Raw genomic sequence first — 56706 nt, 5'->3', positions numbered from 1 at the left:
GGAAATTGATCTGACTGCAGCGACCATAAGCAACCTGCGAATTATTGATGCGGTTGAAGGTGGCGGCATGCCCGGTGCAGAAAGCTCCATGCTGAAGGTGAAAGGCACAGAAATTCGCCAAGCCATTAACGATCTGGCACGCAGAGCCATTGGGCCCTACGCCATCCCGTTTGTGGAAGAAGAGCTGGACTATGACTATGAAGGCGAGTTCCTGTCAGACGAGAACGCAGCGCCCCTGTCCGCTCAGTATTTCAATAACCGTAAGCTCTCGATTTTCGGCGGATCCAACGAGATCCAGAAAAACATTGTATCGAAAATGATTCTCGGGCTTTAAGGAGGCGACCATGGATTTTCAACTCAATGAAGAGCAGCAGATGCTGCAGGATACCGTCGCCCGCCTGGTGCGTGGCGAATACAGTTTTGAAAAGCGCATGGCGTTCAGCGAAACCGAGGCCGGGTTCAGCGTGGATTTCTGGAAGCAATTCGGTGAACTGGGGCTGACAGCCGTGCCTTTCTCCGAAGAGCTGGGCGGCTTCGGCGGTGGCGGTGTCGAAGTACAGTCAGTCATGACCGAACTGGGCCGCGGCCTGTGCCTGGAACCGTACCTGCAGTCTGTTATTTTTGCTGGGGGCCTGGTCAACCAGGCAGGCAACGACAGCCAGCGAGAAACCTGGTTGAGCGGCATTGCCAGCGGCGAACTGCAAGCGGCAGTTGCACTTCAGGAGCCCCAGAGTTACTACAACCTCAACGATGTGGAAACCCGTGCTGAGAAAAACGACACCGGCTATGTGCTCAATGGCCACAAGGCCGTCGTTATCGGCGGACACTGTGCAGACCTTATTCTGGTGTCCGCACGCACCTCCGGTGACGCCCGTGATGCCAGCGGCATCAGTTTATTTGCCCTGAAGCCGGATACCGCCGGAATCGAGCGTCGGAGTTACCCCACCATGGATGGCTTCAAGGGCTGCGATCTTACTCTGAACAGCGTTCAGGTAAGCGCCGATGCACTGCTGGGTGAAGAGGGCCAAGCCGCAGAGGTCATTGAATATCAAACCGGCCGTGCGATTGCCGCTCTGTGTGCAGAGGCTGTCGGCGTTATGGAAGCGGCCAACGAGCTGACTCTGGACTACCTCAAGCAGCGCAAGCAGTTTGGCGTGCCCATTGGCAAGTTTCAGGTGCTGCAGCACCGCATGGTAGACATGATGTCTGAACTGGAACAGGCCCGCTCGATGGCCATCCTGGCCGCCAGTGTGGCAGACGAAGAGCAGAGTGATGATCGCCGCCGCGTGCTGGCCGCCGCAAAAAACATCATCGGCCGCAGTGGGCAGTTTATTTCAGAACAGGGCATACAGTCTCATGGTGGCATCGGCATGACCTGGGAATACAACTTCGCCCACTATGCCAAGCGCCTGATCATGATCAACCATCAGCTGGGTGATGATGATTTTCATCTGGAGCGCTACGCCTCGTTTTTACAGGCTGGCTAAACCCCTATTGATTGGTGAGCCTGAGGCCTCTTTCGGATTAGTCAGAGGTCTTTTTCGGGGGTGGCTTTGCCACCCCCTGTTTTCGAACCACTACTCCCGCCCCTCCAACGCTGCTCGCATTTTAAGCGTAACCAGTACCGTGTTCAGATGCGGCACAGCAATGCCATGCTGTTGCGCAATGGCCACCACATTGCCCAGCACGGCCTCCCGCTCGATCGGGCGATCGTTCAGGTAATCCATCGCCATGCTGTTCTTGTAGGCAGGCATTTTCCGGGTGCCGGCGATGTTCTTTTCCAGCAGTGCTTCATCTATTGGATAGCCTTCTGCCGCAGCGACATCCATCACCTCACGCATCATGGCTCGGATCAGCTCTTCGCCGCCTGTCGTATCCAGAATGGTGCGGGTATCGGCACCGTTGGCAATGACCGACAGCGGATTAAACGGCGTATTCCAGAGGCACTTGCGCCAGCGCTCTCCCACCACCTGCTCGGTCAAGCCAACATTAATACCGCCCGCCTGAAACAGCTGTGACAAGACCTGACAGTTGTCATCAACCCCCTTTGGATACTGCCCCATTACCAACTTGCCATAGGCTTTATGCTCAACCACGCCGGTCTCTGCCCGGCTCACGGCAATAAAAGCCAGGCAGCTTATAAGTGGGTTACCGGGATAGGCGTCTGCCAGCTCTCTTTCAATGTCCAGGCCGTTTTCGATCAACACCAGGCAGGTTTTCTCGCCAATCCACGGAGCAACCAGCTGAATTCGGTCCACGCCGGGTAATATCTTCACACAAACAATCAAAAAGTCCGGCGCTTCATCGGGCAAGTCACCCTCCCGGTATACCTGGTCGGGCCGGTAGGACAGATCTCCGAGCGGGCTGTTAATACGCACACCCTGAGCTTTGACAGCTTCGTAGTCTGAACGCAATACGGTGCTCACCCGACAACCGGCTTTTTTGAGAATAGCACCGTAAAAGCCGCCAATCGCTCCGGCTCCCAAAATTAGAATACTGGGTTTGTTATTCATGATCAGAATCGATCCTCCAAATGATCAAACAACGGTTCAGTCCGTTTCTTTCCACTCACCCTCCTGAAGCGTCCGCCACATCAGCTTACCCGTGGGCGACTTTGGAAGGGCGGTCACGAACTCGACAATCGTAGGCACTTTATAAGCCGCCATCTGCTCCTTACACCAACGGGTAATATCCTCAACACTGGTGTGGTGTTCGGCGTCGGGTGTCAGCACGATACAGGCCTTTACAGTTTCACCACGCTTAGCATCCGGCGCTGATATAATGCATACCTCATGAATAGCAGGGTGCTGGTACATCAGCCCCTCAACTTCTGAGGGCCACACTTTGAACCCGGACGCGTTGATCATTCGTTTGATGCGATCAACCATGAAGAAATAACCGTCTTCGTCGTAATATCCCAGGTCGCCAGTGCGGAAGAATTGCTTACCGTCAATATCGATAAACGCCACATCGGTTTCAGCCGGTCTGTTCCAGTATCCAATAGTGACCTGGGGGCCAAACGAGACTATCTCACCCACATCGTCTGGCCCTTTCTGTTCCAGGGTGTCCGGATCAATAATTCGGCTATCTACATCAAAGGCAGGGATACCCAGGCATTGGGCTTTGGGATTGGCAACGGGGTTCATGTGAGTCGCTGCCATGGTTTCTGACAGACCGTAACCCTCTATATACTGCAGACCCGTCAGTTTCTTCAGTTTTTCTGCAACGGCAACCGGCATGGCTGCCCCACCACCACTAATCGTAACAAGGGTGCTGAGGTCGTATTTTTCAACTTCAGGATTGGAAAGAAAATCCACGGCCATGGTCACAATGTTGGTCCAGGCGGTGACTTTATAACGCTCAATGAGCTTGGCCCCTACGGTGCGGTTCCAGCGCGTCATAATGACACACGCAGACCCCGTAAAAATTGGCCCATTCATAGAGCCGGTCATACCGGTCACATGGAAAAAGGGCAAAGTGGCCAAATGCACACTGTCAGGCGTGCTCTGGCTCCATGTCACTCGATGTATTGCCGTTGCCATCACCGAACGATGCGTATGCATGCAGCCTTTCGGCGTTCCTGTAGTGCCGGAGCTGAAGGGGATTACCGCCAGATCTTCCGGGCCAGCAGTGTGCGCCGACGGAACGTGGCCAGCAGCCATGGCACTTTCCCAACTCACCAGGCCCGGAACGTTATCTGACCATACAGGAGCCGCAACTTCCCCGGGTAAGTCCAGGTCGGTGTCCGGATTGATATATGTGTTGTATGACGCAACCACCACCTGTTCGAGATCGGTTTTCTCCAGTACCGGCGCAATGTACTTCGCCAACTCCTGGCCCGCCAAACACATGGCCGAGCCAGTATCCGCAATATAGTGCTCAAGTTCGGCAGCCCGGTTCATCGGGTTCACAGGTACGACCACCGCATCGGCACGCAAAATGGCGTAGTAAGAGATCACATACTGAGGCGAGTTCTGCATATAAAGCAGTACCCGATCGCCCTTTTTAACACCCTGGGCCTGCAGATAACCTGCCATGGTTTCTACCTCATCCAACAGGCGGCGGTAGGTTACGGGTGCATCATAAAAAATGATGGCCGTGTGATCAGGGTAGCGCAAAGCCGAGATGGCCAGGTTGGTAAAGATACTGGTTTTCGGTAACGTCAGGGTCTTGGGTAATTCTTTGGGCCAGACTCCATAGTGGCGTGTAAACATGGCTATTGTTCTCCCGAGAGTTAAAATTAGCCTACCCGCACCGCGGACAGGTCAGGACACTTTTTAAAGAGAAACCCCTTCTGGTTTTTCACTGCCAGAGCGGATCTGAAACGTGCCTTCGCCGATCGCCAGCAGATTGCCCTTGTCGTCATGAACCTCACCGGTACTGTTGAAAATGCGTGTGCCACCAGCGCGCTTGCGACCAGTAATCCGAATAGTCCCGCCCGAACACTGGCCTGTGAACGTTGTGGTTAACGTCAGAGTAACGGCTTTACGCACACGCCCCGGGTAGGGGCAGTAGGTGCCAGCCTGAGCCAGGGCAATATCAAGCAGCGACGAAAGCACCCCACCATGGATAACGCCCCCCATGTTTAAATGCTCGGGCTGCAAATCCAACTCCATGACCGCCTCATTCTCCTCCCACGAGGTCTGGCGGTAACCGAGCACACGGTGAAAGCCGGGCAAATCTGTGCCGTCGACATAAAGGGGTTCTTGTTTACTCATCGCACTCTCACTCCTCGCAAGGTTTGCCATTACACACTCTGGCGACACTCAATACACCGTCATCAAAAGCGACAGCACCGTTCAGCGCCGGGCTAATCTATCCAGGGCTGCCCGGCAATCGTCGGAACGAAGCCGTTCCGAAAACACCTCGCGCTCTCGCTCCAACGCCTGTTTTGCCTGTTCGCGCCACGGCGCCCGGATCAGCCGCTTGCTCGCCCGCAGGGCTTCGCGGGGTTTGTCCGCCAGATTTCCGGCAAGGCTCAACGCTTCGGCCACTGCCCGCCCATCTTCAACAACCCTGCTGGCCAGCCCACACTCCTGAGCTTCTTTACCAGTAATCAACTCTCCCAACAGCAGCAAATCCGTCGCCCTTCGAGCGCCCAGATGCAAAGGCATGGTTACGGTTGAGGCTGCCTCGGGCACTAACCCGAGATCCACAAAAGCCGTCTTGAATTTCGCGTTCCCGGCGGCAACCACAACATCAACATGCAACAACAACGTGGTGCCGATACCAATGGCCAAGCCCTCAACAGCGGCGATGACCGGGGTATCACAGTCCATCAGCGTCTCAATGAATGCCAGCCCGGAGGAAGGTTCCGGATTATCGTCTGTGGCGCGAGCCCTGAAATCTTCCAGATCATTCCCAGCGGTGAACACATCTCCCGCTCCGGAGATAACTATGGCGCTTACCGTCTCGTCGAAATTGGCACGGGTTATGGCAGCACTCAGTTGCTCATACATATTCCGGGTAAGAGCGTTTTTCTTACCCGGCCGGTTGATCACAAGATGAAGAACACGTTGAGACTGTTGAATGTCGATCATTGGGCTATCCTTATCAGGACAATTCTGTCGGTTTCGTATAAAACATACTATTGCAAAAGCACACTCCTATGATAGATTCACAAACATAAAATTCACACAGCAGTTTGACGTTCTGCACAGTGAAACCAAAAGGCTATCATTAACAACAACGAACGAGGCACAGCCATGAATCTCTTTGCCAAAGCAAACAAGACCCTGGCCGTTTACGCAGCGGCTCTTACCCTGGGGCTTTGCGCCACCCTCAGTGCTGCGCCAGTCGCGGCGGAGGAAACCTTCAAATGGAAAGTACAGGTGCACTGGCCAGCCGCAAGCAGCTCCTATCAAGACAGCCTGGTGCGCCTTCAGCGGGTATTAGACGAACGCACTGATGGACGCCTAAAACTGGAACTGTATGAGGCGGGCGCGCTCTTCAGCGGCAAAGAAACGTTCAACGCCGTAAGTCGCGGTATTTTGGAAATGGGTGCAATTGCAGCCTCTTATGCGCAAGACAAAGTCTCCCTCGCGGGCATTGCTTCAGGCCTGCCATTCGCATTCCGCAACGTTTGGGAGGTTGCGTATTTCCACAAGAACATGGGTTTTGAGCAGATGCTTCGTGACGAAGCTGCTGAGCATGGCGTGTACTGGTCAACGGAAAAAGTATTTCCGACTGAAATGGTCGTTAAAGAACCTATCAAAACCTGGGATGACTTCACCAGCTTGAAGATCCGCTCTTCAGGCGTTCTGCAAAAGTTTCTGACCGAGGCAGGTGCATCGGCCTCGTATGTGCCCGGTAGCGAAATGTATTCAGCACTGGATTCTGGTGTCGTTGACGGTGCCCACTGGGGGGCTGTTCAGGGTGCTGCCAGCATGTCTTTATATGAAGTTGCCAAATATCACGTTAAGCCGGCGCTGAATATAGCCGGTACCGACGTGTTCATCGTTAACCAGAAAGCGCTCAACAAACTGCCAGAGGATATGCAGAAAATTGTCAAGGACACGCTCAACGAGCAGTTCTGGATTCGTACTAACGAATACCTTTTCAAAGAACGTAGCACCCTTGCCAACGTTATCGCCGAATACGGTGTTGAAGTAAACAAACTGCCAGACGACGTTCAGGACAAGCTGACACAGGCAGCACAGAAAATGTGGGAAGAAGAAGCCAAGCGTAGCGACAACGCCAAAAAAGCGCTGGGAATGGTGAAAGAACTCCTGGCCGAACTCGGTTATCTCTGAACGATAAAGAGCTGTTAAACAATAGAGGCCGGAGGATTTGACTTTCGGCCTCTTTCTCCCCGAAAACCCAACATCCTCCTGGAGAATGCCATGACTGTTCTGACCGCATTCATAAGAGGGATTACTCGTCTTAATGAATTTGTCGGGCGCTGGGTAGCGCTGCTCATTTTCGCCATGTTTGCATTCCTGATACTGGAAGTGGGCTTTCGCTATGTGTTCAACTCACCCACCGTCTGGACCAACGAGCTTACCCAGATGCTTTTCGGCGTTTATGCTGTCATGTCCGGGGGCTATATTATGGCTCATAGGGGCCATGTAAATGTGGACCTTCTGCACTCACAATTATCGCCTCGCAAGCGGGCGTTTATGGACATCTTTACCTCATTGATTTTTTTCATTTTCACCCTTGCCCTGCTGTGGTTCGGCATTGATATGGCCAGTGAATCCATATCCGGCTGGGAGACTTCTTTCTCCGCCTGGAATCCGCCAATCTGGCCGGTAAAGCTTGCCATTCCTGTCGGGACAGCATTACTGGCGCTGCAAGGGCTGGCCAAGCTACTTGAAGACATTGCCATTGCATTCAACCTGGATTATTACCGCCCGGATCAGAGCGTATCTGAAGGAGAGCAGTCGTGAGCATTGAAATTCTGACCCTGCTGTTTTTCGGCTCGCTGCTGTTTTTTCTGATTCTGGGTCTGCCGCTGGCCTTTGTTCTCGGTGGCGTGTCCGTCATCTTCCTCTATTTCACCTGGGGATTTGATTCCTTCTATATGGTGGCCACGCAGATCTGGGGCACCATGGAGAGCTTTACTCTGGTTGCCATACCCTTGTTTGTTTTCATGGCTATGGTGCTTGAGCGAACGGGTGTCGCAAAGGACCTTTACAGGATGATGCACCTGTGGTTCGGAGGCCTTCGCGGCGGCTTAGCCATCGGGACCCTGGTGATCTGCGCGGTGTTTGCTGCCATGGTTGGCATCAGTGGCGCCGCGGTGGTTGCCATGGGAACCATAGCCCTGCCCTCCATGCTGGAACGGGGCTATGACCGAAAAATGGCATTGGGCGTGATCAATACAGGTGGCGGTTGGGGCATTCTGATACCGCCCAGCATCCTGATGATTCTCTACGCACTGATTACCGGTGTGTCGGTAGGCCAGATGTTTGCTGCCGGTATCATGCCTGGCATATTACTGATGGTACTCACCGTTATTTACATCCTCGTACGCTCTACCCTGCAGCCGCACCTGGCGCCAGCGTTATCCCCGGAGGAGCGCGGCACCTGGCCCGAAAAGTTCCAGGCGTTAAAATCGGTGATACTTCCCATTGGCGTCGTATTTATGGTGCTTGGCTCCATAATAGGCGGCATTACTACACCAACAGAAGCAGCCGCCATGGGCGTGCTCGGTTCACTGATTTCTGCGGCTGTCTATCGCCAGTTCAAATGGAGCATTCTGCAAGAAGCCGCCATCCGTACCTTCAAGCTCACGGGCATGATCATGTGGATTCTATTTGCCGCTCACGCCTTTAGCGCGGCATACCAAAGCATGGGTGCGCAGGATCTTATAGAAGGCTTGATGCAGCACATTCCCGGCGGCTCTTGGGGCATCATCATCGCGATGATGATCATTGTGTTCGTTTTGGCTATGGTGCTGGACCCAGTTGGTATTATGCTGATCACGCTGCCGGTCTTTATACCGATCGTGAAATCACTTGGCTTCGACCCGATCTGGTTCGGCATCCTGTTCGTGATCAACATGGAAATTGGCTACAAGACCCCACCCTTTGGATTTAACCTGTTCTACCTGAAAGGTGTGGTGCCACCAGGCATTACCATGAAAGACATATACACCTCAGTAGTGCCGTTTGTCATGATTGAGATACTGGCCATCGGAATTATTATGGTCTTCCCGGAAATCGCCACCTGGCTGCCGGGCGTGTTCTTTTAATCCACTGCACCTTCTTATAGCCAAGTTGTCAGGGACGACAGCGCCCCTCCTTACCTATATCCTCCCGGCACCGGGACTGGCAAGATTCAGAAACACCTGAGTCGAAACAGCCTTGAAGAACACTACTCCGAGGATTAACGCATAAACCTATGACCCGCAAAAACAGCCCACAACAAACCCGAAATGCCATAATGATGTTCGTGGGCATGATGCTGGTCGCTCTCAACCTGCGCCCGGCACTCACCAGTGTCGGGCCGATTTTGACCAGCATCGGTGAGGGCTTGTCGCTGTCATCCGTTGGTCAGGGCGTGCTCACTACCCTGCCCGTTCTGCTCCTGGGTCTGGCGGCGCCGATTGCTCCCCGTGCTGCACGCAAACTCGGGATGGAACGAGCGGTATTGGTAACTCTGATCATTCTGGGCGCAGCAATGGCTGTGCGGCCCTATCTTGGTGTGAGCGGTTTATTTGTGGGCACGGCTATAGCGGGCGGCTGCATTGGTATCATGAGCGTACTTCTGCCCGGCATCGTTAAGCGCGACTTCCCGGAATCCGCAAGCCTTATGACGGGTATTTACACCGCCGTGCTGTGCACCGGTGCCGCAGTGGCGGCGGGCACCACAGAACCACTACGCATGGCGTTTTCCGGTGCCTGGGAGCCCGCACTGGCGTTTTGGGTCATTCCCGCTGTTATTGCCATCCTGGCCTGGTGGCTTCAACTGGATGGTAAGCAGGTGCCGAAATTGCCTGGCACGCCGGCGAAATCGCTGTTCAAAGACCGCCTGGCGTGGCAAATCGCTTTTTATATGGGCTTGCAGTCATCCCTGGCCTATACAGTATTTGGCTGGCTACCTACTATTTTGCAAGACCGGGGGCTTGATCCGGTAAACGCCGGGCTGGCGCTCTCGGTATCCATTCTCACGCAAGTGCCCATGGCCATTGCAGCTCCCTGGATAGCCAGCCATATGCGCGATCAGCGTTTCATGGTGGTGTTGGTTATGCTGGCGACACTCGCTGGCCTTTGTGGCTGTATTTACGCGCCTATTGAAGGGGTCTGGCTGTGGGTACTGGTGCTGGGGCTGGGTCAAGGCGGCTCTTTCAGCTTGGCTCTCACTCTGCTTGCAGTAAGAGCTCGCGATGCAGAAACCGCTGCGCGCTTGTCAGGAATGGCCCAGAGCCTCGGCTACACCATGGCGGCACTGGGCCCGTTGTTTGTTGGTGTGCTGCATGAAGCGTTCGACAGCTGGAATATTGCTGGTGCCTTCCTCGGCACGATTGCCATTAGCGCCATCATTGCGGGGCTCGGGGCTGGCCGCAGGCTTTATGTACTTGATCATTAACGGCGCTCAAACGCTATGAAGTGCCATCGCCTCGGACACCCAGCCGGTCGAGATACACATGTAACTCGGCCTCGCTCATATCAACATACTCCAGCACCCTGCCGTAGAGCATAACCGTGGGTACGTTACGGCCGTTCAGTTCTTTCCGGGTCTCATGTATCACATACAGAATAAGCCGTTCTGTGCGCGTCAGACCGTCGCGCACATCCGGAATAACCTCTAAAACAGCCTGCCATTCTTCCGGGCTCATATCGGCTCTACTCAAGCGTTACTCGTCCTTCAAATTATGGCCACCTATCTGCAATGTCGGCCGCTCTGCATCCACGGTGGCTAGCGGCGAGCATTCTGTCATGGTTTTCAGGCACCTTTTTGTCAGTGTCTGATACTCCTGGGTGCCGCGCAGTTTCCAGCTCACCTCTTTATCACTCAGTTGGCGCAACACTTTGGCCGGAGAGCCCACAATCAACGAAGCCGGTTCACAGGTAAAGCCGCTTTTCACAAACGCTGAGGCACCGACAATAGACCTGGTCGCGATAACAGCTTCGTCCATAACCACGGCGTTCATTCCGACCATGGCATCTTCTTCTATCACACAACCGTGTAGCACAGCGCCATGGCCTATGTGGCCGTTCCGCCGGATGACCGCATCACGCCCGGGAAACGCATGCATCACACAGGTGTCCTGCAGGTTGGCTCCCTGCTCCATTATTATTCGGCCAAAATCCCCGCGCAAGGATGCACAGGGCCCAACGTAGCAATCCGGGCCAACGTGTACATCGCCAATAAGCACGGCAGTAGGGTGAACATATGCCGATGGATGCACCACAGGCGTCACACCATCAATTCGGTAACAGGGCATAAAGCACTCCTTGTAACTTGTTTGTTTTTTTGTATTTGAAGACTATTTTTTGTATCAGGACTGATAATACACAACTCGTGAAGCTAGCGAGCATAAATACAGCGACACCCGACCTCTTCTAAGACTAAAGGCTAATAAAAATAATCTCCATACAAATCAAAAATTTATACGCACTTTCTTTGGGCGCACAGTAACGTGATACAAAAACCAGGCCAGAGATTATTGACCGGTATCAATTCAAACCTATACTCTTTGCTCAAATCAAAGAGGCGAAACACCGCCCTGCGGAGGCCGCCTTGATAACCATCAGGCCTTACCGAAAAACCACCAAAACAACGACATGCCGGAACTGCTATGCCACAGATACTGCTCTCAGAAGGGCCGGATCAAGGCGTTCGCCTGTTAACGCTTAATCGTCCCGAAGCCCTTAATGCTCTTAATACCGCACTGCTTGAAGCACTCAGCACCGAGCTGGATGCCGCAGAGGCGGATGCCGACACCCGCGCCGTGGTTATTACCGGCAGTGAGCGTGCCTTTGCAGCCGGCGCTGATATCAACGAGATGGCCGCACGTGATCTTGTCGGCATGCTCGAAGACCCTCGTATTCAGCATTGGGCACGCATCGCCCGGTTTACCAAGCCTTTAATCACAGCGGTTAACGGATTCTGCCTGGGCGGTGGCTGCGAGCTGGCCATGCACGGCGACATTATGGTTGCCGGCACCAATGCCAGGTTCGGCCAGCCCGAAATCAACCTCGGAATTATGCCGGGTGCCGGTGGCACTCAGCGCCTGGTGCGCGCCGTTGGCCAACAGCTGGCCATGCAAATGGTGCTCACAGGCGAGGCTATCAATGCGCAAAAGGCTTTGGAGGCTGGTCTTGTCAGCGAAATTTGCCAACCGGAACTTACCGTTGAGCGGGCCACTGCCATCGCTCGCACCATAGCCTCCAAAGGCCCGATAGCCGTGCAGCTGGCCCGCGAAGCGGTGCAGCGGGCGGAAGATATGGATCTTGCCGCGGGCATGCGGTTCGAACGCCACGCGTTCACCATTTTAGCCGCAACAGACGATCGTCGTGAGGGCCTGGAGGCCTTTCGCAACAAACGTAAGCCAGAGTTTTCCGGGCGTTAAGCCCCGGTTCCACTGCCATCACAAGGATTTTTCCATGACAGAGCAGAGCGTGCTTCTCGAAATCGATCAGGGCATTGCCAAAGTCACCCTGAACCGTCCCAAAAGCCTCAACAGTTTTAATGTTGAGATGCATGAGCAAATGCGCGATGCGCTAAAAGCCATTCGTAAAGATGACTCGGTAAGAGTGATGCTGCTCACAGGTAACGGGCGCGGCTTTTGTGCTGGCCAGGATTTAGCCGACCGCACCGTAAAGCCGGGTGCCGAGGCCCCGGATTTGGGCTTATCCATAGAGAAATACTACAACCCGATGCTGCAGGCCATTCGAGACCTGCCTATGCCAGTCATTTGTGCGGTTAATGGCGTAGCCGCTGGTGCCGGTGCAAACATTGCACTCGCTTGCGATATCACGCTGGCAGCACGCTCCGCTAACTTTGTTCAGGCCTTTTGTAAAATTGGTCTTATTCCCGACTCGGGCGGTACCTGGACCCTACCGCGTGCAGTCGGAATGGCCCGTGCAAAAGGTCTGGCTTTATTGGGTGACAAACTGAGCGCCGAGAAGGCAGAACAGTGGGGCATGATCTGGCAATGCGTAGAAGACGATGCGCTGCAGGAGGAAGCCATGAAACTGGCCCGACACTTCTCAACTCAACCCACCAAAGGCTTGGGAATGATCAAGCGCGCCCTGCACGCAAGTACCAACAACAGCTTTGAAGAACAAGCACTGGTAGAGCGTGACATACAGCGCCTGGCTGGCCGCACCGACGACTACCGCGAAGGCGTGGCCGCTTTTATGGAAAAGCGCACACCTGAATTCAAGGGGAAATAAGCATGCAGCCACTTGCCACTGACATCTCCGTTGCCGTTATAGGCGCAGGCGCCATGGGCTCGGGCATAGCACAGGTAGCCGCACAGGCTGGCCACCGGGTATTCTTGCTCGATCAGCGCGAAGGTGCTGCAGAAGCTGGTCGCCAGAACGTTGCCAGGCAGCTTCAACGCCGGGTTGATAAAGGAAAGCTGGAGCAATCTGTACTGGATGAGCTTCTGGATCGTATCCAGCCGGTTAGCGAGCTGAATGAACTGGCAGAAGCCGGTCTGGTGATTGAGGCCATTGTTGAAGATCTCGACATCAAACGCACTTTGCTGGCCAACCTTGAGGACGTTTGCGACGAAAAAGCCATTCTGGCCACCAACACCTCATCCATCTCCGTGACAGCTCTGGGCGCAAACATGAAGCACCCGGAGCGCCTGGTGGGCATGCACTTCTTTAACCCGGCGCCACTGATGGCACTGGTAGAAGTCATCAAAGGCCTGGCAACCAGCGACGAGGTTGCCCAAAGTGTTTATGCCACGGCTGTCCAGTGGGGCAAGAAGCCGGTTACGGCCACCTCTACACCTGGCTTTATTGTTAACAGAGTCGCACGGCCTTTTTATGCAGAAAGTCTGCGACTGCTGCAAGAACAAGCTACCGACAGCGCAACACTCGACGCCATCCTGCGCGAAGCCGGCAGCTTTCGCATGGGGCCATTTGAGCTGACTGATCTCATCGGCCACGACGTAAACTACGCCGTAACCTTCTCGGTTTTTAACGCCTACTATCAGGACTCCCGCTTTCTGCCTTCTCTGGTTCAAAAAGAGCTGGTGGAAGCTGGCAGGCTGGGCCGCAAGAGCGGTCAGGGCTTTTATAGCTATGCCGAAGGCGCACAAAAACCCGAACCTGCCACCGCAGAAGCCGCAAGCAGTGATGCAGACGCCCTCATTGTGGAAGGCAACCCAGGCCCGCTTGCGGCACTGGTTACCCGCCTGCGTGAAAGCGGCCTTAACGTCATCGAACGCGATGGCCCGGGGCGCCTGTGTTTTGGCGATGCTGTACTGGCTCTCACCGATGGTCGCATGGCCACCGAGCGCGCGTCGTCTGAAGCCTGCAACAACCTGATTCTTCTGGATTTGGCCTTCGATTACGCCAAGGCGAGCCGCCTGGCTATTGCCGCTGCAAACCAGGCATCCGCGCAAGCCGTGAACGACGCGTGCGCTTTGCTGCAAAAAGCGGGCATTGCCGTAAGCCAGATTTCTGACCGCCCGGGCCTGGTGGTAATGCGCACTGTTGCCACACTGGCCAACGAAGCCGCAGACGCTGTCTTGCACGGCGTGGCATCTATCAGCGATATCGATCTGGCGATGAAAGCCGGCCTGAACTACCCGGAAGGTCCGCTGCGCTGGAGCGATAACCTTGGGTTAAGCCTACTGCACACAGTACTGACACACATCCAGCATAGCTACGGCGAAGATCGCTACCGGCCGGCGCTACTGCTGCGGAAAAACCGGTTTGCCGAACAGGGGTTCTATTCATGAGCAACGAACACCACGCACCCGATGCGCAAAAACTGGCACAAGACTGCGCTGAGTCCATGTACTCGCGGGATATGGCCAGCCAAAACCTGGGCATGAAAATTACCCAGGTTTCTCCTGGCAAAGCCACGCTGACGATGCCAGTCACCAAGATCATGATTCAGGGCCACGGTGCCTGCCACGGCGGTTATCTTTTCACCTTGGCCGATTCTGCGTTTGCCTTCGCCTGCAACACCTACAACAAGGCAACGGTAGCCTCCGGCTGCACTATTGATTACATGATTGCCGCCCGTGAAGGCGATGTACTGACCGCCACGGCTGTGGAGCAATCCCGTGGCAATCGCACCGGCGTGTACGACATTACCCTGACCAACCAGGATGGCCACGTGGTCGCCCTGTTTCGCGGCAAGTCCTATCAGGTTCGCGGCGAAGTCATCCAGTCGGAGAACGATCAATGAGTAACGAAAAACACCTGCAAGATGCTTACATAGTAGACGCGGTACGCACACCGGTTGGCCGCTACGGCGGTGCCCTGGCACCGGTGCGCGCCGATGATTTGGGAGCTGTTCCCATGAAAGCGTTGAAAGACCGTCACGGCGATCTGGACTGGGCGGCCATAGACGATGTGTTATACGGATGCGCCAACCAGGCCGGCGAAGACAACCGCGATGTTGCCCGTATGTCTCTGCTACTGGCGGGCCTTCCTATCGACGTGCCAGGCAGCACGATCAACCGCCTGTGCGGCTCCGGCATGGACGCTATTGGCAGCGCCGCCCGCGCACTGCGCACGGGTGAAGCCGGCCTTATGCTGGCCGGCGGCGTGGAATCCATGTCGCGCGCGCCCTTTGTTATGGGCAAAGCCGATTCTGCATTCAGCCGAAAAGCCGAGATGTTCGACACCACCATTGGCTGGCGTTTTGTGAATCCGTTGCTGAAAAAACAGTATGGCATTCATTCCATGCCAGAAACGGCTGAGAACGTTGCTGCCGATTTCAACATATCCCGGGAAGATCAGGACGCCTTTGCCCTGCGCAGCCAACAGCGCACCGCGGCAGCTCAGAAGGCGGGCCATTTTGATAATGAAATCGTGCCGGTAAGTGTTCCCCGCCGTAAACAGGAACCCCTCGTGGTTGATACCGACGAGCACCCACGGGAAACCAGCCTGGAAAAACTGGCAGGCCTTGGCACACCTTTCCGTGATGGCGGCAGCGTGACCGCTGGCAACGCTTCCGGCGTAAACGACGGTGCCTGCGCCCTGCTACTCGCCAGTGGCGATGCCTTGAAACAGCACAATCTCAAGCCCCGCGCCCGGGTCGTTGCCATGGCTACGGCTGGCGTTGAGCCGCGCATTATGGGCATGGGCCCTGCGCCGGCCACCCGCAAAGTGCTGAAGACAGCCGGGTTGGAATTGGCCGATATGGACGTGATCGAGTTGAACGAAGCCTTCGCCGCCCAGGCGTTAGCCGTGCTGCGCGATTTGGGCCTGCCAGATGATGCCGAACACGTAAACCCTAATGGCGGCGCCATTGCCCTCGGCCATCCTCTGGGTATGAGTGGCGCACGCCTTGTTACCACGGCTTTAAATGAACTCGAGCGCCGTCATCAGCAGGGCCAAAACGCCCGTTATGCCTTGTGCACCATGTGTATCGGTGTCGGCCAGGGCATTGCATTGATTATCGAACGCGTAGACAGCGCCGAATAAATAAGCTGACCCGACAAACACTCGGGCCAACAAGAACAAGATAGGAAACAACTATGAATTTACCCATGCAAAAACTCGGAAAGCTCGACCGGATGGAAACCGCCAGCGTGGACGAGCTTCGCCACGAGCAGCTTCAACGCCTGCGCTGGAGTGTGTGGCACGCCTTACCAACGTGCCGCATTATCGTAATGCTTTTGACGCTATTGGCTTGAAGCCAATGGACATCAACAGCCTGGAGGACATCGCCAAAATTCCATTTACCGGCAAGGATGATCTTCGCGAGAATTACCCGTTTAACATGTTCGCCGTGCCCATGAAGAAAGTCGTTCGTGTGCACGCCTCCAGCGGCACAACAGGCAAGCCTACGGTCGTGGGCTACACCCAAAGCGACATTGAAACCTGGGCCGATATAGTGGCCCGTTCCATTCGTGCCAGTGGCGGTAGCGCCGGTGACAAGATTCATGTTGCCTACGGCTACGGCCTTTTTACCGGTGGCCTTGGCGCTCATTATGGCGCCGAGCGCCTGGGATGTACGGTTATCCCCATGTCTGGCGGGCAAACCGAGAAACAAGTTCAGCTAATCCAGGATTTCGAGCCGGATATCATCATGGTGACGCCGTCTTACATGCTGAACATCGCCGACGAGATGGATCGCCAGGGCATTGACCCCAAGACGCTTCCGTTGCGACTTGGGATCTTCGGAGCGGAGCCCTGGACCAACGAAATGCGCACAGAGCTGGAAAGCCGACTGGGCATTCAGGCGCTCGACATCTACGGACTGTCTGAAGTGATGGGGCCAGGCGTGGGTATGGAGTGCCTCGAAACCAAAGATGGCCCAACCATCTGGGAAGATCACTTCTATCCCGAAATCATCAATCCGGAAACCGGCGAAGTGCTGCCCGATGGCGAATACGGCGAACTGGTATTCACCTCGCTTACCAAGGTGGCGATGCCGGTACTGCGCTACCGTACCCGCGATCTTACTCGCCTGCTACCCGGTACCGCGCGCCCCATGCGTCGCATCGACAGAATTACCGGCCGCAGCGACGATATGCTGATTGTCCGTGGGGTGAATGTATTCCCCACCCAGATTGAAGAGCAGGTGCTCAAGTGCCGCGCTCTGGCCCCTCACTACGAAATTGAGGTGTACAAGAAAGGTAATCTGGACTGTGTGGATGTTCGCGTTGAACTGAAAGCCGAAGCTGAAGGCAAAGACATCAAAGAGAACGCTGCCAAGGAGCTAAGCCACCACATCAAATCCTACATAGGCATCAGCACCACGGTATACGTGCAGGATGCTGGCACCCTCAGCCGCTCTGAAGGCAAAGCCAAGCGGGTATTTGATCGGCGCAAGGAATAACCCCCGTGGCCGGAGTGTTTAGCCACCTCACTCCGGCCATTTATTTTTTCTTCCTGTTTTGTTCACTTGAAAGCAATCATTAATTGAGAACCACTAAGTGTTGTTTTTCAAATAGTTATATTTTAGACGAAAGTCTAACAAGGCAAACATGATACAAAACACCTTTCCTTGATATTTATTCAGTATCATATAGTATGAAAGTACAGCCTGTGACTCGTCGCAGGCCCTGCTGAACGCCCTCAGCAGACCTGATAAGCACTGTTCGGAGAGAGAATTATGTACGCACAGATGGTTGATACCGGCACCAAGCGCCTTAAAACCCTGGAAGAGATGTCTCCCGAAGAAAGGGACTTCCAGGAAAAGGTAGACGCCGAAACCAAAATTGAAGCCAAAAACTGGATGCCTGAAGGCTACCGGAAAACCCTGGTTCGTCAGATTTCGCAGCACGCCCACTCAGAGATCGTCGGCATGCTGCCGGAAGGTAACTGGGTAACTCGCGCGCCCACGCTGAAGCGCAAACTGCAACTGATGGCAAAAATTCAGGATGAGGCAGGCCACGGTCTGTACCTGTACAGCTCCATGGAAACATTGGGCGCCGACCGTGACGCAGAAATTCAGAAGCTGCACGACGGTAAGGCCAAGTATTCCAGTATTTTTAACTACCCTACCCTGAACTGGGCTGACATGGGTGCCGTCGGCTGGCTGGTGGATGGTGCCGCCATCGTGAACCAGGTAGTACTGCAGCGCACCTCTTACGGTCCGTATTCCCGCGCCATGGTGCGCATCTGTAAAGAAGAGAGCTTCCACCAGCGTCAGGGTTACCAGATTCTGCTGGATATGATGCGTGAAGGTACTCAGGAACAGAAAGACATGGTGCAGGACGCCATCAACCGCCTGTGGTGGCCGGCTCTGATGATGTTTGGTCCCCACGATGATGAGTCGCCTAACTCGCAGCAGTCCATGGTGTGGAAGATCAAGCGCAAGAGTAACGACGAATTACGCCAGATGTTTATCGACCAGACCGTGCCACAGCTTGAGTTCCTCGGTTGCACCGCGCCGGATCCGGATCTGAAGTGGAACGAAGAGACCGGCCATTACGATTTTGGCCCGATCAACTGGAAAGAGTTCTACGACGTGCTTAAGGGTAACGGCCCCTGCAACCGTGAGCGTATTGACACTCGTCGCAAAGCCATTGACGACGGAACCTGGGTACGGGATGCCGCCGTTGCCTACGCCGCCAAAAAACAACAGCGCGCAGCCGCATAACAGGAGAAACAACAATGTCTGAATGGCGCCTTTACGAAGTATTTGTTCGCAGTAAGCACGGCCTTAACCACAAGCATGTCGGCAGCGTTCACGCTGCCGACAACGAAATGGCCATGGAAAACGCCCGCGAGCTATACACCCGTCGTAACGAGGGGGTAAGTATCTGGGTTGTACCTTCGGAAACCATTACTGCGTCTGCGTCGGATGAAAAAGAAATCCTGTTCGATCCGTCGGAAGACAAAGTGTACCGGCACGCTTCATTCTACAAGCTGCCCGACGAAGTCGGACACATGTGAGGAGCCGCCCTATGACACAGCAAGAAGCCCTGCAGCAATATCTGTTTCGCCTCGCCGACTCCGACATGATTCTGGGTCAGCGCCTGAGTGAACTGGTTGGCAAGGCGCCGGCTCTGGAAGAAGAGCTGGCCTCCACCAACGTGGCGCTCGACCTGATCGGCCAGGCTCGTAACTGGTATGAGTACATTGCCGAGCTGATCGACGACGGCCGCGATGCCGACAACCTCGTATTCCTTCGGGATGCTCACGACTATCGCAATCTGCTGATGGTGGAGCAACCCAACGAAGACTACGCCATCACCATGGCCCGCCAGTTTTTCTTCGACGTGTGGCATTACTTCACACTGAAGAGCCTGGTTGATGCCAGCGATGAGCGGGTTGCCACAGTCGCCGCAAAAGCCATCAAGGAAGCCACCTACCATCTGCGCCGTTCCTCCGAGTGGATCCGCCGCATGGGCGATGGCACCGAAGAAAGCCACCGCCGGATTCAGGATGCATTCGACATTCTATGGCGCTTCACCGGTGAACTGGTTACGCCGGACGAAGTTGACCATGCCATGTTCAAGGCGGGTATTGGCCCGGACCCTGAGCAACTGAAACAGGACTGGTTTGGCATGGTGCGGGAAGTTTCGGCTCAGGCCACGCTGAAACCGGGTGAGGAAGACGCGTGGATGTACATGGGCGGCAAGCACGGCGAGCACACCGAACATCTGGGGCATATCCTGGCCGTGATGCAGTTTCTGCCTCGCGCCTACCCGGATGCAACCACCTGGTAAGTCTGTCCTTTAGGGAGGGTATCTCCGGTGAATGAACGTGAACCATCCTCTGTCGATATATTGATTGCCAGCGACCGGGTTCCGGCAAACGCCAACCTGGCCTTGCTGACAGAAGACGCAATCTGGGCACTGCTGGACGACGTCAAGGATCCGGAGGTGCCCGCAATCAGCGTGGTCGAACTGGGCATTGTGCGACGGGTGGACTGGGACGGTAAACATCTGACCGTAGATGTAACGCCAACCTACTCCGGCTGCCCGGCCACCGAGCTTATTGAAGAGCTGATTGCCGAGGCCCTGCGTGCTGCAGGCATCCGCGACCCGCAGATCAGGCAGGTGCTGACGCCCGCCTGGACCACCGACTGGATCACCGATGAAGGCCGGGAAAAGCTTCGGGCGTTTGGCATTGCCCCGCCCCGTGGCGGGGCCAGCAAGATGAGCCTGCTGGGCGTCGACGAGGTGATCGCCTGCCCCCTGTGCGGCAGCGAGCACACTGAGCGCATTAGCGAATTTGGCTCAACGGCCTGCAAAGCGCTTTACCGTTGTCGCGACTGCCTTGAGCCCTTCGACTATTTCAAATGCATATAGAGCCGATACGATCATGAATAAATTCTACTCGCTGGCCCTCAAAGAGGTCAGACCGGAAACAAGAAACGCCGTATCCCTGTGCTTTGATCTGCCAGAAGATGTGGCAGAAAAATTCAAGTACAAGCAAGGGCAACACATTGTAGTGCGCACGCACATGAACGGTGAGGAAGTGCGTCGCACCTACTCCATTTGCTCCAGCGTTAACGATGAAGAGCTGCGCATCGCGGTCAAGCGTGTTGATAACGGCGTATTCTCGAACTTTGCCAACGAACAGCTAAAGCCGGGTTCCACCCTCGAAGTCATGCCCCCCCAAGGCACCTTCGGCATCGATCTGGACCCGGAGCGCGAAGGTAATTACCTGGCGGTAGCAGCGGGCAGCGGTATCACCCCCATTCTGTCCATTGTGAAGACTACCCTGGAAACCGAGCCCAAGAGCCAGTTCACCTTGTTCTATGGCAACAAGGGAACGGCCAGCACCATGTTCCGGGATCAGCTTCAGGACCTGAAAAACGAATACATGACCCGTTTCAACCTGGTGTACATCTTCACTCGGGAAGAACAGGACATAGACCTCTATAACGGTCGCATCGATGCGGACAAATGCGACCAGTTGTTCGATCACTGGATCGACGCCAAGAATCTCAACGGCGCTTTCCTGTGTGGCCCGCAGCTATTGACCGAGACCGTGCGGGATTCGCTGGTGCGCCATGGTCTGGACAAGTCCCATGTTCATTTTGAGCTGTTCACCCCCGCGGGCGGTGTGCCACAGCAACGCAAAGACCGGGCAGAAGCCAAGGTCGACCCGCAAGCTGTGAGTGTGGTCACCGTGAAGGCCGACGGCCGTGCCATGACCTTCGACCTGGTGCGGGATACAAAAAGTATTCTGGAGGCAGGCAACGAGGAGGGTGCGGACTTACCGTTCTCGTGCAAAGCCGGCGTGTGTTCCACCTGCCGTGCCAAAGTGGTGGAAGGCGAAGTGGAGATGGACCAGAACTTTGCCCTGGAAGACTACGAAGTGGAAGCCGGCTACGTGTTGTCGTGCCAGTGCTATCCGGTCAGTGACAAGGTTACCCTCGATTACGACGAATAGTTTTTTTGGAGTTTTAGTACATGTCAGTTCTTAAAAGCTTTATTGCCGGCGAGTGGGTTGGCGAACAGCAAGCTAAAGCCCTGCCCAGCGCCATCAACGGCGAGATCGTTGCGCACACTCACGACGACACGCTGGACTTTAAAAAGGCTGTGGAATACGGCCGCACCGTTGGCGGTAAAACGCTGATGGCTATGGACTTTCAGGAACGCGCTTTGGCACTTAAAGCCATGGCGATGTACCTGCAAGAGCACAAAAAAGAACTCTACGCGATGTCGATGCATACAGGTTCCAGCAAAGCGGACAACGGCATAGATATCGACGGCGGTTTCGGCACGCTGTTTTCGTACGCCAGCATGGGTCGCCGCGAGCTGCCATCCGGTAACGTGGTACACGAGGGCCCGGTCACACCCCTGGGTAAAAACAACCATTTCGCCGGTACCCACATTATGGTGCCCCGTGGCGGCGTGGCGGTGCATATCGACGCCTACAACTTCCCTGTGTGGGGAATGTTGGAGAAGTTTGCCCCCACATTCCTGGCGGGCATGCCCTCCATCGTAAAGCCGGCCACCTCCACCTGTTACGTGACCGAGTTGGCCGTGCGCCTGATGCAAGAATCTGGCGCCTTGCCAGAGGGCAGCTTGCAGCTGATCATCGGCAGCACCGGCGATCTGTTCGAGCACCTGGAAGAGCAAGATGTGGTGACCTTTACCGGCTCGGCCAAAACCGCCCGTATGCTGCGTAACCACCCGAACATCATCAACCGCTCCATTCCATTCAATGCCGAAGCAGACTCTCTGAACAGTGCGGTTCTGGCGCCGGACGTGACACCCGAGCACGAAGAGTTCGATTTGTTTGTGCGGGAAGTGGGCCGGGAAATGATGGCCAAAGCAGGCCAGAAATGTACCGCCATTCGCCGTGTTATGGTGCCTCATAACCAGGTAGACGCAGTTTGCGAAAAGCTCAAAGAGCGGCTGTCGAAAATCACCACCGGCGACCCTTCGGTAGAAGGCGTGCGCATGGGTGCTTTGGCTTCTCTCGATCAGCTGGAAGACGTAAAAGCCAATATCCAGGAACTGCAAAAAACCAGTGAACTGGTCTTCGGCGGCGACGGCACCTTCAAGCCTACCGGCGAGGGCACAGAGAAAGGCGCCTTTATCGAGCCGCACCTGCTGCTGTGTCGCAACCCGGAAAACGGCTGTGGCGCACACGACATTGAGGCCTTTGGCCCGGTTGCCACAATCATTCCTTACAACACCCTGGACGAAGCGGTAGAGCTGGTCGCAAAGGGCCGTGGCTCTCTGGTGACCACGGTTACCACTCGAGATCCGGCAACCATCGCGACGCTTGCGCCAAAACTGGCTGCCTACCATGGCCGTTTGCATCTGCTGGATGCAGAAGCCGCCAAGGAATCTACAGGCCATGGCTCTCCCCTGCCTATGCTGAAGCACGGCGGCCCGGGCCGCGCTGGTGGCGGTGAAGAACTCGGCGGTATTCGTGCCGTGTATCACTACCTGCAGCGCACCGCCATTCAAGGTTCGCCAACCATGCTGGCAGCGGTCACTGGCGAGTATATTCGCGGTGCCAAAGTGATCGAGAACGACATTCATCCGTTCCGTTATCACTTTGAAGACCTGCAAATCAACCAATCGCTGCTGACCCATCGTCGCACGGTGACAGAAGCGGATATCGTGAACTTTGGCTGCTTGTCGGGCGACCATTTCTACATGCACTTTGATGAGATTGCCGCCCAGAACAGCCAGTTCGGCAAGCGCATAGCCCACGGCTATTTCGTGTTATCTGCCGCAGCCGGCATGTTTGTTGATCCCGGCGAAGGCCCGGTGCTGGCTAACTATGGCCTGGACGCACTGCGCTTCATCGAGCCAGTCGCACCAGGCGATACCATTCGCGCCCGCCTGACTTGCAAACGCAAGATCGACCAGGGCCGCACGTCACCTGATGGCCACCCGCAAGGTGTGGTTGTTTGGGATGTTCAGGTTACCAATCAGGAAGAAGAGCTGGTTGCCAGCTACGACATTCTGACGCTGGTTGCTAAAAAGCCGGAATAAGAATTCCGGCCACAAAAAAACCGCCAACGCTTAATAAAGCGGCTGGCGGTTTTTATTATGGCACCTGTTCAGACCCATGGCTATTTAAACGCGGCGGGCTGAACAACGCCATAGGTCACATGCCCAGATACGCCTCCCGCACCTTCTCGTTGCTCAACAACTCTCGGCCAGTACCTTCCACCACCACGCGGCCGGTTTCCAGCACATAGCCGCGATCGGCAAGCGCGAGCGCCTGGGAGGCATTCTGCTCCACCAGGAAAATGGTCATGCCTTCGTTTTTAAGCTCTTTGACGATGTTGAAGATTTCCTCAATGATCAGCGGCGCCAGCCCCATACTGGGTTCGTCCAGCAGCAATAGCCTGGGCTTTGCCATTAACGCCCGCCCCATAGCCAGCATCTGTTGCTGCCCGCCAGACAACTCTCCCGCCAGGTTACGGCGTTTCTGACGCAGTATGGGAAACTTCTCATACATGCTCTCAAGATCGTCTTCTACCTCCGGGTTGCGGCCACGGGTGTAGGCGCCCAGCAGCAGGTTATCTTCAACGCTTAGATCCTTGAATACCTGACGGCCCTCGGGAACCTGAACGATGCCGTTCGCAACACGCTGATCCGCACCCACTTTCAGCAAGTCCTTTCCTTCAAAGCTGATCGATCCGCTATCGGTGGGCTGCAGGCCGGAAATCGTCATTAGTAGCGTGGATTTACCTGCACCGTTCGCTCCCACTAACGAAACAATTTCACCACTGTTAATGCGAATATCCACGCCGTGCAGGGCTTCAATCTGACCGTAGGAAGTTTTAAGGCCGTTGATGGCCAGCATCTCTTCGGCCGCATTCTGTGCGCTTCTACGCGGTGCATGGTGCAACCCCAGGCCACCGAGGCGCTCTGGCGTGAAGCTTATGATTTTATGGCGTAGCTCGCGGAATTCATCCCGCACCCGCTCACCAAATAGCGGGTCATTCGCCTGGTCGCGGGACTCAATAATCAGGCGCCAGTCGTCTTCGCTCAGGTTTTTTCTGGCCCTGGGTATGACCACACCCTCTTCTTTTTTGATGTGCTTACGCAAGGCTTCGGTGAATCGAGCCAACGCGTGACTCAACTCTTCCCGACCTTCAGGCCAGCGCTCCATACACCGCATCAACAGATGGCGCAGCTCGTTGATTTTCTCATCGCCAATCACATAGCCATGGGCAAGCTTATCCAGCAGCGGTTTGGTCTCCGGAGATTTCTCTGCCAACAGCCGGTACAACACGATTTCATCAGGAGAACTGTGCACGCGACGTGCAAAGTGCTGGATATAATCAAAAATATTGCTGTACAGGGTTTCGTCGGGCTTTTGCTCATTAATGTTCATGTCGTGCTGGAGCTGGTCCAGCAAATCCAGAATACGCCACAGGGCCTGGTGTTCCTGAACAATGGTGCTGATGGCCTGCAGGCTGTAGCTGTCTTCCAGCGGGGCGGTCGTTTGTTCTGTCATGATATTGATTCCTTCTCCGCTTAGCCGCCCAGGTAGGCCGCAATGACATCCGGATTTTCGCGAATCTGTGCGGGTGTACCTTCCGCCAGCACGCGCCCGTAGTTAAGCACCAGCAGACGATCGGAAATACCCATCACCAGCTTCATGTCGTGCTCTACCAGCATCACAGTAATCCCCTGCTCGGCAATTTTGCGAATCAGTTGTTCCAACGCGGTTGTTTCTACTGCGTTCAGGCCGGCTGCCGGCTCATCCAGCAGAATTACCTTTGGCTCTGCGGCTAACGCTCGGGCGATTTCCAAACGCTTCAGGGCACCATATGACATGGCCGAAGCCTCGGTATCAAGGTACTGACCACAGCCTACAAATTTCATCAACTCAGCGGCTTTTTTCCGCGCAGCCTTTTCGCCCCGGGTGAGCGCCTGCAAACGAAACAGCGTGGTGAACAGGTTACTTTTCAGGGTCAAATGCCGGCCCAGCATCACGTTTTCAATGGCTGTCATGTTCATGCAGATTTGCATCTGCTGGAACGTGCGGCACATGCCCCGCTCCGCCAGTTGGTTCGGTAACAGCTTGGCGGTGCTCTCGCCGTTCAGTTTCACGCTGCCACTGGTGGGCGTGTATAGACCGGTAATCAAGTTAAACAACGTGGTTTTACCAGCGCCGTTAGGCCCAATCACCGAGTAAACCTGGCCAGCCTCTACCGAGAAACTCACGCCTTCCACGGCGTGAACACCGCCAAAGGCTTTGGACAAATTATTGACTTCCACCAGAGCGGTCATACATCACCTCCGGCAGACTTGGCGCGTCGTTTATTCACAAAATCAGTCGCGGTTGGCAACAGCCCTTTAGGCATGAAAATCATGGTCAGCATCAGGATCAAACCAAACAACACCATTTCCAACTCCTGGAAATCGGCCAGCACCTGGGGCAACAATTCCAGCACAACCGCGCCAATAATGACGCCGATGGTGGAGCCCATGCCGCCAAGCACTACCATGGTGATCAGCAAAATTGAAAAATCGAAACTGGCCACCGAAGGCGTGATAAAGCCCTGAAAGTGCCCATAGAGAGCCCCCATAACGCTGGCGTAAACCGCTGAGATCACAAACACCAGGCTTTTATATTTGGTGGTGTTCACACCAACCACGCTGGCGGCTACCTCTGAGCCATGAACTGATCGCAGGGCGCGGCCAATGGGTGAATCAATCAGGTTCTGAGCCAACCAGACAGCCACCAAAAGCACCACAACTGCAAACAGGTACCAGGCAAGATCACCGCCGATATCCATGCCGAACAGGGAGTACTGGCCAAATGGGCTAAGCTCCCAGCCAAATACATCAAACGGGGGTACCGGCATGCCGTCTGGCCCTCCGGTTATCTCCCGTTCATTGTTCAGAATGATAGCGATAATAAACCCCACAGCCAGGGTGGCCATGGAGAGGTAATGACCTTTCAGGCGCAGAATCGGGCGCCCGACAATCCACGCGATGAGCGCGACAACAATGGCACCGGCCACTAACGCCGGTATGGCAGACCACCCATAAGTCCCGGTCATAATAGCGCTGAAATAGGCGCCCAGCCCGAAAAACCCTGCATGCCCCAAACTGATCTGGCCGGCGAACCCCACCAAAAGATTCAGCCCGATAACCGCACCGGCAATCAGTGCAATTTGCGTGGCCAGACCGTAATGAAACGGGTTGGAGATAAACAGCGGCAGAGCAAACACCACGATAGCCAGAAACACCAGGCCCCTGAGGCGGAACTGCAATAGTCGATCAATCATTACACCCGCTCCACGATTTTGGCGCCAAACAGGCCCCGGGGCATAAAGAACAGCACCAACAAAATCATCGAGAACGCCACAGCATCCTTGTAATCAGAAGACAGGTAGCCAGCGGCCATGGCCTCCACCACGCCCAGCGCCAAACCGCCCACAACAGCGCCCATGCCGCTGCCCAGGCCACCGATAGCCGCCGCCACAAAGCCTTTCAGCCCAAGAATGATGCCAATGTCGTAAGAGGTGAACGTAATCGGTGCCACCACAATGCCTGCAATCGACCCCAGCAGCGCAGACACCATAAAGGCCAGCATCAACACCACCTGGGTGCGAATACCTACCAGTCGGGCGGCATCCTTGTTCATGGAGGTTGCCAGAATGGCCTTGCCTGTCAGGGTGCGTGTGAAAAAGTACACCAACACCGCTACCAACACAGCACCCACACCCAGCACCCAAAGGCTCTGGCTATTTAGTACGGCGCCCATAATTTGTATGGGTTCATCGCTGCTGAAGTTGGCCATAACGTGGTATTCCTTGCCCCAAACCAGTTGAGCCAGGCCACGAATAAAAATGGACGCACCGATGGTAATAATAATCAGCGTAACCACATTGGCGTCTTTTGCCGGTGCAATCGCAAGGCGCTGTAAGGCGATGCCCAGCACCCCGGCGAGAACCACAGCAAGCACAACCGCAAACAGCATGGGTACACCCATGGCTGTTAAAGACACCGTTGCCATGCCACCAATCATCAGGAACTCGCCCTGAGCAAAGTTGATCACGTGGCTGGCGTTATAAATCAGGGTGAAACCCAAGGCAATCAGGGCATAGGTCGCCCCAATGGTAATACCGGTAAACAGGTACTGCAGAAATTCAGAGAACATAATCAGGTCCGCTCGCGCAGCGGCCGACAGCTAGCCCGAGTGGGTTAGCTGTCGGCCTGTGGTACGGCTAAAGACGTCTTAGTTGATCAGCTTCCAGCTGCCATCCTGAACTTCCAGAATGCGGAAGGATTGGGCATCAAGGCCGTTGTGATCGTCTGCCGACATGTTGTACGTACCGGTAACACCTACGTGGCCCTGGATACTTTCAAGTGCATCACGCACAGCAGCCTTGTCTGTGGTTCCGGCTTGCTCAATGGCTTCAACCGCCAGCATCAGGCCGTCATAAGCGTAAGCACCAAAGGTAGATACTTTGGCGTTCCAACGAGCTTCGTACTCGCTCTTATACGCTTCAACCACAGGCTTCTGCGGATCAGACTCGGGGAGGGATTCGGGCACCAGCAAAGGAGAAGCTGGCAATCTCAGGCCATTGGCACTGCTGCCTGCAAGGTCCAGAAAGCCGTCAGATGCAACACCGTGAGACTGGTAGAACGGGCGCTCAATGCCTAGCTGATCGTAGTTGCGCGTCACAATCGCAGGCCCCTGACCAAAACCAAAGTTGAGAATGACATCAACGCCTTCGGTGTTGCGGATGTTAGTCAGTTGCGCAGTCATATCGGTATCAGAGCCGCTGTAGGTTTCATCAGCAATAATTTCGATTCCGCCAATCTCTTTGGCTACGGCGAGGGTTTGCTCGCGACCGGAGCTGCCAAAGCCACCTGTGCCGGAGATCAAGCCAACTTTGGAGAAGCCGCGATCTTTCATATCATTCAGAATGCGCTCTGCGGCCATGCGATCAGATTGGGGCGTTTTGAATATCCATTTCTTGACCGGCGTGGTAATAACCACAGCCCCGGCAAGAGAAATGAACGGGATTTTTGCCTGCTCAACCATCGGCGCAGCTGCCATGGTAGCGCCTGTCGTACTGCCGCCTACAATCATGTCTACCCGGTCTGAGCGAATCAGACGGCTGGCATAGTTGCGGGCCTTGGACGCGTTGCCTGCATCATCATAGTGCACAAGCTCCAGCTGACGCCCCAGCACACCCCCTTCCTCGTTGATTTTTTCAACATACATTTCCAGGGTTTTCAATTCCGGGTCGCCCAAAAAAGACGCCGGGCCGGTCACTGAAAAAAAGGAACCAATCCGTATGGGATCAGCCGCCTGAGCGCTCATGGCCAACAGGCCAGCCGCTGCAACAGCCGCAAACCTGCCGGTACGACGCGTGATTTTATTGAACATTGTTGTTGTTCTCCTAAATGTGGTCGGGGCATTCTGGTTTTATATACCCTAAAATTTCTGAAAACAGATCATCGTTCTCTGCAAAGGTCGAGATTTTTCGTATCACGTATCTCTTCACAGCAACCTGCGTTCAGCACTTCACAACAGAAACTACTCTATCGGCGCCACTACTGACTATCCGCCACTCCAATAATACGATACCGTTGATAGATATCAATGGAAAATATTGTATCACTACAGAAGTGTCAACTGGGCAAAGCTCTGCGACTCGTAACTTTTACAGCAACCTATACCAATGTCTTAGTACAAATGCGCCGTTTTAACACCTTATCGTGTGCATCTGATATATTCCGGCCGCGACCGCTTGGCGAAAAGTTTTGAAGAGATAAGAAATCATGTCAGCAAAACAACAGCTCGAAAGCCTGATCCACGACTTCCAAAAAAAACGCCCTTTGCGGGCAGGGTCTTTGATCATCACAACCTATGGCGACATCATGCACCCGCGTGGCGGCAACGTCTGGCTGGGCAGCCTGATGAAACTGCTAACGCCGATGGGTGTGAGTGAGCGACTGGTACGCACCTCGGTTTACCGACTGGTTCAGGATGGCTGGCTGCAAACTGAGAAAGTAGGACGGTGCAGCTATTACAGCGTGACTGGCGCAGGCTTGAGACGCTTTCAGCAAGCATTCGAACATGTTTATACACTTGGCACGGAAGACTGGAATGGCAGCTGGTGCCTGGTGTTTCTCAACCAGCTTGAGCCTGAAACACGGGCCAGAGTGCGGGAAGAGCTAAAGTGGCTGAGCTTCGGCAGTATGGCCTCAGGCGTGATGGAGCATCCACGCTTCACACGTCACGAGCTGGTTCCTCTGCTTCAGGAATGGGGTGCACTGGAAGACACCATCGTGATGCAAACCCAACCGCTGGAACAACGAAGCCCGCGAGCCTTACGCCGGCAAGTTAAAGATAGCTGGAACCTGGACGAACTGGGCTTTCGCTATAAGCGCTTTCTGGAAAGGTTTCGACCCCTGTGGCGGGAGCTCAGCACCCACGACAATCTAAGCCCGGAAGACTGCGTAACCGCCCGCATTTTACTGATTCATGAATACCGCAAGATACTGCTTCGGGATCCGCTGCTGCCAGACGAGCTCCTTCCTGGCGATTGGGAAGGGCGCAGCGCCAAGCAGCTTTGCCGCAACTTATACCGGGCGATATACCATCGCTCTGATGAGTATTTGGCGGGTATTTTAGAGAATGCTTCAGGCCCGCTACCCGGGCCAAGCCAAGGCTTTTATCGCCGTTTTGGAGGCTTGGCTCAGGACAATATAGCGGGTAACAGCACAATCATTGCCGAAGAGTCTGCCTGACTCTTCGGCAATGCACTTAATCCGCCGGACGGCCCTGATCCGGCTGGCGGTAATCGCAGACACCGCCCGGGAAGATCTCATTCAGCCGCGTGACTTCATCCTCGGTAAACGAAACACTGCCGTAAGTGTCGTCTTCCAGAGCGGTTGCAACCGGCTTCAGGCTGCACTTGAAAACACTGCCCTCAATAGGCCCTCCGGCCACCATGCGTGAGGTCGTGTAGGTTTTGAACGCTTCGGTACATGCCCCCTCAGGTCGGTTGTCAAGAATGCCACTCCAGACATCCTCTCCCGCAGCTATCAGGTCACCATTGGTTTTATAGCAGGCGTCCACCGCCTCTGCAGGCTTGCTCTGCGCGATGCTCTGCTCCGGGTTCGCACGCATATTCATCAACCATTCGTGCAGTACCTCCAGCGCCATCCAGGTTGGATTTGATTCTTCCTGCGGCTTGGGCTCGCCAGAATCCGAGGTGACGGTCGGGCGAGTATCGGTAAACCAGATAACCTGATGGTCGGCATTACCCATTTGATTGATGATGCGCTGCCGGCTAGAGAAAGACTGATGGCTGTTGTGCATGTCCAACACCTCCTCCAGATAATGCCGCCAGTCTATAACGGGCATATTGAGTTGACCGTCAAACACCATCCCGGATTCATAAGCGGCCTGAATCGCTTCCAAGTCACCCTCTGTGCGCGGCGCCGGTTCAATACCATCGGGGCTCAGGTTCATATTGCGGGCACTCCAGGGATCAAATTCGATGCGGTCCGCCAGCACATCCTCAAATGAACCAGTAAACGGAAACCCCTCAGGTACCATCTCGGAGGGTTGCTTCCAGCCGCCAATCCGGGCGTTCAGCTTCAAGAACTCGGCGCGGGTGATATGGCCATCACGCAAGGCGCCCAGCCCGTACTGCACACCTACGTTGTCATACAGAGTGCGGGGATTGCCGTTCTCATCAACCCCGTAGATATTTTTCAGGTCGTTATAGTGCGTCCACTGCACGGCATCCATTACGCCATCAGGCTGCATCAACTCCTGATTATCGACCCCCCCGAAAAATGGGTTCATCACCAGTGGGGCCAGGCCGCGCCAGGCGGGAATACACTCGGTCATGCCCGGGGCCGAGCTGAACCCCAACATGGTTTTTGCTTCGGCTAACGGATCCGGGTATGCATCGCTGGCATTCAAGCCCACCAGCCAACCACGATTGCTGGTTGTTCTCCATTTATCGTTATTTCTGTCGGTGGCGTCCATATAATACTCCAGCAGTTCACAGTCTCCGACGTGAATGACCTGAGTCACCATATCGGGATAGGAGTACTGGGGTACGCCCGCATCCAGCAAATCCGGATAATTCCGGGAATACACATACTGCTGAATGCCGCCGCCGGAGCCACCAATGGCCACAGTATACTCGGGCACGCCAAAGCGCTTAATGAAGTGTTCCTTCACCATAAGCGCCGTTTCACCGCCTACCTGAAGGTTATAGTGGGTGTCTGTTTTGGTGCCGGTGGAATAAATAACGGCGTAACCCTTTGCAAGGGTCTCTGGCTGCAACGCCCGACTGTCACTGATATTACCTTGCGTGTGCCCAATAGCAACGCCGCCCTGAAAGTGGAACAACAGGCGTCCATTCCAGTGAGCAGCCGAGGTGTCCCCGGATTCGTCCCCCAGCTCCGCCAGGGTGGCAAAACTGTAGATAAAGCGGTTAATGGTGCCTCGCTCCTGCCGAACGATGAAATCAACAACACGCCCATCAACCAACTTCGTGGTGGCCATATCGTCGGGCCGGGAACCATCCTCTGGCAGGGGTGCCCATTCATCACCGGTGGTGCGATACACGAACGCCACATAGGAGTCGATAGAGCAGTCTTTACTCAAACCAATCTGGCTGCCACTGTCATTCATAACCGGGAAACCGGTATCACCGGAGGTATCAACCAGGGGCTGTTTATCCAGCTCGGTCGTCACCGTACACACAAACGGATATTGATGCGGACCAGAAAATATCGGGCCGGTTATTGGGTAAACGTTCAGAGTAAGGTCGCTTAGGGGGCCATGTTCACCATGGTGCAGCTCCAGCCGGTTTTCACCCTCAAACAGTCCGGACACCAGCATTTCCGGGCCATTACGCCCCTCTCGAATCACCGGAGTAACCCTGGTGCCATTCAGCCAGTACTCCAGGCTGTCTCTTTCTTCGGCAATTGCGGCAGGTTCGCCCTCAAGACCAATCAGGACACTGTTGCCGCTGACCTGATCCGGCGCGCTGGACAAAGTGGTGAGATCAAGATCCGGAGCGCTGCTCCCCAGACCGGATCCCGGCGAGCTGCCAGAATCGTCGAAGCAGCCACTGAGCAGCAGTGCAGACACCACGGTAACCAACCCTGATCGCGCTAACGCATGAGTAAGCATCGAAAATTCCCTCTTGGCTCTATTATTCTAATGTCGCCGAGCGTTTCATCGAGCCTGGAAGCGGATACTGCGCGCATCAAGCAGAATAGATTATTGTTATAACTTTAGCCTAGACCAGTTTGCAAGATTGGTACAGAACGCACCCCAGCCTATGATTCAGACTTCCTCGCTCAGCTAGCCGCCGGGGTACTTCAACCGCCAACACTTGATTTAGAACAAGAGCACCCATCGCCCCGCCTTCTCAGTCGCGTTACTGTAATCCGACTCCTCGTTATCTCCCCGGAACATGTAAATACAACCTTAAAACCTGCAATCATTTGGATCTAAATGATGCCTTCTACGTAAGGTATCTTTCCAGCAAATCATATAGGACAGTCTATGACGCCTACTATCGCCATTCTACTGATCATTACCTTCGTGCTGTCGACGGTAGGTCTGTTGCTGCTGATCTGGTCTATCGCCAACAATCAGTTCAGCTATGGCCAGTCAGCCGCGCGCACCATCTTCTCCCCGGGAGAAGAGGGTCACAGTGAAGACCCGGCGCTGGCAGACAAACCCGATTTCACCGGTGACACCTCAGCGCAGGCGAGCGCCATCAAGGCTCGCTGGACAGCCGATCAGTCATCCAGAACCGCGGTGCTAACCTGGCTGAGCTCCGCTGTTTTCTGGCTGATCCTGGGCTCCTTTTTCGGGCTGGTCACCTCCCTGAAAATGCACCTTCCCGAATTTCTGGTCTCCAGTGAGTTTCTCACCTTCGGCCGCGTGCGCCCCGTGCACCTGAACGCAGTCACCTATGGCTGGGCCTCCATGGCGGGCATTGGTGTCGCGCTATTCCTGATTCCCCGGCTCTTCAAAACCGCACTGGCTGGCGGAAAGTACGCCGTGAGTGGCGCTTTTATCTGGAACATAGGCCTGGTCCTTGGATTGGTCGCCATTACTCTGGGTTACTCCGACGGTGAGGAATGGCTGGAATTCCCCTGGCAGATAGACATTCTGTTTGTTTTTGGTGGTGCTCTATGCGCGATTCCGCTGCTGCTGACCGCAGCCAATCGCCAGGTGGAACACCTTTATGTCACCAGTTGGTACTTAATGGCCGCGCTGGTCTGGTTCCCGATTCTATTCCTGATTGCCAATCTTCCCTTTACCTTTCCCGGTGCGTCCGGCGCTACGGTTAACTGGTGGTTTGCCCACAACGTTCTCGGGTTGTGGGTCACCCCCATTGGCATTGGTATCGCCTACTACATGATCCCGAAGATTCTCGGCCGGCCTATTATTTCCTATCAGCTGTCGCTGATAGGGTTCTGGTCTCTGGCACTGTTCTACAGCCAGGTTGGTATTCACCACCTGGTTGGCGGGCCCATCCCAACCTGGCTGGTAACACTTTCAATCGTCCACAGTGTAATGATGTCGATTCCGGTAATTACCGTCGCCATTAACCACCACGGCACTATGATGGGTAATTTCAAGCGTTTGAAGGACTCTCCCACTCTGCGTTTTGTGTGGATCGGCGCATTGATGTACACAGCGTCTTCGCTGCAAGGCTCTATGGAAGCACTGCGAAGCATAAACGTGATCACCCACTTTACTCACTACACCGTGGCCCACGCCCACCTCGGGATGTATGCCTTCCTGAGCTTCATTCTGTTTGGTGCCGTGTATTTCATTATGCCCCGCCTCACCAATTGGGAGTGGCCTTGGCGCAGGTTGATCAGCCTGCACTTTTGGCTGGTCAGCATCGGCGTTCTGATTTACTTCGTGTCACTGACCGTGGGCGGCTGGCTACAAGGCACGGCTTTGCTCGATGCCGAAATGCCATTCATGGACATTGTTCGCATGACACTTCCGGCACTTGAAGGCCGCACCATTGGTGGCGCCCTGATGACTCTGGGGCACATAGTGTTTGCCTTCCACTTTGTCGCGCTGCTGATGCGCCGTGGCGCTGGCAATGAGCAACCCACTCTCTTCCGCCCTGCAGTTAAGGAGCCCACTCAATGAAACGCGCTCTCGCAATTATGGTAGGTGCGGCTCTGATTCTGCTGCTTGCCACACTCACACTGGTGGTTATGCCGTACCTGCAAATGTCGGCCGAACAGATTCCACCCGACCTCAAACCGTACACTGAAAAGCAGCAGCGTGGCCGGCAGTTATATATAGCCAACGGCTGTGTTTATTGCCATAGTCAACAACCCCGGGACCCGAGCTTTGCGCCTGGAGACCGGGACAGAGGCTGGGGGCGCCCCTCCGTGCCCGGTGACTACGCTTACGATCAGCCACACTTGCTGGGCACCATGCGCACCGGCCCGGATCTGTTCAACGTCGGCGCCCGGCTACCCAGCATCGACTGGCAATTACTGCACCTTTACAACCCCCGAACGGTTCACGAAGACAGCATCATGCCCTCGTATCCGTTCCTGTTCCGCCATGTGGAGGAAGCTGCAGAGGGCGACAAGGTGGTCTACCCACGGGAGCCTTATGCTCCTGAATCCGGGCAGATTGTTGCCACTGAAGATGCGCTTGCGTTGGCCGAATATATGCTCGCTCTTGACCATACTTATCCGGCACCGACACTGCCTAAATCCGACGAACCCAAGGAGTAACGTGCGCCATGAATGAACATGATCAGCGCGCTCAGTTTCGCGAAGCGCCCGAACCGGAAGAAGGCACTCGCACCACTCCAAAGATTGTCTTGGCCTATATAGCCATCCTGATTGTTTGGGGCGTGGGCTACTACGCCTGGCAAATCGGCAAGCCTTTGCAAGGAGGGGACAGTCGCACGCCCGTTGCGGCTGAGCATCAGCAATCCCAGCCGGCAAACGTTGCAGGTTCAGACAGTTCTGAAGCTTCAGAAGGCGCTGGCACACCCGCCGACGAAGCATCCGGCGCGGACGGCTCAAGTAAACCGGACGCCACGACTTCAAAGGGTTCAGACACCGCAGAAACCGCGGACGCCGGGGAGGCGCCAGACACGGCATCCGCAGAGAATTCAGGGGCAGATGCTAACAGCACCGCAAAGGCAGATGGCGAAGCGCTCTTTGGCGCCCACTGCAGCTCCTGTCACCAGGCGAATGGCCAGGGCGTTCCCGGTGCGTTTCCACCATTAGCAGGCAGCAAATGGCTGCAGGCCGACCCCAATATCCCCATCGCAATCGTTCATGATGGGCTGGAAGGTGAAATTGAGGTGGCGGGCAATACCTTTCAGGGCATGATGCCTCCCCTTGGCGGCCAACTTTCAAATGCAGAAATAGCCGCGGTGCTGAGCTATGCGCGGAGTGAATGGGGTAACGACGCAAGCGAGGTCAGCCCGGACACAGTCGCCAAACACAAAGAACGTTTCGGTAGTCGTGGAAGCTGGTCTGCAGACGAGCTAACGGAGGTTTTCGGGGAACACTAAAATGCCCGACAGCAGCAAGAGCACAGAACAGGCGCCTGGGCACCAAAAGCCCGAACAGCAAGATATCCTGATGATTGAGGGGATGCGCTGTGGCAGCTGTGCTATCGCCGTTGAAGCGCTGCTGAAGAAACAACCTGGGGTTAGCGACGCGGCAGTTAACTTTGCCGCCGATGTGGTCCTGGTATGCTGGGAGAACGATAAGCCCCCACTTGCTGACCTTCAAAAAGCAGTGGCTCGCCTGGGATACCGGCTGCATGGCTCCGTTGATGCCGAACGGAGTAAATCCCAAGCAGAATCCGTGCGCAAGCATTTGCAAAGACGGCTGGCCGTTGCGGTGGTTTTTGGCATGTGGAGCATGATGCCCGCCTTGCTGATCTACCTTGCGCCGCTTGGTGCGGTAGAGCCAGAGGTGCTCTGGCCGCTTGCGCTGGCCAGCGGTTTGTTTGCAATGCCGGTGGTACTTTATTCCGGCTCTCACTTTTATCGCGTAGGTTGGCGCACGCTCATTGCCGGCGCACCCGGCCTTGATAGTCTGATTTTTATCGCGGTATTTGCCGCCTGTATCATCTCGGTTTGGCAACTCGCCGCCGGCAGCTACCATGTGTATTTTGACGCAGCCGTTATGCTGATCACGTTCCAACTGATCGCACGGCTGCTGGACACCAGCGTGCGCCGGCGCGCTTCAGAGATTATCCGCCGCTATCTTCAGGATGTGCCAGAACAGGTCACTTTGAAAATTACCTCCGGCCACTTCGAAACCCGCCCCGCCAACGACGTTCACCCCGGCGAACACATTATTCTCAAAGCCGGTGAGCAACTGGCTCTGGACGGCCAGATTATTTATGGACAAGGCCAGGCGGACCTGTCGATGTTAACGGGAGAGCACTTGCCACAATCCTTGAGGTCGGGCGCGGAAATGCTGGCAGGTTGCCAGCTAGTGGAGGGCGAGCTTGAGCTGCTGGTAACAGCCGGTATTGGTGAACGCCGAATTGACCGGCTATCCCGATCCATCAGTGCCCTGCTCAGCCGAAAGACCACCTTGCAGCGGCTCACAGACCGTATTGCCCGAGTGCTGCTACCGGTTATTTTAATCGCCGCGGCTGTGGCCGTGGTGCTGGCGTTTATTCAGGGAGTACCGGCCCCGGAAGCCGCAGCTCGCGGGCTGGCGGTTATGATCATCAGCTGCCCTTGCGCACTGAGTTTGGCCATTCCATTGGTGATCACCATGGGCCATGCTCACATGGTCCATCGTGGCATCGTGTTGCGAGACCCGGCGGCACTGGAAGCTGCCGCCGAGGTGGGCGCGATTGTTTTCGATAAAACCGGCACGCTGACCACCGGCGAGCCGAGTGTCGATCACATTCACCCCGCCAGGCCATGGACCGAACGCTCGCTACTCCAGTTGGCGCAAGCCACTCTTAGTGACTCCCAACACCCTGTCGCCAGAGGGCTTAGAGCAGGCGCTGAGATGCCCCAAGCCATAACGCCAGAAGGCACCCGGGAAAGTATCGCCGGCGCAGGCACACGCTGGATCAGCGGCGAGAACACCGCATTGGCCGGGCAAGCCAGTTGGCTTCGAGAACAAGGCATTGAGGTGCCCGCCAACGAAGATACCGGCATGAACATCCACATAGCTCACAACGGGTGCTATGCCGGAAAAATCGGATTTCAGGAAACCCTCAGGCCCGAATCTGCGCCTACCATCCGGCGATTGGCACATCAGGGGCACACTATTTACCTGCTTAGCGGTGATACCCGAAATGCCTGCTTGAAACTGGCCGAACGCCTTGGCATCCCGGCCAGGCACGTGATGTCAGGTTACTCCCCGGAGCAGAAGCACAGCTTTATGGAAAACCTGGAAAAACAAACCAACGCCGTGTTTGTAGGTGATGGTCTGAACGATGGCTTAGCGTTGGCAGGCGCCAGACTCGGTATCGCCGTGGGCAATGCAGCCTCCGCCACAGGCGCGGCGGCTGCCGTTTATCTCACCGAAAGCATCGCCAAAGTGCCAGACACCCTGCTGCTGGCTCAACGGGCTCGCAAACTCATGCGGCAAAATCTGTTCTGGGCCGTAAGCTACAACGCCCTGGTTGTCCCTCTCGCCGTCATCGGATGGGTACAGCCGGTTATTGCAGCCATCGCCATGTCCCTGAGCAGTTTGTGTGTTCTGCTCAACAGCTTGCGCATGCAAAAGCAGATGCCCGGCGATGCCCCGGACGCTCCGCCATCGCCCCAGGCTACAACCTCGCCGGCCTGAGTGACCGCAACAGCCCCAAAAACGTCACCGACCAGGCGAGCAGGGCAAGGTAGAAAAAACTGATGGGTATGAAATCGAGGAAATGAAAGCCCAGGGCGCCCGCCATCTCATGGGTACTGGCCGCGTACATGCCCAGCGGGAACACCGCACCCCAATATAAAGGGTCGTATTCCAGCGGGAATTTCTTGTACACGTGCCGCCATATACCCAGAATAAACAGCATAGGTATCCACCAGGTTCCTGTGGCCCAGTAAAAAACCGAAAAACCTTTCAAAAAAGGAAGCAATGAATCCAGAAAAGGCGCGTCTTTCACGTTAACGATCAACAGCGAACCCGCCAGTGTCGAAATTGCCATAGCCCCCATGTTTATCCAATACGGGGGGGCAAGATCACCCGGGGAGAATTTGAAAAACGTATAGCGGTAAAAGATCAGCGACATCATCCAGATGTACAACATACCGCCCCATAGCCACATGGATAACGCCAAAAAGTTAACCCCAAGCTTGTAGGGTTGCGGCATACCCACCGCAATTAACGCACTGAGCACCGCAATGGACTGGGTTGCCACCACTGCCAGTAGCCACCCGCCAGTAATACCTTTATTCAGAGTTGGCTTTTCCTCTTTAACCGTGAACGCCGTAAATATGGTGTAGGTCATTGTCAGCCAAAGAACAATCGCAATCACCCAGAGCACGCGGCCGGCCAGGGTAAAATCCGTCAGCATAATAAACTGACTACCAAGCACGCTGGAGCCAGCAGGTAAGGTGAAAAAGCCAGGACCACGAAGGTGATCTATAACATCAAGTAAGAATTCCCGACGATAGACCAAAAAACGCGCAATTGTGGCAACCCACAACACACCGTAAAAGCACAGGTTCAGATAAAACAGACTGTGCGCCACCAGCTCAAAATCCAGGAAATGCGCCGTTAAAGAAATGATGCCAGTGGCCATCACCATACCAAAGTAGGCCGGTGACAGGCCTTTCAAATCATGTGTCATAACCTGCCCGCCTGCTTTTATTAATCTGGTGCTGATCCACCCTGGAAACAACGCACATTCTAATCCACCACCAGATCGGTTCAAACCGAACCCTGGCTTCGCCAATTAATCGATTTTACGGGATTGTTTTATATAATTTACCCATTTCACAGATGATTTATTCCGTAGCATTATATTCATATACCGATTTATCTGGAGCAGGTCATCATGTGGATTCGAGATTACCGAAGACGAGCAACTGGATACAGCCGAAGCCAGAGACTGCCTGGAGTGGATCAAACACCAAGGCTTTGCTCTGTCAGTGGATGACTTTGGCACGGGTTACTCAAACTTACCGAAGGTGCGAGACTTGGACTACAACACTTTGAAAATCGACCGCAGTTTTGCGCTTGATATCGACGCCGGTGGTCTGGGTGCTGCCCTCATCCCGCTGATGATTCGAATAGCTAACGAATTGGGCATGGACGTTGTGGCGGAAGGTATTGAAACAAATACTCAGGCGACCGTTGTGTGGGATATGGGGCCAAATTCGAACAGGGCTGGGCTTTTATGCCGGCATAGGAACTGGAACGCCGTTTACTCAAACCCGAGTCCATGATCCAATAACCCGCCTAAAGCTGATATTCCTCTCCAATAAGGACACTGCTCTATGGCGTTTAAGCTAAACATCGTAATCTGCAGCACCCGCCCCGGCCGCATTGGCCCATCCGTAGCCGCTTGGTTCCGGGATTTTGCCGCAAGCAACTCCGGCTTTGATTGCGAACTGGTAGACCTGGCGGATTTCGACCTTCCGGTTTATAACGAGGCCAAGCACCCGCGTTCAGGTATATACGAACACGCACACACCAAAAGCTGGTCGGAGAGCGTAAATGCAGCAGATGCCTATGTATTTGTAACGCCTGAATACAACTTTTGCCCACCCCCGGCCTTTGTGAACGCGTTGAATTACGTTTACAGCGAGTGGAACTATAAGCCGTGCGGCTTTTTAAGTTATGGCGGTGCAGCCGGCGGGGTACGTGCAGCAACTCTGGCTCGCCAGCTGGTAACCACCTTAAAAATGATGCCAATGGTTGAAGGTGTGATGGTGCCCATGGCGTGGAATCATTTGGATGACAACAAGGTGTTCCATTCCAACGATCTTATAGACCCCTCCGCCACCGCAATGCTGACCGAGCTGGAAAAATGGACTGTGGCGCTGAAAACCATGCGTTGAGAGCACGATAAGCAGCGCAAACTATTCAGAGAAGAGAAAATAACGGAGCCCTGGGCGGGCTCCGTAGCCAGACATCAGAACAAACTGGCGTTTAACCACATGTGGGTTGCAATAGATGCCACATAACCCAGCGCAATTACCGGTGTCCAACGCAGGTGCGACATAATGGTGTAGTAGCCCCGGGCCTGGCCCATAAGTGCCACGCCAGCTGCAGAGCCAATAGACAGCATAGAGCCGCCCACACCCGCGGTAAGCGTGACCAGAAGCCACTGGCCATGGGACATGTCCGGCTCCATGGAAAGCACTGCAAACATCACTGGAATGTTGTCGACGATGGCCGATAAAAAGCCCACGGTAATGTTGGCACCTGTGGCGTTCCAGCCTACATAGAGCAGTTCGGACACCTCGGTCAGATAGCCAATGTACCCTAGCCCGCCCACACTCAGCACAACGCCGTAGAAAAACAACAGAGTATCCCACTCGGTGCGGGCCATTGGATTGAATACGTCAAACGGTGCTGCTTTATCCAGTCGCGCCAGCAGCCGGGTGTTGTGATGGTTTTCTGCCCAGACGCGCTCACGGGCGACACCCCGCTTGAAGCTTATGCGCAGGTAATAACCCAGCAACTGTAAGTAAGCCAGGCCCATCATCATGCCAACTACCGCTGGCAGGTGCAGGAAGTTGTGTCCCAGTACGGCGGTGGTGATGGTCAGTAAAAACAGCACAACAGTGCGACGGGCACCACGTTTCATGATTACCTCATCGGTTGCTTTTCCTGGTGGCTCACCCGGGATGGCAAAGCTCATAATAATAGCCGGCACCAGGTAGTTCACAGCAGCCGGAATGAACAACCGGAAGAATTCCGTGAATTCGACCACGCCTTTCTGCCAGACCATCAGAGTTGTGATATCGCCAAACGGAGAAAAAGCTCCACCGGCGTTTGCCGCAATTACGATGTTGATACAGCCAAGGCCAATAAAGCGGGGGCTGTTTTCACCCACCTTCATAAGCACCGCGCACATCAATAACGCGGTAGTCAGGTTATCGGCGATAGGCGAGATGAAAAAGGCCAGCAACCCGGTAATCCAGAACAGGCTGCGATAACTGAAACCTTTATTCACCAGCCAGCCCCGAAGCGCATCAAAAAGCTGACGTTCCTCCATGGCGTTTATATAAGTCATCGCCACCAGCAAAAACAGCAAAAGCTCGGAGTATTCCAATAAGTTGTGCTTCAAGGCTGCATTGGCGCTTTCTGTATCGCCATTCATCGCCGCCGCTCCCGCAACCAGGAACCAAATCAGGCCAGCTGCCAACAACACAGGTTTGGACTTGCGCAGGTGCAGCTTTTCTTCAAGCATTACAAACGCATAAGCAATCACAAAGATGATTATGGCAATGTAGCCCACAGGGTGGTGCGTGAAGCTTGTCACGCCGGGTTCTGCGGCACTTGCAATCGTGCTGAATCCAAGTGCAAACAGCCCGGACAAGACCAATGCCATCCTCGCAATAGCACGCGGATGGCCTCGCCGGGCGGGTAGGGTTTCAGAACTGCGGTTTTCGGTCATGGTACCTGGCTCAAGAAAGGTGTGTGGAGGGTTAAGAAACGGAGCAAGTTTAGCAGACCGGATACTCACCTAGATTGACCTAGGTCGTTCGCAAGCTATTGTCTGCAACATGCCTCTAATAACCACTCGTCAAACCCGCTGATAGCAACGGGCACCACATTTGAGCATCTCGGTATTTAGCTATATGGAGACTGAATTATTGCCGAGGGCTAACCCCGGCTTTTTTCCCACACAGTGAGTTCGGAAAAACTATGCTGGAACTTGTTGCGGGTTTCGCGAATCACAAACGGCAGGCTCCGAGGCTCTATCAATAACGAGAAATGTGGCGCCAGAATGTCGCGTAGCCCATCAAAAGTCGTGTAGTCCTGACCGTCTTTTTGGAAGCCTCCCACCCACTTGTCCTTTGGCGTATAGTCTTCCAGCCACGTGTAGGGTGAGGCAATCAGTAAGAGGCCATCCTCGTTCATTCGCTCATGTATGCGAGTCAGGAATAACGACGGATCATACAGGCGGTCTATCAGGTTGCCGGCCAACACCAGGTCGTAACCGGTGAACTCAGGTTTAAGGTCACAGGCATCCCCTTGATGAAAAGCTACCCGCGGGGTAGTGTCTTCAAGGTCCAATGATGCCAGGGAGCGCTCCTGATAACTCACCAGGGCACCCTCTTCAGGGCGGGCATAACGAACCACCTTATCCCGGGCCATCGTCCTGCACTGCTCAACAAATTTATTGGAAAAATCGATACCATCAACGTGCCCAAACACACGAGCCAGTTCAAAACTGGTGCGCCCGCAGGCGCAGCCAATATCCAGTGCTCGCCCTAATGTGCGGCCATCCATCGCATCTATCGCCACGTTGGCTAACCCACGAGGAAAGCTGGCTTCACCATGCCACGGCTCACCAAAGTGAAACTCCAGGTACTGGGCCAGCGTCGTGTCATCTTCGTAATAAGCGGTTTGTTGCACAAGGGTGTCCTTCACATTAATGGGCGTTACGCTACCTCAGCCATTCCAAAATGGCCCGGGGCATCACTGGCGTCGAATGTTATCGTAGCATCATGCCGTTCTCGCTATGAAGCGAGGAACCCATCGGAAATCGGATAAGACATTATGAGCCACTACCCAGACTATTCACTGCTGGAACTCGCCTCCGTTCGTGAGGGTGACTCCGTAGGCGCCACCCTGGCAAACAGTGTGGCCTATGCCCAGCATGCCGAAATGCTCGGATTTAAACGTCTCTGGCTGGCCGAGCACCACAATATGGAAGGCATCAGCAGCTCCGCCACCTCTGTGTTGATCGGCCACATTGCCGGCAAAACCCAAAACATCCGGGTAGGCTCCGGGGGGGTGATGCTGCCCAACCACCCGCCTCTGGTGATCGCTGAACAGTTCGGAACACTGGAAAGCATTTACCCTGGCCGCATTGACCTGGGCCTTGGCAGGGCACCCGGCACTGACCCGATCACGGCCCGCGCTCTGCGGCGTGATGGTCTGGGTGCCGAGCAGTTCCCGGAAGATGTCGCACAGCTGCAAAGCCTGCTGGCCCCGCTGCGGGCCGGCCAACCCGTGAAGGCCATCCCCGGTGCCGGCACCAATGTACCTGTATGGCTACTGGGCTCAAGCCTCTACAGTGCACAGCTTGCAGCCATGCGCGGTCTGCCCTACTCGTTTGCCGGACATTTCGCTCCGCGCCTTTATCGCGAAGCTTTGAAGGTCTACCGTGATAACTTCCAGCCATCGGAACAACTGAAACACCCTTATGCTGTGCTGGCGATTCCAGCAGTCCCTGCCGATTCTGTGGAAGAAGCTGAATACCTGGCCACCACCAGTTACCAGCGCATTCTCTCGCTGTTCAAAGGTCAACCGCTATGGCTCAAACCACCTGTGGCCTCCATGGACGGCCTCTGGAGCGCCGGCGAAGAAGCCACAGTAAAGGATTTTCTGGGGCTTCAGGTACTCGGTGATGCGGCTGCCATCAAAGGCCAGCTCAACCAATTGTTGGCCAGTGTAGAGGTAGACGAACTCATGTTTACCGTAGACATTTATGACCCGGAAAAGCGCCGACATGCGCTGGACATACTCCAAGACACCCGGCAAGGCTGATGCATCATGAACACCAGAACCACTCATGTTTTTCTCTCACATGGCCTTGAAAGCGGCCCTGGGAGCACTAAAATGCAGGCTCTGAAAAACATCGCGGAGACCTTCGATAACGTTCAGGTCTATGCAATTGACCACCGGAGTAGCAAAGACCCGGCTATACGCATTGCCCAGATGAATGATGCGATTTCTGCCAGTGGTGCGGCCCCGGAAAACATCATTCTTGCCGGCTCAAGTATGGGTGGTTGGGTCTGCGCCCAGACCAGTGCACACACACCCGTGGCAGGGTGCTTCCTGCTGGCGCCCGCACTGGCAATGCCGGACTACCCTCTGTCCAGCCCTGTTATAAAGGCAAGGCATGCACAGATCATTCATGGCTGGGATGATGATGTGGTTCCGCCTATGCCGGTCATTGAGCTCGCCCGGCTGCAATCGCTTCCGATACTCGTCTTGCCCGATGGGCATCGCTTGGAAAACAACCTTGAGAGAGTTGTTGAGGAATTTCGCGCTTTCCTTTCCAGGTCAGGGCTCGGACAATAAACCGAGCACAATAAAACTGACCTTTTCCTTGCTAAAACGAGCAAGCTTTGCCAACTTTCACGCATAGACCATGATGAACACCAGGGAAGAAACAAAGGAACAGGCGGATGAACATAACAAAAACAATCATCAGGCTGGCTGGCGTGTCCCTGCTGGTACTTGGGGCACTCACAGTGACCAACGCTGCAAATGCTGACACATGGCGCTATGCGCATGAAGAAAACAAAGGCGATGTGCAGGATATATACGCCCAGAATTTCAAGGAATATATAGAAAAAAATTCCGATCACACCGTCCAGATATACCGCTTTGGTGCACTCGGCGAATCCGATGACATCATGGAGCAAACCAAGGCTGGCATCCTGAATTTCGTCAATCAGTCACCTGGTTTTACCGGCGCTCAAATTCCAGAAGTTCAAATTTTCTTCATTCCATACCTCATGCCCACCGACATGGACAGGGTTGTCACGTTCTTTCGCAACAGCACCGCTATCAACGAAGATTTTCCAAAGCTCTATGCAGATAATGGTCTGGAGCTTTTGGGCATGTACCCTGAGGGTGAGATGGTTATTACCGTAGATGAAGCCTTCACATCGCCAGAAGGCCTGAAAGACAAGAAAATGCGGGTAATGACCAACCCGCTACTGTCTGCCACGTACTCTGCCTTTGGTGCTATTCCCGTGCCGCTGCCTACTGGTGAAGTATACGGTGCCTTGCAAACCAGCATAATCAACGGCCAGGAAAACCCGATTTTCTGGATCGAATCCGAACAACTCTATGAGGTGTCCCCAAATCTGGTTTACACCAGCCATGGCTGGTTCACTACGGCTGCGATGGCCAACAAGCGTTTTTATGACAAGCTACAAAACAAAGACAAACAGCTGATTAAAAGCGCAGCAGATCACGCTTTTGAGGAAGTGATCGTTCACATTTCAGGCCTTGCCGATAAAGCCCTTGAGCGAATCCAGGCGCGTAACGACGAAGTCACGGTTACCCGTTTGGATAACACTCAAATTGAAGCATTCAAAGCAAGAGCACAGCAGGTGGAGCAGAAGTTTATTGAAATGACAGGAAACAGTGGAAAGGAGTTGCTTCAGCAATTCAAGAAAGACTTGAACAACGTACAACACCGGCACTAACAAGCCTTGTTAAAATGCAAGGTGGCGAAGGTTGCCTGATGCCTGTACTCTAATAATACGTACAAGCCGAACCTTGGGGCTGCATACTAACCCACCTGGCCCGGCTTCCTTAGCGGCGCAGCCCATTTTTATGGCAGCGCTAATGGCCGTCTAACAAAACGGGACGAGACATGGACGAAACGGATCAAGCCAATCAGAAAAAAGACCCAGTTCAACAAAATGCTTTCCTTTCGGCGCTCAACTCCATAGACAAAGGTCTTGGCTGGATAGAGAAAACCATTATATCCACCTGCATTCTGTTGATGGCGCTGTTAATGAGTGCACACGTTGTGGGGGGCCTTCTCTTTAATAAAGGGATTCCGGGCACCTACGAAGTCACCGAAATGCTCATTATCGTGACCACCTTCGTGGGCGTAGGCTATGCCGCACGCTGCGCGCGGCACATTCGCATGTCGGCCATTTATGACATGTTAGGCGACGGCCCCCGCAAGGTTCTGATGATTATTCTCAGCATCGGCACTGGCGCCCTGATGTTCTACTTTGCGTACAAGTCTGCCCAGTACGACATAGCTCTGTTCGATCGCGGCCGCGTCAGTTCATCCCTGCAAATCCCCCTTTGGACAGTCAACCTGGCTCTACCCATTGGCTTCACACTTGCCGGAATTCAGTATGTTCTGGTAACACTCCGAAACCTGTTCAGCGAAGGTATCTATCGCTCGTTTACTGAAAAGGAAGAATTTAACGAGCTACCACTGGATGACAGTGGCGAGAGCCATACACCCGACGGCCCTATGGGTCCCTGACGGTCTCAATGAAATTCGCAGATATATAATTCAAGCGCACCACAGGCTGATTTCGGGGGAAAACAATGCTGACTCTACTAATAATAACCATGGTAGTGCTGCTGTTAATGGGGTTCCCGATGATGGTTCCCCTGGCGATAGGCACGCTTTTCATGATGTTTACGGACATGACATTTTTCGGTCCGGACCAGGCCATCAGCTGGATGGTCTCAGGCGTTGGTAGCTGGGTTCTGGCTGCTGTGCCCATGTTCATTTTTGCAGCCGACATTCTAACCAAGGGCCACACCGCCAACCGGTTGCTGGATGTGGTTGACTCCTTTACCCGCCATATTCGTGGCGGCCTGCCAATTACAACCGCCGCATCCTGCGCACTGTTCGGTGCGGTATCTGGCTCAACCCAGGCGACCGTTGTCGCCATGGGCGGCCCCATGCGCCCACGATTACTCGCCAAGGGCTATCCAGACAGCTTCGCACTGGCGTTGATCATCAACGCCAGTGATATCGCCCTGCTGATCCCACCCAGTATCGGCTTTATCATCTACGGCGTCGTCATGAAGGCCTCTATCGGCGACCTGTTCCTCGCCGGGATTTTGCCGGGCATCCTTATTCTGGCTATGTTCTCCATCTACTGCTATGTCGGTGCTCGCATCAAGGGAATCGAGCCAGACCCCCGCGCAACCTGGGGTGAGCGATTCCGCGCTGTGCGTAAAGCTATCCTGCCCATGGGTTTCCCGGTTATCGTTGTTGGCGGCATCTATGGCGGTTACTTCAGCGCTGTAGAGGCGTCTGCGGTTGCTGTGGCCTATGCTCTGCTGCTGGAAGTGGTCATTTATCGTAAGGTCGCTATTCGCGAGCTCCCCGAACTCGCTTTGTCTACGGGCATGATTACCGCCGTGGTTTTCATACTGGTGTCTATCGGGGCCGCATTTTCTCAGGCCCTTGGCACAGCTGGCGTTCCCGAGCAACTTCTGGGGCCGGTCATTGAAAGCGTAGGGGATAGCCAAACTCTGGCCCTCATTCTGATTGCTATCGCATTTTTTGTCGGCTGCATGTTTGTCGACCCAATCGTGGTTATTCTGATCCTCGTGCCCATCTTCAAGCCTCTGGTGCAATCCACAGGTCTGGATCCGATACACGTGGGGGTTATCGTTACGCTACAGGCGGCCATTGGCTCGGCTACACCGCCGTTTGGCTGCGACATCTTTACTGCAATTGCCGTGTTCCGCAGGCCTTACCTTGATATCGTACGCGGTACGCCGCCGTTTATATTCATACTGCTGCTGGCCACTGTGCTGCTCATCATATTTCCGGAAATCTCATTGTTCCTGCCGTCAATCGGCGGCGATTAACAACGAAGGCAGCCGTTCATTGAACGGCCATAAAAAAACCCGGCCTGTTGGCCGGGTTTTTTTATTCAAGACTGACAAGCTTATAAAAGCCGGTAAGCCTTGTGGTCTGGATTAAGACTCGGCGTCGCCGTATGCCTCCAACAGAATATCCAGAGACTTCTTGGCGTTCTCGCCTACGTCGTCAATAAATGTCTGACGTACTGGCTTCGCCATTTCGCGGAACTTCTCACGCTGCTCATCGGTCAGCTCAATAATCTTGATGTCACTCTTGGACTTGATCTTATCCAGGCGCTTTTCGTTAAACTCGCTCTGAATCTCATGCCCAGTCTTAACAAGATCACTGGTCACCTCCTTGATCATCTTGCGCTGATCGTCAGTAAGGCCTTCGTACCACTCAAGGTTGCCCATCATGGTGGCCACAAACTGCGCCTGCTTGGCAAAGATCATGTAGTCCTGAACTTCGTAGAAGCCCATTTCCTCATGCGCAAACACCGGTTGGATGTTGGCATCGGCCTGACCTTGCTGCAGTGCGCTGTAGAGCTCGCCGTAAGCAATGGTGATTGGAGACGCGCCGTAAGCCTGATAAGTAGAGCGTAACAGGCTGTTGTCCATGACCCGAATGTTCAGATTGCTCATGTCGTCAGGTGATTCGATGGACTTGTTCGTTGTCCATACCTGATAGCCTTCAGCCAGCTCTGCCAGTGGTACAAGCCCTCGCTGCCGGAACGACTGCTGCCAGGGCTCGCTTTGCAGGAACTCATCGGAGTTGAGAACCTTAACTGTCTCAAGCTGGTCTGCCGGCATAACAAAGTTCAAGCTGAGCAACTGGCTTTCCGGCACAGTGCCACCCAGGGCCCCTGAACCAAAGGCCAGCTGAAGAGAGCCACTCTGTACGGCGTCGTAGAGCACGGAGTAAGAGGAACCCCACTTGCCATAAGGGAGAAGCTGCACGGTCACATCACCGTCACTCTTTTCCTCAATGGCTTCTTTGAACGCTTCTGCGTACTTGGCCTGAACACTACCCTCGATTTCCTCAAGGCCGAAACGCCATGTTTCTGCGTTTGCAGCCGTCGCTGCAGAAGCAAGACCAACTGCTGTCGCCAGACACAATGTTTTGTAGAATTTCATACATTCTCCTTCATGAAGCCGGGATAGTGATGGTTAATACAGAACGTCGCCGCGCTTCTGCTTTGCTGAGCACCTGCTGCCTGAAGGCAACCGGGGCCAGCGCGCATTGCGGTAGCTCTCTTTCCATTTCCGTATCTCCCGTGGCCGCATTCACCCCGCCCATTAAGGGTTCGGCCATATCCAGTTTATATTTAGGGCTTTTTTAAGCCGCCTTCTGCTGGCGGCTTCTTTATGAGCTTCGCGCTCACAAAAGTCTACATTCAAGTAACAATGGCAAATGAAGCCACTCAAGGCAAGAAAGTGGCGCAATACCTACCGTCAGCTTCCTGTTCGAAACCTTGATTACGAAGAGTATAGTTCAACACTGCCAGTACGTGTACGGATCGGAGACAGTGTGATGGGGTGATGGCACTGCAGGCCACAAGCCCCGGCTGCTGCGGCCGGGGGCTTGTGGTGGAAGGCTTTTACTCGCCGGCAATACTGTTGAGATAGGCTTTATCTGAAATATTGGTCCACTGACGGACCTGCTTCAGGTAATCAAACTGGGAATCAATAATCTCTTTCGCCAGTTCGTCTTTTTCAGCAGCCTCTGCCAGCAACTTATCAGTTGCATCGCGCATGGCTTCGATAACTTCCGGCGGGAAAGTCTTGTGCGTGACCTCTGGATAATCTTCCTTCATACGATCCCAGGCTACGCCACTTTCGTGAGTGGTCTGAATGTACATGTCATAGGCCGCTGTACGCATGGCAACACGCAGAATAGCCTGCAAATCCTTGGGCAACTTGTTCCAGGACTTTTCGTTGATCAGGAACTGAACCTCAGCCCCTGGCTCCTGCCAGCCTGAGTAGTAATACTTTGCGATCTGGTGAAAGCCCATGGGGAAATCAAGCGCCGGCCCGACCCATTCAACGGCGTCAATCGTACCGCGCTCAAGGGCAGTGTATAGCTCGCCGGGGGGCAGGTTGGTTACGGCAACACCCAGCTCAGACATAACCTCGCCCGCAAAACCCGGGGTGCGCATTTTCAGACCCTTGAGATCCTCAACCGAATTGATCTCCTTGTTGAACCAGCCGCCCATTTGGTTGCCGGTATTGCCGCCCGGGAACGAAAGCAGGCCGTAGGGTTCGTATACCTTTTGCATCAGCTCCATACCACCGCCGTGATAGAACCAGGCGTACATTTCTGGCGCAATCAGGCCAAACGGAGTCGTGGTAAAATACATGGCATTGGGAATGGTGCCCTTATAGTAATAAGAGGCGGTGTGCCCCATGTCGTACTGACCATTGCGCACCATATCGAAAATGCCAAACGGGGCCTTGTGCTTGTTAGCGCTGTCGATACGAATCTTCAGGCGACCACCAGACATTTCTTCGGCCATTTCGGCCATATTCTCGGTAGTTTCACCAAGAATCGGCGCATTAGGGCCCCAGGTTTGTGCAAGTCTCAACGTATGGTTTTCAGCCGCAACGCCGAGCGAACTAACAGAGAACAGCAACGTCGCCGCTGTTATTCTGAATAGACGAGTCATCATTGTTAACACCTTTTATGGTTTGGTTTGTCGCGTTATTATTATTGAAACGTATGCAATACTAGACGGTCGCCAGCATCCACGCCACCAAACAACCCTTAGACCTTAAACTGACTTATCAACCCCCGCAGGCTGTTCAAAAGCTTCATAACTGCAGGTCCTTGGGAATGTGGCGAACTGTCTTGATTCACTATCGGCCAAACGCCCCGAACCTTGAAGAAGATTAATGTGTTATTCAGTCAGAAATCAGCGACAGCCCCTTCTTCGCACTTGCGGCAATCAAGCTCAAAACCCAACATGGAGCGCCGTCCCTCTTCAGTAGTTACCCAAGGCCTGTTAACCCAAGGCGGCGTATGGCGAACATGCTGGTTGTGACCACAAGCCAGGCGGGCGACCCAATGGTCTTCTTCATCTTTGTGATATCCAATAATCGGCTGCTTCATACCGCCCAAGTTAGCTGACTAGACTGCGCATGAAAATCGCAGGGCGCACTGGAAGCCCTGCCAGGTGCCGAAGCAAAGCCCACTTCAATCGCTCAACACGCCCGGGCCAGTTGGCCGGCAGGCTGATTTCCATCAAAAGATTGGGGCCTACTTTGGTCATTTTTACGGGGTCTGCATATACTGCCCAGGCATACCGCGCGCTCTGCTCCAACCACCAGGCAAAACCAAAGCCAACCAGAACGGCGGCACTGAGCACTGCATCCATAAACCATTGCTGTTGTTCTGCAATAACCAAACCAGAGAACCCGGCACGCCCAGCCCATTTCAGATACAGCCACACGGCCACACAGCCCAACACACTTACGGCGGCAAATATCAGCGCCCTGTCTGCACTTACTGCTCTGCCACCTTTAAGCAAGGCCACAATAGCCGATACCAAAGAGAGTGCGCATACTAGAGTTATCACTAATCCTTTGACAGCGATTACCAGCGGCTCAGCCGGGTGACTCAGGACGATCTCATTGACTATACGGAAGTCACGCTGGCGTTTATGCATAACGACCGATTGGAAGCAGAATCGCCAGAAACGGCCAACTACCTGGCGTCTACTCAATATGAGTTAATTCGGGATGCGGTGATTGATGGCGCCGGATGGGCGGATTTACCCTTGCCACTAATTGCCGACGCTCTATCCCAAGGCTCACTTGCAGTGATTCACCACCGCAGCGCCAAATGGTGGAAAGTGTTCAGTGCTTTCGAATCTGAACAGGCACAGGGCGGCGCCGTGGTAGGGTGGCTGGCCGCTGAGTTGGAGCAGTATCTGGGATCGGTAGAGTAACCTCTGTCTTCAGGCTGGTTTGGCGCGCTCAGCCCAGGCCGACCATGAATAAAGCCCCAGAGCCACCCAGATCATGATAAAGCTCACCAGTTTTTCAATACTCAGGGGCTCGTGGAATACCGTCAATGCAATCAAAAACTGAATAGTAGGGTTGATGTACATAAGAAACCCGACAGTAGACAGCCTCAACCGTCGAGCCGCGCCTGCAAAAAACAACAAAGGAATAGCAGTGACAATGCCGCTAGAAAGCAACAAAAGTGCCGTGCCTGTGTTGGCACCAAAATGGGAAGCTCCCGCGTAGCTGATACCCGCCAGCGCCAGAAGCCCCACAGGCAGCAATAGCAGCGTTTCCACAAACAGCCCCGAGAGTCCATCCAGTACTACCTGCTTACGCAGCAGCCCATAGGTTCCGAAACTGAACGCCAGTACCAACGTAATCCAGGGCACTACGCCCAAAAGAAATAACTGGAAAAGAATAGCGATGGTGGCCAGCATCACCGCCACAATTTGAACTCGTGAAATGCTCTCCTTGAGAACCAGCATGCCCAGGCCTACGTTCACCAGAGGTGTCAGAAAGTAACCCAGACTGGCCTGCAACACTTGCCGGCTTTCCACAGCGTATATATAAACGCCCCAGTTTACAGCTATAAGCACCGCACAGCCGAGAACAAAGCCAAGCTTTTCAGGCCGCGCCAGCGCCGCCATAACCGGCGGCCAGCGCTTCAAAAAAGTGACGATAAGCGCTAAAAACACACAGGACCAGAGCACCCTGTGAATAACCACTTCCCAGGCAGGCACACCCTCAAACAAAGCGAAGTAAAGCGGGAAGCAGCCCCAAATGGTGTAGGCGCACAGGCCGTAAGCAACGCCTTTTGTAGTTTCCTGTGCCGCCATATCAATAGCTTCCTTATTACACGATAATAATAAATCTAACATACTCCGCTGGTGACGACCTTGGGCAATATGTCTTAATCTGACAGGCACTCGCGAGACTCGCAGAACACTGACATTGAAGGGAGAGCAGGTTATGAAAACAGCACAGGATTTTGTCGCCGAAGCCAAACAGCACATTCAGGAAATTTCCCTGGCGGAAGCCGATAGCGCCATTCAGGCTGCAGACTTGCTGCTGGATGTTCGTGATAGCGACGAATACCGACAAAGCCACATCCCCCAGGCGACCAATATTTCCCGAGGCTTACTGGAGTTCAAGTTCAGTAACGACCCGGTGTTGGCCAACCGTGATATGAAGATTGTGGTTTATTGCAAAACGTCAGGCCGTGCGGCACTGAGCGCCCAAGCCCTTCAGGAAATGGGCTACCTGAACGTGCAATCTATTGAAGGCGGCTTTGATGCCTGGCAAGAAGCCGGTAAACCTACCGCCAAACCGGAACTGCCAAACTTCGGTTAATCACAACGAAGGGCGCCCGGGTTTCCGGGGCGCCCTTTACCTGGCCAAGCGCGGTTTTATTGCCGCTTGGTAACCGCCATGGTCAAACGGGACATGCAGGTGAGCTTGCCCGCTTCATTTTCTATGCGAATCTCCCATACCTGTGTCGCGCTGCCAATATGAACCGCTCTGGCCGTTCCGTATACCCACCCCCTGGTGGCGGGACGTATATGGTTGGCATTGATATCCAGCCCTACGGCCACGGTATTCGGATCCTTCAGGCAACAGTTGGCAGCCATACTGCCCAGCGTCTCGGCCAACACGACCGATGAACCGCCGTGAAGTATGCCAAAAGGCTGAATAGTGCGCTCATCAACCGGCATACGGCCTTTCACAAAATCATCACCAATTTCAGTGTATTCAATGCCCATGTGACTGACTGCTGTATTCATACTGGCTTTGGCCAGATTCTCGAGATCCGGCTTCACGTTCCAGATTGTCATGGTGAAAAAACTCTCTAACGGATTGTGGAAATCATCTTTACGGCCTTAGGGCCGAAGAGACATGTAGCGGGCCGCATATTCATCGATTAACTCATCCAGGCGACCAGAATCGACCAGTGTATATAAGCTGTCTGCAATGCGCTCACGTAATTCGAAGGTGTTGCAACGCGAGTCCTTGGAGAAAGTAAAAAAGAGCCCTTCGTTACTGATGGGCACATCCAGCACCACAAACTTTTCGGCCAGTCCTAAACGCTCAAGTTTAACCTGCCCTTGCAAGCGCTCATAAAGAACATAATCAACCCGCCCGGCGAGCGCCATCTCAAAGGATTGTTCGATGGTTCGCACATTGACGATTTGCAGGTTTTCCTTCGCATATTGATCGAACCCCTCGCCGAAACTGTTGTTGATCAGCGTGCTCCCCTGTTTGCCCTTCAAATCCGGCCAGTGGCGATACTCAAACACCCGGTTTACAGGCACCCAGACAGTCGCTTGCAGGTGGGTAAACGGCGGCAGCAGATAGTCCATATACTGAATACGCTCCGGTGTAATGAACGCTCCGGCAATCATATCCAGCTCGCCAACCCTGGCAAGACGCTGAACTCGTGCCCACGAACCGGGGCTCTGAACATCGAGTGCGATACCAAGAGGCTCAAGAATTTCCTCTAATAACGTTATGGCCGCACCTGTTAATTGTTCGGGAGCATGGGGCTTTTCCCATAACAGAGGGGGATACTCCGGGTTGCCGCTTACTGTCAGCGTCTTGCATGAAGGCTCCGCCATGGCTGACTCACAGAAAATGATCAGAGCCAGTAGCAAAGGAAGCGATCTGAAACAGTTGGGCAACATCTGTTTTATGAAGGCTGACAATTACACACCACCCTGTTTTCGAACATAAAGCCACATTACATTTTGGCCGGAGGCGACAACGTTATTGCACAGTATAGGCGCTCTCGGATCTGGCAGCGGCCAATCTTCGTAAAACCCAACCTGACATCACGGTTGAATTAATGCGCTAACACCACCACAAACTGTAGCAGGTCCTGAAAACAAGTGGCCCTTACTTCTCAAAGAAAAGGACAGGCACTATGAACGTTCTCATGGTTCTAACCTCACACGACCAGATGGGCGATACCGGACACAAAACCGGCTTCTGGCTGGAAGAATTCACCGCTCCCTACTACGTATTCCAGGAAGCCGGGGCAGACATAACCGTCGCATCGCCCAAAGGCGGCAAGCCCCCGGTAGATCCAAACAGTGAGGCTGAGGAAGCCCTGACGGACACCACCCGCCGCTTTCAGGCCGACGCCCATGCCAAAGAAGCCCTCGCCAGCACGAAAAAGCTGGGCGACGTGGATATGAACGATTTTGACGCCGTCTTTTACCCGGGCGGTCATGGCCCACTGTGGGATCTGGTTAACGACGACAAATCCATCGCCCTGATCAAAACCGCTTACGAACAGGACAAGGTGATTGGTGCAGTGTGCCACGCACCGGCTGTTTTCAGGAACGTGGAAATCAAGCCGGGCCAGAATCTGGTTGGTGGCCGCGAGGTTACGGGCTTCAGTAACAGTGAAGAGGAGGCCGCCGGCCTTACTGACATTGTGCCTTTCCTGCTAGAAGACATGCTGAAGGAAAACACCGCCACCTACACCAAAGGTGACGACTGGGCACCGCACATTGTTGTGGATAACAAGCTGATTACCGGCCAGAACCCGGCCTCATCCGAGGGTGCAGCCAAGGCTGTGGTTCAGGCACTGCAATAAGCCCAACCCTGTGATACTTCTCCGGCGTGGCCATTTGCTCCGCCGGAGAACGCTTACTTGTATGATTTCAGCCAATTAAGCACCAACATCCTTCAGTCTGTGCTAACGTTTTGAAGAACATCTCAAAAGGCTGGCTTTTCATGAGTAACCCAAAACACACCCTTTTCTGGATGACCTTCTTTCTCGCGGTTGTCGCGATTGTTGGCGTTTTAATCCACAAGCCCCTGATATCGGCCTTTATGGCCAACTGGGTTTTCAACCTGATGATTGTCTGCGTGCTGATCATAGGTGTCGGCCTTGCCTACCGCCAGGTCTTCACCCTGTTCCCCGAGATGCGCTGGATTGCCCAGTTTCGCACCGGCCACTCCGGCCTTTCGGTGGTACAGGAACCCCGCCTGCTAAAACCACTGGCCCGACAGTTGGGCGAAGAATCCAAGCGCGACCGGTTCAAACTTTCCACCTTGTCGCTACGCACCGTTCTGGATGGCATTCATTCCCGAATGGATGAACAACGCGAAATCACTCGCTACTTCATCAGTTTGCTGGTTTTTCTCGGTCTGCTGGGCACCTTCTGGGGTTTGCTTGGTACCATCAACGCGGTGGGTGAGGTGATTACCAATCTGGATATGGGTCAGGGTGATTTCGGTAAGGTGTTTGCCGATTTGCAAGCCGGGCTGCTAACGCCCTTGCAGGGTATGGGCACGGCATTCAGCTCATCACTGTTCGGCCTTGGCGGCTCTCTTATCCTGGGTTTTTTGGACATTCAGGCGGGTCATGCACAGAACCGGTTTTATGACGGCCTGGAAGAATGGCTTACCGGCGTAACCAACCTGGTAGACCCTTTCAACAGCGATGAAAGCCAGCTATGAGCGGATCAAGACGCCGAAACCGCAGCAGCATCAATGTTTGGCCGGGGTATGTAGATGCCCTCTCCGCCTTGCTGATGCTGGTGATTTTTATGCTACTGGTTTATGTGGTGAGCCAGCTCTACCTGTCGCAAACACTGTCTGACCGCAATTCCGAGCTGGCGCGCCTCAACCAAAGGCTTAAGGAGACTCTGAATAAGTCTCAAAATCGGCGATAATACAGCCATCGTCAACCG

The 56706-nt window shown here is 54.4% G+C and carries 55 protein-coding genes and 3 pseudogenes (1 of these 58 only partly in view); 35 read left to right on the top strand and 23 right to left on the bottom strand.

Annotated elements, in window-relative coordinates:
• A protein-coding gene (locus ACTHYN_RS04375) for an acyl-CoA dehydrogenase family protein (RefSeq protein WP_441811282.1) crosses the window boundary here: on the top strand, positions 1 to 334 show its 3' portion. The gene continues 863 nt to the left of window position 1, outside the view; the window shows 334 of its 1197 coding nt (coding positions 864-1197); its start codon lies beyond the left edge, outside the window; the stop codon is at positions 332 to 334.
• A gap of 10 nt (positions 335 to 344) precedes the next feature.
• On the top strand, positions 345 to 1487 hold the full coding sequence (locus tag ACTHYN_RS04370) for an acyl-CoA dehydrogenase family protein (RefSeq protein WP_441811281.1): 1143 nt from the start codon (positions 345 to 347) through the stop codon (positions 1485 to 1487).
• A 90-nt stretch (positions 1488 to 1577) separates the two neighbouring features.
• On the opposite strand, the gene ACTHYN_RS04365 is transcribed toward ACTHYN_RS04370, so the two are convergent.
• From ACTHYN_RS04365 to ACTHYN_RS04350, 4 genes are all read right to left on the bottom strand, one after another.
• Positions 1578 to 2513: a ketopantoate reductase family protein gene (locus tag ACTHYN_RS04365; RefSeq protein WP_441811280.1), complete on the bottom strand. Its 936-nt coding sequence runs from the start codon at positions 2511 to 2513 to the stop codon at positions 1578 to 1580.
• A gap of 36 nt (positions 2514 to 2549) precedes the next feature.
• Positions 2550 to 4214 (bottom strand): long-chain fatty acid--CoA ligase, encoded by a 1665-nt coding sequence (locus ACTHYN_RS04360; protein ID WP_441811279.1) that lies wholly within the window; start codon positions 4212 to 4214, stop codon positions 2550 to 2552.
• 63 nt (positions 4215 to 4277) lie between these two features.
• Positions 4278 to 4718 carry a PaaI family thioesterase gene (locus tag ACTHYN_RS04355; protein ID WP_441811278.1) on the bottom strand — a complete coding sequence of 147 codons (441 nt, stop codon included), beginning with the start codon at positions 4716 to 4718 and terminating at the stop codon, positions 4278 to 4280.
• A gap of 81 nt (positions 4719 to 4799) precedes the next feature.
• A complete protein-coding gene (locus ACTHYN_RS04350; RefSeq protein WP_441811277.1) occupies positions 4800 to 5540 on the bottom strand; it encodes an enoyl-CoA hydratase/isomerase family protein in 741 nt (246 codons plus the stop codon).
• A gap of 165 nt (positions 5541 to 5705) precedes the next feature.
• Here ACTHYN_RS04350 and dctP (ACTHYN_RS04345) point away from each other — a divergent pair, with 165 nt between their 5' ends.
• From dctP (ACTHYN_RS04345) to ACTHYN_RS04330, 4 genes are all read left to right on the top strand, one after another.
• Positions 5706 to 6752: a TRAP transporter substrate-binding protein DctP gene (dctP, locus tag ACTHYN_RS04345; protein WP_441811276.1), complete on the top strand. Its 1047-nt coding sequence runs from the start codon at positions 5706 to 5708 to the stop codon at positions 6750 to 6752.
• A 90-nt stretch (positions 6753 to 6842) separates the two neighbouring features.
• Entirely contained in the window at positions 6843 to 7388 is a 546-nt protein-coding gene (locus ACTHYN_RS04340; protein WP_441811275.1) for a TRAP transporter small permease subunit, read from the top strand.
• Positions 7385 to 8695, top strand: coding sequence for a TRAP transporter large permease (locus tag ACTHYN_RS04335; RefSeq protein WP_441811274.1), 1311 nt, complete (start codon positions 7385 to 7387; stop codon positions 8693 to 8695). Before ACTHYN_RS04340 ends, ACTHYN_RS04335 begins: the two co-directional genes overlap by 4 nt.
• A 149-nt stretch (positions 8696 to 8844) precedes the next feature.
• Positions 8845 to 10032 (top strand): CynX/NimT family MFS transporter, encoded by a 1188-nt coding sequence (locus ACTHYN_RS04330; RefSeq protein WP_441811273.1) that lies wholly within the window; start codon positions 8845 to 8847, stop codon positions 10030 to 10032.
• Between the two features lie 13 nt (positions 10033 to 10045).
• On the opposite strand, the gene ACTHYN_RS04325 is transcribed toward ACTHYN_RS04330, so the two are convergent.
• Positions 10046 to 10282, bottom strand: coding sequence for a hypothetical protein (locus ACTHYN_RS04325; RefSeq protein ID WP_441811321.1), 237 nt, complete (start codon positions 10280 to 10282; stop codon positions 10046 to 10048).
• 18 nt (positions 10283 to 10300) lie between these two features.
• Positions 10301 to 10891, bottom strand: a complete 591-nt coding sequence (locus ACTHYN_RS04320) for a phenylacetic acid degradation protein PaaY (RefSeq protein ID WP_441811272.1) — start codon at positions 10889 to 10891, stop codon at positions 10301 to 10303.
• Positions 10892 to 11245: 354 nt separating this feature from the next.
• On the opposite strand from ACTHYN_RS04320, the gene paaF reads away from it, so the two are divergent.
• The 12 genes and pseudogenes from paaF (at position 11246) to paaZ (ending at position 23506) form a co-directional block, all read left to right on the top strand.
• Entirely contained in the window at positions 11246 to 12019 is a 774-nt protein-coding gene (gene paaF, locus ACTHYN_RS04315; protein WP_441811271.1) for a 2,3-dehydroadipyl-CoA hydratase PaaF, read from the top strand.
• 34 nt (positions 12020 to 12053) lie between these two features.
• Positions 12054 to 12845 carry a 2-(1,2-epoxy-1,2-dihydrophenyl)acetyl-CoA isomerase PaaG gene (gene paaG / locus ACTHYN_RS04310; protein WP_441811270.1) on the top strand — a complete coding sequence of 264 codons (792 nt, stop codon included), beginning with the start codon at positions 12054 to 12056 and terminating at the stop codon, positions 12843 to 12845.
• A gap of 2 nt (positions 12846 to 12847) precedes the next feature.
• Positions 12848 to 14368, top strand: coding sequence for a 3-hydroxyacyl-CoA dehydrogenase PaaH (gene paaH, locus ACTHYN_RS04305; RefSeq protein ID WP_441811269.1), 1521 nt, complete (start codon positions 12848 to 12850; stop codon positions 14366 to 14368).
• Entirely contained in the window at positions 14365 to 14823 is a 459-nt protein-coding gene (paaI, locus tag ACTHYN_RS04300; protein ID WP_441811268.1) for a hydroxyphenylacetyl-CoA thioesterase PaaI, read from the top strand. The genes paaH and paaI overlap by 4 nt, the downstream gene beginning before the upstream one ends.
• Complete coding sequence (gene pcaF, locus ACTHYN_RS04295; protein WP_441811267.1) at positions 14820 to 16067, top strand: 3-oxoadipyl-CoA thiolase; 1248 nt, start codon at positions 14820 to 14822, stop codon at positions 16065 to 16067. The genes paaI and pcaF overlap by 4 nt, the downstream gene beginning before the upstream one ends.
• 53 nt (positions 16068 to 16120) lie before the next feature.
• Positions 16121 to 17427 (top strand): annotated as a pseudogene (gene paaK, locus ACTHYN_RS04290) (phenylacetate--CoA ligase PaaK).
• A 276-nt stretch (positions 17428 to 17703) separates the two neighbouring features.
• Positions 17704 to 18693, top strand: coding sequence for a 1,2-phenylacetyl-CoA epoxidase subunit PaaA (gene paaA / locus ACTHYN_RS04285; protein ID WP_441811266.1), 990 nt, complete (start codon positions 17704 to 17706; stop codon positions 18691 to 18693).
• 14 nt (positions 18694 to 18707) lie between these two features.
• Entirely contained in the window at positions 18708 to 18989 is a 282-nt protein-coding gene (paaB, locus tag ACTHYN_RS04280; protein ID WP_071267358.1) for a 1,2-phenylacetyl-CoA epoxidase subunit PaaB, read from the top strand.
• Positions 18990 to 19000: 11 nt separating this feature from the next.
• Entirely contained in the window at positions 19001 to 19765 is a 765-nt protein-coding gene (gene paaC, locus ACTHYN_RS04275) for a 1,2-phenylacetyl-CoA epoxidase subunit PaaC (RefSeq protein ID WP_441811265.1), read from the top strand.
• A 27-nt stretch (positions 19766 to 19792) separates the two neighbouring features.
• Entirely contained in the window at positions 19793 to 20350 is a 558-nt protein-coding gene (paaD, locus tag ACTHYN_RS04270; protein WP_441811264.1) for a 1,2-phenylacetyl-CoA epoxidase subunit PaaD, read from the top strand.
• A 13-nt stretch (positions 20351 to 20363) separates the two neighbouring features.
• Positions 20364 to 21440, top strand: coding sequence for a 1,2-phenylacetyl-CoA epoxidase subunit PaaE (gene paaE / locus ACTHYN_RS04265; RefSeq protein ID WP_441811263.1), 1077 nt, complete (start codon positions 20364 to 20366; stop codon positions 21438 to 21440).
• A gap of 20 nt (positions 21441 to 21460) precedes the next feature.
• On the top strand, positions 21461 to 23506 hold the full coding sequence (gene paaZ / locus ACTHYN_RS04260; protein ID WP_441811262.1) for a phenylacetic acid degradation bifunctional protein PaaZ: 2046 nt from the start codon (positions 21461 to 21463) through the stop codon (positions 23504 to 23506).
• 115 nt (positions 23507 to 23621) lie between these two features.
• Here paaZ and ACTHYN_RS04255 read toward each other — a convergent pair whose 3' ends face one another.
• The 6 genes and pseudogenes from ACTHYN_RS04255 to ACTHYN_RS04230 form a co-directional block, all read right to left on the bottom strand.
• A complete protein-coding gene (locus tag ACTHYN_RS04255; protein ID WP_441811320.1) occupies positions 23622 to 24326 on the bottom strand; it encodes an ABC transporter ATP-binding protein in 705 nt (234 codons plus the stop codon).
• A gap of 210 nt (positions 24327 to 24536) precedes the next feature.
• Positions 24537 to 24983: pseudogene (locus ACTHYN_RS04250) on the bottom strand (hemerythrin domain-containing protein); the annotation flags it as partial.
• A 20-nt stretch (positions 24984 to 25003) separates the two neighbouring features.
• On the bottom strand, positions 25004 to 25762 hold the full coding sequence (locus ACTHYN_RS04245; protein WP_441811261.1) for an ABC transporter ATP-binding protein: 759 nt from the start codon (positions 25760 to 25762) through the stop codon (positions 25004 to 25006).
• Positions 25759 to 26766 (bottom strand): branched-chain amino acid ABC transporter permease, encoded by a 1008-nt coding sequence (locus ACTHYN_RS04240; RefSeq protein ID WP_441811260.1) that lies wholly within the window; start codon positions 26764 to 26766, stop codon positions 25759 to 25761. The genes ACTHYN_RS04245 and ACTHYN_RS04240 overlap by 4 nt, the downstream gene beginning before the upstream one ends.
• Positions 26766 to 27641 carry a branched-chain amino acid ABC transporter permease gene (locus tag ACTHYN_RS04235; RefSeq protein ID WP_441811259.1) on the bottom strand — a complete coding sequence of 292 codons (876 nt, stop codon included), beginning with the start codon at positions 27639 to 27641 and terminating at the stop codon, positions 26766 to 26768. Before ACTHYN_RS04235 ends, ACTHYN_RS04240 begins: the two co-directional genes overlap by 1 nt.
• Positions 27642 to 27719: 78 nt before the next feature.
• Positions 27720 to 28880, bottom strand: a complete 1161-nt coding sequence (locus ACTHYN_RS04230; protein ID WP_441811258.1) for an ABC transporter substrate-binding protein — start codon at positions 28878 to 28880, stop codon at positions 27720 to 27722.
• A 395-nt stretch (positions 28881 to 29275) separates the two neighbouring features.
• Between ACTHYN_RS04230 and paaX the strand changes: the two genes are divergently transcribed.
• Positions 29276 to 30247 carry a phenylacetic acid degradation operon negative regulatory protein PaaX gene (gene paaX, locus ACTHYN_RS04225; protein WP_441811257.1) on the top strand — a complete coding sequence of 324 codons (972 nt, stop codon included), beginning with the start codon at positions 29276 to 29278 and terminating at the stop codon, positions 30245 to 30247.
• A 16-nt stretch (positions 30248 to 30263) separates the two neighbouring features.
• On the opposite strand, the gene ACTHYN_RS04220 is transcribed toward paaX, so the two are convergent.
• Positions 30264 to 32657, bottom strand: a complete 2394-nt coding sequence (locus ACTHYN_RS04220) for a DUF6351 family protein (RefSeq protein WP_441811256.1) — start codon at positions 32655 to 32657, stop codon at positions 30264 to 30266.
• Between the two features lie 378 nt (positions 32658 to 33035).
• Here ACTHYN_RS04220 and ACTHYN_RS04215 point away from each other — a divergent pair, with 378 nt between their 5' ends.
• Genes ACTHYN_RS04215 through ACTHYN_RS04200 form a run of 4 tightly spaced genes read left to right on the top strand, consistent with a single transcriptional unit; the run spans position 33036 to position 38305 of the window.
• Positions 33036 to 34652: a cbb3-type cytochrome c oxidase subunit I gene (locus tag ACTHYN_RS04215; protein WP_441811255.1), complete on the top strand. Its 1617-nt coding sequence runs from the start codon at positions 33036 to 33038 to the stop codon at positions 34650 to 34652.
• Positions 34649 to 35254: a cbb3-type cytochrome c oxidase subunit II gene (locus tag ACTHYN_RS04210; protein WP_441811254.1), complete on the top strand. Its 606-nt coding sequence runs from the start codon at positions 34649 to 34651 to the stop codon at positions 35252 to 35254. Before ACTHYN_RS04215 ends, ACTHYN_RS04210 begins: the two co-directional genes overlap by 4 nt.
• Before the next feature lie 8 nt (positions 35255 to 35262).
• A complete protein-coding gene (locus ACTHYN_RS04205; RefSeq protein WP_441811253.1) occupies positions 35263 to 36048 on the top strand; it encodes a c-type cytochrome in 786 nt (261 codons plus the stop codon).
• Between the two features lies 1 nt (position 36049).
• Positions 36050 to 38305: a heavy metal translocating P-type ATPase gene (locus tag ACTHYN_RS04200; RefSeq protein ID WP_441811252.1), complete on the top strand. Its 2256-nt coding sequence runs from the start codon at positions 36050 to 36052 to the stop codon at positions 38303 to 38305.
• Here the strand turns inward: ACTHYN_RS04200 and ACTHYN_RS04195 are convergent.
• Positions 38286 to 39305: a tellurite resistance/C4-dicarboxylate transporter family protein gene (locus ACTHYN_RS04195; protein ID WP_441811251.1), complete on the bottom strand. Its 1020-nt coding sequence runs from the start codon at positions 39303 to 39305 to the stop codon at positions 38286 to 38288. The two genes, ACTHYN_RS04200 and ACTHYN_RS04195, sit on opposite strands and share 20 nt — an antisense overlap.
• A gap of 169 nt (positions 39306 to 39474) precedes the next feature.
• Here ACTHYN_RS04195 and ACTHYN_RS04190 point away from each other — a divergent pair, with 169 nt between their 5' ends.
• The gene (locus ACTHYN_RS04190; protein ID WP_441811319.1) at positions 39475 to 39903 is read left to right on the top strand and encodes an EAL domain-containing protein; all 429 of its coding nucleotides are present in this window, start codon (positions 39475 to 39477) and stop codon (positions 39901 to 39903) included.
• A gap of 51 nt (positions 39904 to 39954) precedes the next feature.
• Complete coding sequence (locus ACTHYN_RS04185) at positions 39955 to 40518, top strand: NADPH-dependent FMN reductase (RefSeq protein ID WP_441811250.1); 564 nt, start codon at positions 39955 to 39957, stop codon at positions 40516 to 40518.
• Positions 40519 to 40592: 74 nt separating this feature from the next.
• On the opposite strand, the gene nhaD is transcribed toward ACTHYN_RS04185, so the two are convergent.
• On the bottom strand, positions 40593 to 42083 hold the full coding sequence (gene nhaD / locus ACTHYN_RS04180) for a sodium:proton antiporter NhaD (RefSeq protein ID WP_441811249.1): 1491 nt from the start codon (positions 42081 to 42083) through the stop codon (positions 40593 to 40595).
• 209 nt (positions 42084 to 42292) lie between these two features.
• Positions 42293 to 43048, bottom strand: a complete 756-nt coding sequence (locus tag ACTHYN_RS04175) for a putative 4-mercaptohistidine N1-methyltransferase (RefSeq protein ID WP_441811248.1) — start codon at positions 43046 to 43048, stop codon at positions 42293 to 42295.
• A gap of 144 nt (positions 43049 to 43192) precedes the next feature.
• Here ACTHYN_RS04175 and ACTHYN_RS04170 point away from each other — a divergent pair, with 144 nt between their 5' ends.
• The 5 genes from ACTHYN_RS04170 (at position 43193) to ACTHYN_RS04150 (ending at position 48013) form a co-directional block, all read left to right on the top strand.
• Complete coding sequence (locus tag ACTHYN_RS04170) at positions 43193 to 44185, top strand: LLM class flavin-dependent oxidoreductase (protein WP_441811247.1); 993 nt, start codon at positions 43193 to 43195, stop codon at positions 44183 to 44185.
• A 6-nt stretch (positions 44186 to 44191) separates the two neighbouring features.
• Positions 44192 to 44722, top strand: a complete 531-nt coding sequence (locus ACTHYN_RS04165; RefSeq protein WP_441811246.1) for a YqiA/YcfP family alpha/beta fold hydrolase — start codon at positions 44192 to 44194, stop codon at positions 44720 to 44722.
• A 107-nt stretch (positions 44723 to 44829) separates the two neighbouring features.
• Entirely contained in the window at positions 44830 to 45861 is a 1032-nt protein-coding gene (dctP, locus tag ACTHYN_RS04160) for a TRAP transporter substrate-binding protein DctP (protein WP_441811245.1), read from the top strand.
• A 170-nt stretch (positions 45862 to 46031) separates the two neighbouring features.
• The gene (locus ACTHYN_RS04155; protein ID WP_441811244.1) at positions 46032 to 46664 is read left to right on the top strand and encodes a TRAP transporter small permease; all 633 of its coding nucleotides are present in this window, start codon (positions 46032 to 46034) and stop codon (positions 46662 to 46664) included.
• 65 nt (positions 46665 to 46729) lie between these two features.
• Complete coding sequence (locus tag ACTHYN_RS04150) at positions 46730 to 48013, top strand: TRAP transporter large permease (protein ID WP_441811243.1); 1284 nt, start codon at positions 46730 to 46732, stop codon at positions 48011 to 48013.
• 111 nt (positions 48014 to 48124) lie between these two features.
• On the opposite strand, the gene dctP (ACTHYN_RS04145) is transcribed toward ACTHYN_RS04150, so the two are convergent.
• The 4 genes from dctP (ACTHYN_RS04145) to ACTHYN_RS04130 all read right to left on the bottom strand — a co-directional run bounded on the left by dctP (ACTHYN_RS04145) (position 48125) and on the right by ACTHYN_RS04130 (position 51579).
• A complete protein-coding gene (gene dctP / locus ACTHYN_RS04145; protein ID WP_441811242.1) occupies positions 48125 to 49141 on the bottom strand; it encodes a TRAP transporter substrate-binding protein DctP in 1017 nt (338 codons plus the stop codon).
• A 464-nt stretch (positions 49142 to 49605) separates the two neighbouring features.
• The gene (locus ACTHYN_RS04140) at positions 49606 to 50670 is read right to left on the bottom strand and encodes a TRAP transporter substrate-binding protein (protein ID WP_441811318.1); all 1065 of its coding nucleotides are present in this window, start codon (positions 50668 to 50670) and stop codon (positions 49606 to 49608) included.
• 239 nt (positions 50671 to 50909) lie between these two features.
• Positions 50910 to 51113 carry a DUF3565 domain-containing protein gene (locus ACTHYN_RS04135; protein WP_441811241.1) on the bottom strand — a complete coding sequence of 68 codons (204 nt, stop codon included), beginning with the start codon at positions 51111 to 51113 and terminating at the stop codon, positions 50910 to 50912.
• A gap of 10 nt (positions 51114 to 51123) precedes the next feature.
• Positions 51124 to 51579, bottom strand: a complete 456-nt coding sequence (locus ACTHYN_RS04130; RefSeq protein WP_441811240.1) for a cation transporter — start codon at positions 51577 to 51579, stop codon at positions 51124 to 51126.
• Between the two features lie 36 nt (positions 51580 to 51615).
• On the opposite strand from ACTHYN_RS04130, the gene ACTHYN_RS04125 reads away from it, so the two are divergent.
• Positions 51616 to 51951 (top strand): hypothetical protein, encoded by a 336-nt coding sequence (locus ACTHYN_RS04125; protein WP_441811239.1) that lies wholly within the window; start codon positions 51616 to 51618, stop codon positions 51949 to 51951.
• A gap of 9 nt (positions 51952 to 51960) precedes the next feature.
• Here the strand turns inward: ACTHYN_RS04125 and rarD are convergent, their stop codons facing one another.
• Positions 51961 to 52845: an EamA family transporter RarD gene (gene rarD, locus ACTHYN_RS04120; protein WP_441811238.1), complete on the bottom strand. Its 885-nt coding sequence runs from the start codon at positions 52843 to 52845 to the stop codon at positions 51961 to 51963.
• Between the two features lie 133 nt (positions 52846 to 52978).
• Here rarD and ACTHYN_RS04115 point away from each other — a divergent pair, with 133 nt between their 5' ends.
• The gene (locus ACTHYN_RS04115) at positions 52979 to 53359 is read left to right on the top strand and encodes a rhodanese-like domain-containing protein (RefSeq protein ID WP_441811237.1); all 381 of its coding nucleotides are present in this window, start codon (positions 52979 to 52981) and stop codon (positions 53357 to 53359) included.
• 56 nt (positions 53360 to 53415) lie between these two features.
• Here ACTHYN_RS04115 and ACTHYN_RS04110 read toward each other — a convergent pair whose 3' ends face one another.
• Together ACTHYN_RS04110 and ACTHYN_RS04105 are read right to left on the bottom strand one after the other, a co-directional pair.
• Positions 53416 to 53841 (bottom strand): hotdog fold thioesterase, encoded by a 426-nt coding sequence (locus ACTHYN_RS04110; RefSeq protein WP_441811236.1) that lies wholly within the window; start codon positions 53839 to 53841, stop codon positions 53416 to 53418.
• A gap of 45 nt (positions 53842 to 53886) precedes the next feature.
• Positions 53887 to 54621, bottom strand: a complete 735-nt coding sequence (locus ACTHYN_RS04105; protein ID WP_441811235.1) for a substrate-binding periplasmic protein — start codon at positions 54619 to 54621, stop codon at positions 53887 to 53889.
• Positions 54622 to 54926: 305 nt separating this feature from the next.
• Between ACTHYN_RS04105 and ACTHYN_RS04100 the strand changes: the two genes are divergently transcribed.
• From ACTHYN_RS04100 to ACTHYN_RS04090, 3 genes and pseudogenes are all read left to right on the top strand, one after another.
• Positions 54927 to 55604 carry a type 1 glutamine amidotransferase domain-containing protein gene (locus ACTHYN_RS04100; RefSeq protein WP_441811234.1) on the top strand — a complete coding sequence of 226 codons (678 nt, stop codon included), beginning with the start codon at positions 54927 to 54929 and terminating at the stop codon, positions 55602 to 55604.
• 140 nt (positions 55605 to 55744) lie between these two features.
• Complete coding sequence (locus ACTHYN_RS04095) at positions 55745 to 56473, top strand: MotA/TolQ/ExbB proton channel family protein (RefSeq protein ID WP_441811233.1); 729 nt, start codon at positions 55745 to 55747, stop codon at positions 56471 to 56473.
• Positions 56470 to 56658: pseudogene (locus ACTHYN_RS04090) on the top strand (peptidoglycan -binding protein); the annotation flags it as partial. The gene ACTHYN_RS04095 and the pseudogene ACTHYN_RS04090, both read left to right, overlap by 4 nt.
• Between the last annotated feature and the right edge of the window lie 48 nt (positions 56659 to 56706).

This window comes from Marinobacter sp. (assembly GCF_052091845.1).
GTDB lineage: Bacteria > Pseudomonadota > Gammaproteobacteria > Pseudomonadales > Oleiphilaceae > Marinobacter.
This window is presented reverse-complemented; position numbering and strand designations above follow the sequence as displayed.

Excerpts from the sequence above, each read along its gene's own strand:
- ACTHYN_RS04165 (WP_441811246.1), top strand. The coding sequence starts at position 44,192 with ATGAACACCAGAACCACTCATGTTTTTCTCTCACATGGCCTTGAAAGC.
- ACTHYN_RS04150 (WP_441811243.1), top strand. The coding sequence starts at position 46,730 with ATGCTGACTCTACTAATAATAACCATGGTAGTGCTGCTGTTAATGGGG.
- ACTHYN_RS04330 (WP_441811273.1), top strand. The coding sequence starts at position 8,845 with ATGACCCGCAAAAACAGCCCACAACAAACCCGAAATGCCATAATGATG.
- paaA (WP_441811266.1), top strand. The coding sequence starts at position 17,704 with ATGTACGCACAGATGGTTGATACCGGCACCAAGCGCCTTAAAACCCTG.
- ACTHYN_RS04230 (WP_441811258.1), bottom strand. The coding sequence starts at position 28,880 with ATGTTCAATAAAATCACGCGTCGTACCGGCAGGTTTGCGGCTGTTGCA.
- rarD (WP_441811238.1), bottom strand. The coding sequence starts at position 52,845 with ATGGCGGCACAGGAAACTACAAAAGGCGTTGCTTACGGCCTGTGCGCC.
- paaX (WP_441811257.1), top strand. The coding sequence starts at position 29,276 with ATGTCAGCAAAACAACAGCTCGAAAGCCTGATCCACGACTTCCAAAAA.
- ACTHYN_RS04195 (WP_441811251.1), bottom strand. The coding sequence starts at position 39,305 with ATGACACATGATTTGAAAGGCCTGTCACCGGCCTACTTTGGTATGGTG.
- ACTHYN_RS04325 (WP_441811321.1), bottom strand. The coding sequence starts at position 10,282 with ATGAGCCCGGAAGAATGGCAGGCTGTTTTAGAGGTTATTCCGGATGTG.
- ACTHYN_RS04200 (WP_441811252.1), top strand. The coding sequence starts at position 36,050 with ATGCCCGACAGCAGCAAGAGCACAGAACAGGCGCCTGGGCACCAAAAG.
- ACTHYN_RS04095 (WP_441811233.1), top strand. The coding sequence starts at position 55,745 with ATGAGTAACCCAAAACACACCCTTTTCTGGATGACCTTCTTTCTCGCG.
- ACTHYN_RS04320 (WP_441811272.1), bottom strand. The coding sequence starts at position 10,891 with ATGCCCTGTTACCGAATTGATGGTGTGACGCCTGTGGTGCATCCATCG.
- ACTHYN_RS04370 (WP_441811281.1), top strand. The coding sequence starts at position 345 with ATGGATTTTCAACTCAATGAAGAGCAGCAGATGCTGCAGGATACCGTC.
- ACTHYN_RS04185 (WP_441811250.1), top strand. The coding sequence starts at position 39,955 with ATGGCGTTTAAGCTAAACATCGTAATCTGCAGCACCCGCCCCGGCCGC.
- ACTHYN_RS04155 (WP_441811244.1), top strand. The coding sequence starts at position 46,032 with ATGGACGAAACGGATCAAGCCAATCAGAAAAAAGACCCAGTTCAACAA.
- ACTHYN_RS04255 (WP_441811320.1), bottom strand. The coding sequence starts at position 24,326 with ATGCTGGCCATCAACGGCCTTAAAACTTCCTACGGTCAGATTGAAGCC.
- ACTHYN_RS04115 (WP_441811237.1), top strand. The coding sequence starts at position 52,979 with ATGAAAACAGCACAGGATTTTGTCGCCGAAGCCAAACAGCACATTCAG.
- paaE (WP_441811263.1), top strand. The coding sequence starts at position 20,364 with ATGAATAAATTCTACTCGCTGGCCCTCAAAGAGGTCAGACCGGAAACA.
- paaH (WP_441811269.1), top strand. The coding sequence starts at position 12,848 with ATGCAGCCACTTGCCACTGACATCTCCGTTGCCGTTATAGGCGCAGGC.
- ACTHYN_RS04240 (WP_441811260.1), bottom strand. The coding sequence starts at position 26,766 with ATGATTGATCGACTATTGCAGTTCCGCCTCAGGGGCCTGGTGTTTCTG.
- dctP (WP_441811245.1), top strand. The coding sequence starts at position 44,830 with ATGAACATAACAAAAACAATCATCAGGCTGGCTGGCGTGTCCCTGCTG.
- ACTHYN_RS04210 (WP_441811254.1), top strand. The coding sequence starts at position 34,649 with ATGAAACGCGCTCTCGCAATTATGGTAGGTGCGGCTCTGATTCTGCTG.
- paaI (WP_441811268.1), top strand. The coding sequence starts at position 14,365 with ATGAGCAACGAACACCACGCACCCGATGCGCAAAAACTGGCACAAGAC.
- ACTHYN_RS04170 (WP_441811247.1), top strand. The coding sequence starts at position 43,193 with ATGAGCCACTACCCAGACTATTCACTGCTGGAACTCGCCTCCGTTCGT.
- ACTHYN_RS04355 (WP_441811278.1), bottom strand. The coding sequence starts at position 4,718 with ATGAGTAAACAAGAACCCCTTTATGTCGACGGCACAGATTTGCCCGGC.
- ACTHYN_RS04360 (WP_441811279.1), bottom strand. The coding sequence starts at position 4,214 with ATGTTTACACGCCACTATGGAGTCTGGCCCAAAGAATTACCCAAGACC.
- ACTHYN_RS04110 (WP_441811236.1), bottom strand. The coding sequence starts at position 53,841 with ATGACAATCTGGAACGTGAAGCCGGATCTCGAGAATCTGGCCAAAGCC.
- ACTHYN_RS04350 (WP_441811277.1), bottom strand. The coding sequence starts at position 5,540 with ATGATCGACATTCAACAGTCTCAACGTGTTCTTCATCTTGTGATCAAC.
- paaF (WP_441811271.1), top strand. The coding sequence starts at position 11,246 with ATGCCACAGATACTGCTCTCAGAAGGGCCGGATCAAGGCGTTCGCCTG.
- dctP (WP_441811242.1), bottom strand. The coding sequence starts at position 49,141 with ATGAAATTCTACAAAACATTGTGTCTGGCGACAGCAGTTGGTCTTGCT.
- paaB (WP_071267358.1), top strand. The coding sequence starts at position 18,708 with ATGTCTGAATGGCGCCTTTACGAAGTATTTGTTCGCAGTAAGCACGGC.
- nhaD (WP_441811249.1), bottom strand. The coding sequence starts at position 42,083 with ATGACCGAAAACCGCAGTTCTGAAACCCTACCCGCCCGGCGAGGCCAT.
- ACTHYN_RS04105 (WP_441811235.1), bottom strand. The coding sequence starts at position 54,621 with ATGGCGGAGCCTTCATGCAAGACGCTGACAGTAAGCGGCAACCCGGAG.
- paaC (WP_441811265.1), top strand. The coding sequence starts at position 19,001 with ATGACACAGCAAGAAGCCCTGCAGCAATATCTGTTTCGCCTCGCCGAC.
- pcaF (WP_441811267.1), top strand. The coding sequence starts at position 14,820 with ATGAGTAACGAAAAACACCTGCAAGATGCTTACATAGTAGACGCGGTA.
- dctP (WP_441811276.1), top strand. The coding sequence starts at position 5,706 with ATGAATCTCTTTGCCAAAGCAAACAAGACCCTGGCCGTTTACGCAGCG.
- ACTHYN_RS04205 (WP_441811253.1), top strand. The coding sequence starts at position 35,263 with ATGAATGAACATGATCAGCGCGCTCAGTTTCGCGAAGCGCCCGAACCG.
- ACTHYN_RS04235 (WP_441811259.1), bottom strand. The coding sequence starts at position 27,641 with ATGTTCTCTGAATTTCTGCAGTACCTGTTTACCGGTATTACCATTGGG.
- ACTHYN_RS04365 (WP_441811280.1), bottom strand. The coding sequence starts at position 2,513 with ATGAATAACAAACCCAGTATTCTAATTTTGGGAGCCGGAGCGATTGGC.
- ACTHYN_RS04100 (WP_441811234.1), top strand. The coding sequence starts at position 54,927 with ATGAACGTTCTCATGGTTCTAACCTCACACGACCAGATGGGCGATACC.
- ACTHYN_RS04220 (WP_441811256.1), bottom strand. The coding sequence starts at position 32,657 with ATGCTTACTCATGCGTTAGCGCGATCAGGGTTGGTTACCGTGGTGTCT.
- ACTHYN_RS04215 (WP_441811255.1), top strand. The coding sequence starts at position 33,036 with ATGACGCCTACTATCGCCATTCTACTGATCATTACCTTCGTGCTGTCG.
- ACTHYN_RS04245 (WP_441811261.1), bottom strand. The coding sequence starts at position 25,762 with ATGACCGCTCTGGTGGAAGTCAATAATTTGTCCAAAGCCTTTGGCGGT.
- paaG (WP_441811270.1), top strand. The coding sequence starts at position 12,054 with ATGACAGAGCAGAGCGTGCTTCTCGAAATCGATCAGGGCATTGCCAAA.
- ACTHYN_RS04340 (WP_441811275.1), top strand. The coding sequence starts at position 6,843 with ATGACTGTTCTGACCGCATTCATAAGAGGGATTACTCGTCTTAATGAA.
- ACTHYN_RS04135 (WP_441811241.1), bottom strand. The coding sequence starts at position 51,113 with ATGAAGCAGCCGATTATTGGATATCACAAAGATGAAGAAGACCATTGG.
- ACTHYN_RS04140 (WP_441811318.1), bottom strand. The coding sequence starts at position 50,670 with ATGACTCGTCTATTCAGAATAACAGCGGCGACGTTGCTGTTCTCTGTT.
- paaZ (WP_441811262.1), top strand. The coding sequence starts at position 21,461 with ATGTCAGTTCTTAAAAGCTTTATTGCCGGCGAGTGGGTTGGCGAACAG.